55 protein-coding genes (1 of these 55 only partly in view) are annotated in these 55,556 nt (G+C 72.4%); 27 read left to right on the top strand and 28 right to left on the bottom strand.

Translation table 11 applies throughout. The annotated features are described in order from the left end of the window. Window positions 1–5: 5 nt before the first annotated feature. The 5 genes from ACF1AL_RS37275 to ACF1AL_RS37255 form a co-directional block, all read right to left on the bottom strand. Window positions 6–1,562 carry an SCO6880 family protein gene (locus ACF1AL_RS37275; protein ID WP_366841479.1) on the bottom strand — a complete coding sequence of 519 codons (1,557 nt, stop codon included), beginning with the start codon at window positions 1,560–1,562 and terminating at the stop codon, window positions 6–8. Then, window positions 1,559–2,911: a hypothetical protein gene (locus tag ACF1AL_RS37270; RefSeq protein ID WP_391781237.1), complete on the bottom strand. Its 1,353-nt coding sequence runs from the start codon at window positions 2,909–2,911 to the stop codon at window positions 1,559–1,561. The genes ACF1AL_RS37275 and ACF1AL_RS37270 overlap by 4 nt, the downstream gene beginning before the upstream one ends. Further along, on the bottom strand, window positions 2,901–3,737 hold the full coding sequence (locus ACF1AL_RS37265; RefSeq protein ID WP_391828702.1) for a hypothetical protein: 837 nt from the start codon (window positions 3,735–3,737) through the stop codon (window positions 2,901–2,903). The genes ACF1AL_RS37270 and ACF1AL_RS37265 overlap by 11 nt, the downstream gene beginning before the upstream one ends. Before the next feature lie 234 nt (window positions 3,738–3,971). Then, window positions 3,972–4,280: a hypothetical protein gene (locus tag ACF1AL_RS37260; protein WP_014673544.1), complete on the bottom strand. Its 309-nt coding sequence runs from the start codon at window positions 4,278–4,280 to the stop codon at window positions 3,972–3,974. 430 nt (window positions 4,281–4,710) lie between these two features. Continuing rightward, the gene (locus ACF1AL_RS37255) at window positions 4,711–5,307 is read right to left on the bottom strand and encodes a TetR/AcrR family transcriptional regulator (protein ID WP_391821872.1); all 597 of its coding nucleotides are present in this window, start codon (window positions 5,305–5,307) and stop codon (window positions 4,711–4,713) included. A gap of 89 nt (window positions 5,308–5,396) precedes the next feature. On the opposite strand from ACF1AL_RS37255, the gene ACF1AL_RS37250 reads away from it, so the two are divergent. The 4 genes from ACF1AL_RS37250 to ACF1AL_RS37235 all read left to right on the top strand — a co-directional run bounded on the left by ACF1AL_RS37250 (window position 5,397) and on the right by ACF1AL_RS37235 (window position 9,673). Beyond that, the gene (locus ACF1AL_RS37250) at window positions 5,397–6,305 is read left to right on the top strand and encodes an oxidoreductase (protein ID WP_391702524.1); all 909 of its coding nucleotides are present in this window, start codon (window positions 5,397–5,399) and stop codon (window positions 6,303–6,305) included. A gap of 374 nt (window positions 6,306–6,679) precedes the next feature. Continuing rightward, a complete protein-coding gene (locus ACF1AL_RS37245; protein ID WP_391702527.1) occupies window positions 6,680–7,450 on the top strand; it encodes a trypsin-like peptidase domain-containing protein in 771 nt (256 codons plus the stop codon). A 264-nt stretch (window positions 7,451–7,714) separates the two neighbouring features. Then, a complete protein-coding gene (locus ACF1AL_RS37240) occupies window positions 7,715–8,722 on the top strand; it encodes a bifunctional lytic transglycosylase/C40 family peptidase (RefSeq protein ID WP_366841473.1) in 1,008 nt (335 codons plus the stop codon). Window positions 8,723–8,965: 243 nt separating this feature from the next. Then, entirely contained in the window at window positions 8,966–9,673 is a 708-nt protein-coding gene (locus ACF1AL_RS37235) for a phosphatase PAP2 family protein (protein WP_366841472.1), read from the top strand. A 148-nt stretch (window positions 9,674–9,821) separates the two neighbouring features. Here the strand turns inward: ACF1AL_RS37235 and ACF1AL_RS37230 are convergent, their stop codons facing one another. Next, window positions 9,822–11,384, bottom strand: coding sequence for an FAD-binding oxidoreductase (locus ACF1AL_RS37230; protein WP_391828700.1), 1,563 nt, complete (start codon window positions 11,382–11,384; stop codon window positions 9,822–9,824). 673 nt (window positions 11,385–12,057) lie between these two features. Between ACF1AL_RS37230 and ACF1AL_RS37225 the strand changes: the two genes are divergently transcribed. Both ACF1AL_RS37225 and ACF1AL_RS37220 read left to right on the top strand, forming a co-directional pair. Next, window positions 12,058–12,906, top strand: coding sequence for a hypothetical protein (locus tag ACF1AL_RS37225; protein ID WP_391702535.1), 849 nt, complete (start codon window positions 12,058–12,060; stop codon window positions 12,904–12,906). Between the two features lie 168 nt (window positions 12,907–13,074). Continuing rightward, a complete protein-coding gene (locus ACF1AL_RS37220) occupies window positions 13,075–13,242 on the top strand; it encodes a hypothetical protein (protein WP_366841468.1) in 168 nt (55 codons plus the stop codon). A gap of 44 nt (window positions 13,243–13,286) precedes the next feature. Here ACF1AL_RS37220 and ACF1AL_RS37215 read toward each other — a convergent pair whose 3' ends face one another. After that, the gene (locus ACF1AL_RS37215; RefSeq protein WP_386586322.1) at window positions 13,287–13,664 is read right to left on the bottom strand and encodes a metal-sensitive transcriptional regulator; all 378 of its coding nucleotides are present in this window, start codon (window positions 13,662–13,664) and stop codon (window positions 13,287–13,289) included. 233 nt (window positions 13,665–13,897) lie between these two features. Between ACF1AL_RS37215 and ACF1AL_RS37210 the strand changes: the two genes are divergently transcribed. Together ACF1AL_RS37210 and ACF1AL_RS37205 are read left to right on the top strand one after the other, a co-directional pair. Then, window positions 13,898–14,518: a DUF47 domain-containing protein gene (locus ACF1AL_RS37210; protein ID WP_103782764.1), complete on the top strand. Its 621-nt coding sequence runs from the start codon at window positions 13,898–13,900 to the stop codon at window positions 14,516–14,518. A gap of 7 nt (window positions 14,519–14,525) precedes the next feature. After that, window positions 14,526–15,524, top strand: a complete 999-nt coding sequence (locus ACF1AL_RS37205) for an inorganic phosphate transporter (protein WP_366841466.1) — start codon at window positions 14,526–14,528, stop codon at window positions 15,522–15,524. A 191-nt stretch (window positions 15,525–15,715) separates the two neighbouring features. Here ACF1AL_RS37205 and pstB read toward each other — a convergent pair whose 3' ends face one another. The 11 genes from pstB to ACF1AL_RS37150 form a co-directional block, all read right to left on the bottom strand. After that, entirely contained in the window at window positions 15,716–16,492 is a 777-nt protein-coding gene (gene pstB / locus ACF1AL_RS37200; protein WP_366841465.1) for a phosphate ABC transporter ATP-binding protein PstB, read from the bottom strand. Window positions 16,493–16,532: 40 nt separating this feature from the next. Beyond that, entirely contained in the window at window positions 16,533–17,600 is a 1,068-nt protein-coding gene (pstA, locus tag ACF1AL_RS37195; RefSeq protein WP_384212710.1) for a phosphate ABC transporter permease PstA, read from the bottom strand. Further along, window positions 17,597–18,604 (bottom strand): phosphate ABC transporter permease subunit PstC, encoded by a 1,008-nt coding sequence (gene pstC, locus ACF1AL_RS37190; RefSeq protein ID WP_366841463.1) that lies wholly within the window; start codon window positions 18,602–18,604, stop codon window positions 17,597–17,599. The genes pstA and pstC overlap by 4 nt, the downstream gene beginning before the upstream one ends. Before the next feature lie 129 nt (window positions 18,605–18,733). Next, window positions 18,734–19,864, bottom strand: a complete 1,131-nt coding sequence (gene pstS / locus ACF1AL_RS37185) for a phosphate ABC transporter substrate-binding protein PstS (protein WP_366841462.1) — start codon at window positions 19,862–19,864, stop codon at window positions 18,734–18,736. A gap of 248 nt (window positions 19,865–20,112) precedes the next feature. Further along, a complete protein-coding gene (locus ACF1AL_RS37180; RefSeq protein WP_391828698.1) occupies window positions 20,113–20,526 on the bottom strand; it encodes an NUDIX hydrolase in 414 nt (137 codons plus the stop codon). Window positions 20,527–20,683: 157 nt separating this feature from the next. Further along, a complete protein-coding gene (locus tag ACF1AL_RS37175) occupies window positions 20,684–21,793 on the bottom strand; it encodes a CHAD domain-containing protein (RefSeq protein WP_391828696.1) in 1,110 nt (369 codons plus the stop codon). Further along, window positions 21,774–24,101 (bottom strand): RNA degradosome polyphosphate kinase, encoded by a 2,328-nt coding sequence (locus ACF1AL_RS37170; protein WP_384212699.1) that lies wholly within the window; start codon window positions 24,099–24,101, stop codon window positions 21,774–21,776. Before ACF1AL_RS37170 ends, ACF1AL_RS37175 begins: the two co-directional genes overlap by 20 nt. 624 nt (window positions 24,102–24,725) lie before the next feature. Next, window positions 24,726–25,550 (bottom strand): hypothetical protein, encoded by an 825-nt coding sequence (locus ACF1AL_RS37165; RefSeq protein ID WP_391828694.1) that lies wholly within the window; start codon window positions 25,548–25,550, stop codon window positions 24,726–24,728. After that, a complete protein-coding gene (locus ACF1AL_RS37160) occupies window positions 25,547–26,545 on the bottom strand; it encodes an ABC transporter permease (protein WP_391660304.1) in 999 nt (332 codons plus the stop codon). The genes ACF1AL_RS37165 and ACF1AL_RS37160 overlap by 4 nt, the downstream gene beginning before the upstream one ends. Continuing rightward, window positions 26,542–27,429: an ABC transporter ATP-binding protein gene (locus ACF1AL_RS37155; RefSeq protein ID WP_391828692.1), complete on the bottom strand. Its 888-nt coding sequence runs from the start codon at window positions 27,427–27,429 to the stop codon at window positions 26,542–26,544. Before ACF1AL_RS37155 ends, ACF1AL_RS37160 begins: the two co-directional genes overlap by 4 nt. Beyond that, complete coding sequence (locus ACF1AL_RS37150) at window positions 27,426–27,845, bottom strand: GntR family transcriptional regulator (RefSeq protein ID WP_366841455.1); 420 nt, start codon at window positions 27,843–27,845, stop codon at window positions 27,426–27,428. The genes ACF1AL_RS37155 and ACF1AL_RS37150 overlap by 4 nt, the downstream gene beginning before the upstream one ends. A gap of 351 nt (window positions 27,846–28,196) precedes the next feature. Here ACF1AL_RS37150 and ACF1AL_RS37145 point away from each other — a divergent pair, with 351 nt between their 5' ends. From ACF1AL_RS37145 to ACF1AL_RS37125, 5 genes are read left to right on the top strand one after another with little or no spacing between them, the layout of a single operon-like run. Next, window positions 28,197–28,739 (top strand): RNA polymerase sigma factor, encoded by a 543-nt coding sequence (locus ACF1AL_RS37145; protein ID WP_366841454.1) that lies wholly within the window; start codon window positions 28,197–28,199, stop codon window positions 28,737–28,739. Next, window positions 28,736–29,578: a zf-HC2 domain-containing protein gene (locus ACF1AL_RS37140; protein ID WP_384212689.1), complete on the top strand. Its 843-nt coding sequence runs from the start codon at window positions 28,736–28,738 to the stop codon at window positions 29,576–29,578. Before ACF1AL_RS37145 ends, ACF1AL_RS37140 begins: the two co-directional genes overlap by 4 nt. Further along, window positions 29,575–30,435: an ABC transporter ATP-binding protein gene (locus tag ACF1AL_RS37135; RefSeq protein ID WP_386420028.1), complete on the top strand. Its 861-nt coding sequence runs from the start codon at window positions 29,575–29,577 to the stop codon at window positions 30,433–30,435. The genes ACF1AL_RS37140 and ACF1AL_RS37135 overlap by 4 nt, the downstream gene beginning before the upstream one ends. Beyond that, window positions 30,432–31,997, top strand: coding sequence for an ABC transporter permease (locus tag ACF1AL_RS37130; RefSeq protein ID WP_391706442.1), 1,566 nt, complete (start codon window positions 30,432–30,434; stop codon window positions 31,995–31,997). The genes ACF1AL_RS37135 and ACF1AL_RS37130 overlap by 4 nt, the downstream gene beginning before the upstream one ends. Further along, entirely contained in the window at window positions 31,990–32,673 is a 684-nt protein-coding gene (locus ACF1AL_RS37125; RefSeq protein WP_391828690.1) for an ABC transporter, read from the top strand. Before ACF1AL_RS37130 ends, ACF1AL_RS37125 begins: the two co-directional genes overlap by 8 nt. 308 nt (window positions 32,674–32,981) lie before the next feature. Here the strand turns inward: ACF1AL_RS37125 and mshD are convergent, their stop codons facing one another. Next, on the bottom strand, window positions 32,982–33,929 hold the full coding sequence (mshD, locus tag ACF1AL_RS37120) for a mycothiol synthase (protein ID WP_391706437.1): 948 nt from the start codon (window positions 33,927–33,929) through the stop codon (window positions 32,982–32,984). A gap of 182 nt (window positions 33,930–34,111) precedes the next feature. Here mshD and ACF1AL_RS37115 point away from each other — a divergent pair, with 182 nt between their 5' ends. Next, window positions 34,112–35,935 (top strand): bifunctional metallophosphatase/5'-nucleotidase, encoded by a 1,824-nt coding sequence (locus tag ACF1AL_RS37115; protein WP_391828688.1) that lies wholly within the window; start codon window positions 34,112–34,114, stop codon window positions 35,933–35,935. A gap of 111 nt (window positions 35,936–36,046) precedes the next feature. Here the strand turns inward: ACF1AL_RS37115 and ACF1AL_RS37110 are convergent, their stop codons facing one another. The 8 genes from ACF1AL_RS37110 to ACF1AL_RS37075 all read right to left on the bottom strand — a co-directional run bounded on the left by ACF1AL_RS37110 (window position 36,047) and on the right by ACF1AL_RS37075 (window position 44,323). Continuing rightward, window positions 36,047–37,117, bottom strand: coding sequence for a tetratricopeptide repeat protein (locus ACF1AL_RS37110; RefSeq protein WP_391828686.1), 1,071 nt, complete (start codon window positions 37,115–37,117; stop codon window positions 36,047–36,049). Next, window positions 37,114–38,427 (bottom strand): ATP-binding protein, encoded by a 1,314-nt coding sequence (locus ACF1AL_RS37105; protein WP_391828684.1) that lies wholly within the window; start codon window positions 38,425–38,427, stop codon window positions 37,114–37,116. Before ACF1AL_RS37105 ends, ACF1AL_RS37110 begins: the two co-directional genes overlap by 4 nt. A 107-nt stretch (window positions 38,428–38,534) precedes the next feature. Continuing rightward, entirely contained in the window at window positions 38,535–39,968 is a 1,434-nt protein-coding gene (locus ACF1AL_RS37100; protein ID WP_384212677.1) for a sensor histidine kinase, read from the bottom strand. Further along, complete coding sequence (locus ACF1AL_RS37095; RefSeq protein ID WP_366841443.1) at window positions 39,965–40,702, bottom strand: response regulator transcription factor; 738 nt, start codon at window positions 40,700–40,702, stop codon at window positions 39,965–39,967. The genes ACF1AL_RS37100 and ACF1AL_RS37095 overlap by 4 nt, the downstream gene beginning before the upstream one ends. Window positions 40,703–40,810: 108 nt before the next feature. Beyond that, window positions 40,811–41,038 (bottom strand): hypothetical protein, encoded by a 228-nt coding sequence (locus ACF1AL_RS37090; protein ID WP_391828682.1) that lies wholly within the window; start codon window positions 41,036–41,038, stop codon window positions 40,811–40,813. A 37-nt stretch (window positions 41,039–41,075) separates the two neighbouring features. Continuing rightward, a complete protein-coding gene (locus tag ACF1AL_RS37085) occupies window positions 41,076–42,290 on the bottom strand; it encodes a S1C family serine protease (RefSeq protein ID WP_391828680.1) in 1,215 nt (404 codons plus the stop codon). 123 nt (window positions 42,291–42,413) lie between these two features. Beyond that, complete coding sequence (locus ACF1AL_RS37080; RefSeq protein WP_391821858.1) at window positions 42,414–43,436, bottom strand: LacI family DNA-binding transcriptional regulator; 1,023 nt, start codon at window positions 43,434–43,436, stop codon at window positions 42,414–42,416. Window positions 43,437–43,543: 107 nt separating this feature from the next. Continuing rightward, the gene (locus tag ACF1AL_RS37075; protein ID WP_366841439.1) at window positions 43,544–44,323 is read right to left on the bottom strand and encodes a response regulator transcription factor; all 780 of its coding nucleotides are present in this window, start codon (window positions 44,321–44,323) and stop codon (window positions 43,544–43,546) included. A gap of 308 nt (window positions 44,324–44,631) precedes the next feature. Here ACF1AL_RS37075 and ACF1AL_RS37070 point away from each other — a divergent pair, with 308 nt between their 5' ends. From ACF1AL_RS37070 to ACF1AL_RS37040, 7 genes are all read left to right on the top strand, one after another. Further along, window positions 44,632–45,468 (top strand): alpha/beta hydrolase, encoded by an 837-nt coding sequence (locus ACF1AL_RS37070; RefSeq protein WP_386585196.1) that lies wholly within the window; start codon window positions 44,632–44,634, stop codon window positions 45,466–45,468. A gap of 39 nt (window positions 45,469–45,507) precedes the next feature. Then, a complete protein-coding gene (locus ACF1AL_RS37065) occupies window positions 45,508–45,762 on the top strand; it encodes a MoaD/ThiS family protein (RefSeq protein ID WP_366841437.1) in 255 nt (84 codons plus the stop codon). Window positions 45,763–45,770: 8 nt separating this feature from the next. Beyond that, complete coding sequence (locus ACF1AL_RS37060; protein ID WP_391828706.1) at window positions 45,771–47,084, top strand: hypothetical protein; 1,314 nt, start codon at window positions 45,771–45,773, stop codon at window positions 47,082–47,084. 349 nt (window positions 47,085–47,433) lie between these two features. Then, a complete protein-coding gene (locus ACF1AL_RS37055; RefSeq protein WP_391828678.1) occupies window positions 47,434–48,171 on the top strand; it encodes a DUF2993 domain-containing protein in 738 nt (245 codons plus the stop codon). 520 nt (window positions 48,172–48,691) lie between these two features. Further along, window positions 48,692–49,537, top strand: coding sequence for a sulfurtransferase (locus ACF1AL_RS37050; RefSeq protein ID WP_366841333.1), 846 nt, complete (start codon window positions 48,692–48,694; stop codon window positions 49,535–49,537). A 45-nt stretch (window positions 49,538–49,582) separates the two neighbouring features. Beyond that, on the top strand, window positions 49,583–49,870 hold the full coding sequence (locus ACF1AL_RS37045; protein WP_366841334.1) for a DUF1416 domain-containing protein: 288 nt from the start codon (window positions 49,583–49,585) through the stop codon (window positions 49,868–49,870). Between the two features lie 107 nt (window positions 49,871–49,977). Continuing rightward, a complete protein-coding gene (locus tag ACF1AL_RS37040) occupies window positions 49,978–50,238 on the top strand; it encodes a DUF3099 domain-containing protein (RefSeq protein WP_391706408.1) in 261 nt (86 codons plus the stop codon). Between the two features lie 89 nt (window positions 50,239–50,327). On the opposite strand, the gene ACF1AL_RS37035 is transcribed toward ACF1AL_RS37040, so the two are convergent. After that, window positions 50,328–50,690 (bottom strand): DsrE family protein, encoded by a 363-nt coding sequence (locus ACF1AL_RS37035; RefSeq protein WP_366841336.1) that lies wholly within the window; start codon window positions 50,688–50,690, stop codon window positions 50,328–50,330. Between the two features lie 102 nt (window positions 50,691–50,792). On the opposite strand from ACF1AL_RS37035, the gene ACF1AL_RS37030 reads away from it, so the two are divergent. The 6 genes from ACF1AL_RS37030 to ACF1AL_RS37005 form a co-directional block, all read left to right on the top strand. Then, window positions 50,793–51,524: a hypothetical protein gene (locus ACF1AL_RS37030; RefSeq protein WP_391828676.1), complete on the top strand. Its 732-nt coding sequence runs from the start codon at window positions 50,793–50,795 to the stop codon at window positions 51,522–51,524. Window positions 51,525–51,547: 23 nt separating this feature from the next. Continuing rightward, the gene (locus ACF1AL_RS37025; RefSeq protein WP_391828674.1) at window positions 51,548–52,411 is read left to right on the top strand and encodes a hypothetical protein; all 864 of its coding nucleotides are present in this window, start codon (window positions 51,548–51,550) and stop codon (window positions 52,409–52,411) included. Then, window positions 52,408–53,427 (top strand): hypothetical protein, encoded by a 1,020-nt coding sequence (locus ACF1AL_RS37020; protein ID WP_391828672.1) that lies wholly within the window; start codon window positions 52,408–52,410, stop codon window positions 53,425–53,427. The genes ACF1AL_RS37025 and ACF1AL_RS37020 overlap by 4 nt, the downstream gene beginning before the upstream one ends. Window positions 53,428–53,662: 235 nt before the next feature. Further along, window positions 53,663–54,238 carry an FABP family protein gene (locus tag ACF1AL_RS37015; RefSeq protein WP_366841339.1) on the top strand — a complete coding sequence of 192 codons (576 nt, stop codon included), beginning with the start codon at window positions 53,663–53,665 and terminating at the stop codon, window positions 54,236–54,238. A gap of 54 nt (window positions 54,239–54,292) precedes the next feature. Next, window positions 54,293–54,736: a Fur family transcriptional regulator gene (locus ACF1AL_RS37010; RefSeq protein ID WP_384212649.1), complete on the top strand. Its 444-nt coding sequence runs from the start codon at window positions 54,293–54,295 to the stop codon at window positions 54,734–54,736. Between the two features lie 17 nt (window positions 54,737–54,753). Next, window positions 54,754–55,556, top strand: the 5' portion of a protein-coding gene (locus ACF1AL_RS37005) for a YgfZ/GcvT domain-containing protein (RefSeq protein ID WP_391828670.1). 163 nt of this gene lie beyond the right edge of the window; only the first 803 of its 966 coding nucleotides appear in the window; its start codon is at window positions 54,754–54,756; its stop codon lies off the right edge, out of view.

Raw genomic sequence — 55,556 nt, 5'->3', positions numbered from 1 at the left:
AGCCCCTACCTTCGGATGCCGGTGGCGAACGGAAGTGTGTTCACGAAGGCGCGGTGGTGCTCGCGGTCGCACCACTCCAGCTTCAGATACGACTTTCCGGCCGAGGCCCTTATGGTGCGCTTGTCGCGGGCGAGTGCCTCCGGGGAGCGGGACGACACGGTGATGTAGCCGACCAGGTTCACTCCGGCGGCGCCGCTGGCGAGGTCCTCGCCGCGCTGGTCGAGGCGGTTGTGCGCGGCGATGTCCCGCGGGTCGACGGTGCGGTTCATCTTGGCGGCGCGGGAGGCCTCGGCGACGTCGTTGGTCTTCTCCGTCAGCATGCGCTCGATGGCGACCTCGGTGGGTTCGAGGTCCATCGTGACGGCCACGGTCCGGATGACGTCGGGGGTGTGGACGAGGAGCGGGGCGAGGAAGTTCACGCCGACCGGGGTCATCGGCCACTCCTTGATCCAGGCGGTCGCGTGGCACCAGGGGGCGCGGGTGGAGGACTCGCGGGTCTTGGCCTGCAGGAAGGTGGGCTCGCGGGCGTCCAGCTCGGCCGGCCAGGCGTTGCGCTTGGTCATGGCCTGGATGTGGTCGATGGGGTGGTCGGGGTCGTACATGGAGTGGATCAGGGAGGCGAGCCGGCCCTGGCCGAGGGGCTGGCGGACGCGGATGTCGGCCTCCTGCAGGCGCGAGCAGATGTCGGTGAGCTCGCGGGCCATGACGACGGCGAGGCCGGCGTCGCGGTCGACCTTGGCGCCGTGCGCGCGGGCGGCGCGGGCCATGGTGTTGGCCTCGGCGGCCAGCTCGCGGGTGTAGTGCATGCAGGCGACGAGGTAGGCGCGGTGCTGCTCGCTGGAGGTGGAGACCATGGACAGCAGCTGGTCGTAGGAGTGCTGCAGCCATCCCGGTGCCTTGTCGTCGCCGCGGACGGCGACGTCCTTGGCGTGGGCGTCGGGGTCGGCGGGCAGGGTGCGGGCGAGCATCTGCAGCCGGGTGACGAAGCCGTCGCCGTTGGCGACGTGCTTGAGCAGGGTGCCGAAGCGGTCGACGAGGGCTTCCTGGTCCTCGCTGTCGCGCAGGCCGACGCCGGGGCCCTCGATCTCGATGGCCGCGGTGACGGTTCTGCGGTCGGCGTGCAGCAGGACGGCGATCTCGTCGGGGCCGAACGGGGCGGCGAGCCAGGTGATGCGGCCGATGCCCGGGGGCGGGCCGATCTCGACCTCCCGGCCGTCGAGCCGGGTGCCGGCCTCGACGGCGCCGGAGCGGTAGGTGGCGCCGCGCTTCAGGGTGCGCTTGTAGCTGCGGTTGATCTCGAACCACTTGTAGAACGTGCGGCGCTTGTACGGCACGTAGACCGCGGCCAGCGCGAGCAGCGGGAAGCCCATGAGCAGCACGATGCGCAGGGACAGGACGGGGACGAGGAGCCCGCACATCATGCCGAGGAACGCGCCGATGATGATCAGCGCGATCTCGCCGGACTCGCGGTTGCGGCCGACGATGGCGTTCGGCCGGGCGCGGCCGATCAGGTATGTACGGCGGGGCGTGACCGGATGGGACACGTGGGACTCGGTCGTCAACGCCCTTCACCTCCCGTGCGATTGGTACTGCTGTTGCGGGTGTTGCTGGCGTGCGGGGTGTTGACGGGGCTGCTCGAGCGGGGCGGGGGAGCGGCGGAGGGGACAGATCCGCCGCCACCACCGGTCGAGGTGCGCGCGCTGTGCGCGGCGACGCCGCCGGAGGCGGGGTTGGCCTGGCGGGGAGTGCTGGAGGCGGACGCGGGGGCCTGGCCGCCGCCGTTGCTGTCGGCGCGGGTGCTGTGCGTCTTGATGCCCTGGGCGACGAGGGAGGCCGGGGAGCTGATGACGGCGGCGGCCTTGTTCTCGGCGCCCTGCATGATGCGGTTGTTGCGGGAGTTGACGATCTCGTCGCCGAAGCCGGGGACGAAGCGGTAGATCATCGCCGAGGCGAAGATGGCGAGCAGGATGATCGCCAGGCCGGAGACGACGGCGGAGAAGGCGTCGGGGCCGTTGCCGGAGGACAGGGCGCCGGCGAGGCCGAGGACGATCACGATGACCGGCTTCACCAGGATGACGGCGATCATGATGCCCGCCCAGCGGCGGACGTGGCCCCACAGGTTCTTGTCGACGAGGCCGGAGTAGACGACCGTGCCGAGCAGGGCGCCGACGTAGAGCAGGGCGGCGCGGATGACGAGTTCCAGCCACAGGACGCCGGCGGCGAGGATGCTGACCAGGGAGACGACGATCAGCATGATCGGACCGCCGCCGATGTTCTCGCCCTTCTTCAGGGCGCCGGAGAACGTGCCGAAGAAGGTGTCGGCCTGGTCGCCGGTGGTCCGGGCGAGGACGTCGCTGACGCCGTCGGCGGCGGAGACGACGGTGTAGAGGATCAGCGGGGTGAACGCCGAGGCGAGCACGGTGAGCCAGAGGAAGCCGACGGCTTCGGAGATGGCGGTGGACAGGGGTACGCCGCGGACGGCTCGCTTGGCCACGGCCAGTAGCCAGAGCAGGAGCGTGAGGATCGTCGACGCGGCGAAGACGACGGCGTACTGCTGGAGGAACTTCTGGTTGGTGAAGTCGACGTTCGCCGTCTCCTTCACGGCCGCGCTGAGCTTGTCGACGGTCCAGGACGCGGCGTCGGCACAGCCCTTCGCGAGCGAGGAGAGGGGGTCGAGGGTGGCGGTGGGGTCGGGGGTGACGGCGCCGTTGCGGGCGGGGGCGTTGCCTTTTTCGCAGTACTTCTTGGCCTCGCCGACGATCAGATCGCAGGGGTTGTTGCTCGCGCTCGGCGACGGCGTGGGGGACGGGCTCGGTGCGGCGACGGCGCGGGTGGCCAGCAGCACGGCGGTCGTCTGTACGGCCGTCACGATCCCGGCGAGCCTGAGCACGCGGTGCGGGTTACCGGGCATACGTGAACCCTCCGTACTCCTGGATGGCCTTGCTGATCTCGTCGGATGAGGCGGCCTTGTCGTCGCCGGGGACCGGGGCGGGGCCGTCCTTCTGAGTGTCCGTGACGATCTTCCAGTCCTTGCCCGTCCACTGCAGGTCGAAGGTCCAGGTCTTCCAGGTCGACTTGACCGGGTCCGTGGACTTCTCGCCGGCCATGCCGATCAGTCCCATGTACCAGACATCGACTCTGGCGGTGTTGCCGTTGTACTGCTGCACGGTGGTTCCCACCGGGACCACACGGGAGACGAACGTGCTCCCGGCCGGCGCGTTGCCGTCCTGGTCGAGCCCCAGCTTGTCGAGGAAGTCGGCCGAGTAGGCCGCGTCCATGGGGCCCTGGAGCTTGGCTGCGGCCTCTGGCGTGTACAGGGCCTCGAGGAGGAAGTGCCGGGTGTCCGTGTGGAACATGTCGGTCGAGCCCAGCGTCACCGCGAAGTTCGCCGCCGCCGACTGCACCCCCTGCTGGTCGTGGGCGAAGCCCGTGGGGATGCCCCAGGTCTTCGACTGCACCGGCTTCGTCCCCGTCGGGGCCGTGGCCGCCGCCTTCGGCTTGTTCGCCGTCGTCGTGTCGGACGGCGTTCCGTCGTTGCCGCGGTTGGCGAAGGCGATGGCCGCGATGAGCAGGACCACCACCCCGACGACCGTGACCAGGCTCCGGGAGGAGGTGCGGCGGCCGGGCCGGTGCGCCCCGCCGTAGGGGTCGCCGGAGGGTTCCGGCAGCCGTGTGCGGGTCTGGCCGCTTCCGCCGTAGCCGCCGGTGGTCGCGTCGTGCTCGTCCCCGAGACTCATGCCGCGTACGCCCCCTCGACGTCGTTCAAGAACACCTCGTACCGGAACGCGTAGAAGTACGACGGTAGCCGTGCTGGTTCCCGCGCGGGCGCGGTGTGGTGACTCGACATCAGGGAAACGCAACCTCAGCCGGTGGGCACGACGGGCGGGTGGGTGGGACGGACCGGGCGTGCCCGGGGAGGACGGGGGGTTCCGGGAGGACGACGGGACGGGTGGGGTTCGTCAGGCGGCTGGTTACACGGCCATGCCGTACACGATGGTGAACAGCGTGCCGAGGGAGCCGATGATGAATACCCCGGTGAGCCCGGCGATGATGAGTCCCTTGCCCTGTTCGGCGCTGAAGGTGTCGCGCAGGGCGGTGGCGCCGATACGCTGCTTGGCGGCGCCCCAGACGGCGATGCCCAGGCAGAGGAGGATGGCGACGGCCATCACCACCTCGATCATCACCTTGGCTTCGTTGCCCAGGCTGCCGAAGGGGCCCCAGTCCGGAGCGATCCCGCCGATGATGGTGTTGATGTCTCCCTTGTCGGCCGCAAAGAGCATGTAAGTCACCGCCCCTGTTGGGTAGTTCCGCAGTCCCCTGCGGTGTGCAGAGGTCAGGCCTCATTCTCGCCGACGATGCCGCTGTCGTATGTCGACTTGGCGTCATTCGTTGGCGGGTTTCGTACGAACACCTTGCGAAGGGTCGTATCGTCACTCTGTGTATCACGGCAGGTCACCGCGGGCAATGACGCCGGTGCGGAACCAGTCGTGTGGTTCTGTCGTTGTGCCCTCTTGTGACCTGGGCCGTTTCTGACGGCTGATCGGGTGAGCGCTCGTGCCGGTGTTCCGAGGGTGAAGGCTATCCCCGGCCGGGGCAAGGGGCGGTGCGGGGGCCGTGCGCCGCGGGCTCGGTGACGGAGGGTCAGCGAGTGAAGGTCGTCCACCCCGGACGGGCGATCAGCGAGCGGAGGGGCCGCCCGCCCAGGGCCGGTCAGCGCGGGGCGAGGCCGTTCAGGAGGTGGTGGACGTGGTCGTCCAGGCCGTCGAGGGCCTCCTGGGCGGGGAGCGCGCAGCTGGCGACGAGGGCGGCGAGGCCGTGCAGGCTCGCGGCCATGACCATGGTGATGCGCTCGGGGTCGCCCGCGACCAGTTCGCCGCGGCCCTGGGCGTCGGCCACCAGGTGGGTGAGGGAGCCGATGGAGCGTTCGACGGCGTCGGCGAGCTGGGCGTCCGGCTCGTGTTTGCGGGCGAACATCAGCTCCAGCAGCTGCGGGTTGTCGATGGCGAAGCCGAGGTAGGCGCGGGCCAGTGAGGTGAGACGTTCCGGCAGGGGGCGCTCGGTGGCGTCGGCGGCGCGCAGGGCCTGGATGAGCCGTTCGTAGCCGGTGAGGGCGAGGGCGTCGAGGAGTGCCTGCTTGTCCTTGAAGTGCCGGCCCGGGGCGGCGTGGCTGACGCCGACGTCGCGGGCCAGTTCCCGCAGGGAGAGTGCGGCGACGCCCTTGTCGCGGAGGGTGCGTTCGGCGCTCTTGAGGAGGGCGGCGCGCAGATCTCCGTGGTGGTAGGGGCGGGTCGCGGGCATGCGGACCATCGTATCCCGATGTAGACACCATCAGCATTGTTGACGGCGCCAGCATTGTTGTCATTGACAGCATTGTTGTCGATGCCTACATTGGAGCCATGGCTGACAGGCAGAGCAAGTGGAACGTGTCCGAGCTTCCGGACCTGAGCGGGCGCACGGCCGTGGTGACCGGCGCCAACAGCGGCATCGGCCTGGTGGCCGCGAGCGCGCTGGCCGGGGCCGGAGCCCATGTCGTCCTCGCCGTACGGGACGAGGGGCGGGGCCGGGCCGCGGCCGCCGCCGTGCGCGGCAGCACCGAGGTGCGCCGCCTGGACCTGGCCGACCTGGCCTCGGTGAAGGAGTTCGCGGCCGGCTGGGAGGGGCCGCTGGACCTGCTGGTCAACAACGCCGGCGTGATGATGGTGCCCAAGGGACGGACCAAGGACGGCTTCGAGACCCAGTTCGGCACCAACCACCTGGGGCACTTCGCCCTGACCAACCTGCTGCTCCCGCACGTCACCGACCGGGTGGTGACCGTGGCGTCCGGCGCGCACCGCTGGCCCGGGGCCGCCATCCACTTCGACGACCTGAACCTGGCGCGGGGCTACACCCCGCAGCGCGCCTACGCCCAGTCCAAGCTGGCCAACCTGCTCTTCACGCTGGAGCTCCAGCGCCGGCTGTCCGAGGCCGGCTCCCCGGTGCGCGCCCTCGCGGTCCACCCGGGTTACGCCGCGACCAACCTGCAGAGCCATGCGGCGAACCCGGTGACCCGGGTGCTGATGCAGCTCGGTAACCGCCTCTTCGCGCAGGACGACCGGGCCGGCGCCCTGCCGACGCTGTACGCGGCGGTGGCCGACCTGCCGGGCGCGAGCTACGTCGGCCCCGACGGCTTCGGCGAACTGCGCGGCGCCCCGACCCTGGTGGGCCGCTCGGCGGCGGCGAGCGATCCGGTGGCTGCCCGGCGCCTGTGGACGGTGTCGGAGGAGCTGACGGGCGTCAGCTTCCCCGCGGCGGTCGCCGGGGCCTGAGCACCGCCTTTTCACCGGGGTGGCGCCGTACGGGTGTCGCCGCGAGGACCCGCGTCGTAGGTTGGGGGCTGCTGGAGCCGAACGGGTGCGCGAGGTGCGGGGGCCGTTCGGCCCGTGTGTGGTGTGTGCCGTGCTGTCCGGCGGCTCGCCGGTGTTCGTCGGTGTTCGTTGGTGCTCGTCGGTCGGTGGTCGGTCGGTCGTCGTAGGTGGAGGACGGAGGCAGCCCTGTCATGGACGGTGTCCTGGTCGGTCCCGTGGTCGGTGCCGGCGGCGCGGTGGACGCACCCGGGGCGCCGCCGCGGCCGCGTCGCGGTGAGCCGCCGGTACGGCGCGTCTGACGTTTCTCTCACCTTCGTCCGTCACAGTTGTCCGCGATGAAGCGCACCTCACGCTCTGTGGGCCCCCGCCGGCGCGCGCTGTTCTGTGTGCTCGTGCTGCTGGCCGGTGGGTCGTGCTCCGGCGCCGCCGCGCGGACCTGGCCCCGGCCGCTCGGGGTGACCGTGCGGGCCCTGCCCACGCCGCCGAGCGCCCGGATCGGGGCGCTCTTCCACGCCGACGGCTCGGACTGGGAAGGCGGGCACTTCTGCACCGCCTCCGTGGTGCACAGCCCGCACCGCGACCTCGTCGTCACCGCCGCGCACTGCCTGAGCGACGAGGGCGACGGCGACGTGGTGTTCGTGCCGGGCTACCGGTACGGCAAGACGCCCTACGGCGTGTGGCCGGTGCAGCGGATGCTGCTGCCCGACGGCTGGTCGGACGGGCGCAGCGAGGACAGCGACGTGGCGTTCGCGGTGCTCGGGCGGCAGGGCGGCAGGAACGTGGAGGACGTCGTCGGGGCGAACCGGTTCGTCACCGGTACGGCGACCGGGGCGAGCACGGTCACGGTCACCGGGTACCCGGACGACCAGGAGGCGCCGGTGGTGTGCACCAACAAGCCGGTGCGGCACAGCCCCACGCAGCAGCGCATCAACTGTCCCGGCTTCAGCAGCGGCACGAGCGGCAGCCCGTGGGTCGACCGGCTGGGGCGGGTCGTGGGCGTCCTCGGCGGCCACGAGGACGGCGGCGACACCGACGACGTGTCCTACAGCGTCGTGCTGGGCGCGGAGGCGGCGGAGGCGTACCGGGACGCGACGGGCGCACACTGACTCGGCGGGGTCCTACCGGGTCGCGACGGGCGCGCGCTGAGGCGGCGCACGGCATCGGCGAGTGTGCGCCGAGACGACTTCACGGCCCGCTACCCGGGCTCGGCCCACGGCGCGATCCCCGTCCTGAACGACGCCGGGAAGTGGACCGTGGTGCTGTATCACGTCAAAAGCGGTCCGACCGATTATCAGAGCTTCGGTTGCACCGGATTCCTGGGGGGAAGCTCCTAAACTGGCGCGGGCGGACTCGCGGGCGGTGAGGGGCGGTTGACGGTGCGTAAGGCGTGGCTCTGGGCGGGTGGCGTCGCCGCGGCGGGACTGAGCTTCGTGCTGCTGCTCGTCGTCGGGGTGTACGTCATCGCGGGCAACCTCATGAACGGCGTCGGCGGCGCCGGGCGGGCCCTGGCCAAGGGGGCGGTGCCCGCGGCGTACCAGGCACTGGTGCAGAAGTGGGGCACGCTGTGCCCGGCGCTCAACCCGGCGCTGCTCGCCGCCCAGCTCTACCAGGAGAGCGGGTTCAACCCCGGCGCGAGGAGCCCGGCGAAGGCGCTCGGCATCGCGCAGTTCATCCCCGGCACCTGGGCGACGCACGGCATCGACGGGGACGGGGACGGCGACCGCGACATCTGGGACCCGAATGACGCGATTCCGTCGGCCGCGTCGTACGACTGCGAACTGGCCAAGTACGTCAAGGACGTGCCCGGGAACGCCACGCACAACATGCTCGCCGCCTACAACGCGGGCGCGTACGCGGTCATCAAGTACGGGGGCGTGCCGCCGTACAAGGAGACCCAGAACTACGTGAAGACGATCACCACGCTGGAGGACAGCTTCGCCGCGCCGGTCAGCCGGCTCGACCCGTCCAAACAGGCCGCCGGTGCCATCTACTTCGCGCAGAAGAAGCTCGGCACGCCCTATCTGTGGGGCGGTGAGGGCACGCCTGAGCAGGGCGGACGCTTCGACTGCTCGGGTCTGACCCAGGCCGCGTACGACAGTGTCGGGATCAAGCTGCCACGGGTCGCCAACGACCAGTACAACGCCGGGCCGCACCCCAAGCGGGACGAACTGCTGCCGGGGGATCTGGTGTTCTTCTCGAACGACCCCACCGACTCGCGGGCCATTCACCACGTCGGCATCTACGTGGGCGGCGGGTACATGATCGACGCGCCCCGCACGGGTGCCGTCATCCGGTTCGACCCGATCGACACCAAGGACTACTTCGGCGCCACCCGGGTCACCGAAGATGGCGCGAAAGCGCTCCCCACCGCGGTGTGAACGCTCCGTGAACCCACCCCCTGAGCTGGGGTGATGAGTCTCTCTTCGATAACGTCTGCGTGATCATTCGGTGGAGGGTGGAACGTATCAACGGGGGTCGTGCGTTCCTGTTGACGTAGCCGGGCAGACGACTGACGACCACGAGGGACGACGTCCGACGTAAGCGGATCTACATCCACGGGGGTGGCAGCAAGCGGCGCACGCGAGGTGCGCCCGGGACAACGACGAAGGGGCCGCAGCACGATGGCTGGACTCGCCGAATCCGGGTCGAACCCCGACGTCGACCTGCTCTACGACATCAACGGCCTGGCCAAGGACGCCCCGCACTGGTTCGACCGGGTCATGGAGTTCGTCGGCGAGTACGGGCTGCTGCTCGCCATGGTGCTGCTCGTGCTGTGGTGCTGGTGGACCGTGCGGCGCCGCGGCGGCGAGAACGCCGCCTCGTCCGTGGCCGCGCTGGTGTGGGCGCCGCTCGCCGCCGGTGTCGCCGTCCTCGTCAACGTGCCGATCCGCGGCTTCGTCCAGCGGCCGAGACCCTTCAACGACCACCAGGGCCTCGACGTCCTCGTCTCCGGGAAGAACGACTTCTCCTTCGTCAGCGACCACGCCACCCTCACCATGGCGATGGGCGTCGCCCTGTTCGTCGCCAATCGCCGCTTCGGGCTGGTGGGGATCGGGCTCGCCCTCCTCGAAGGGTTCTGCCGCGTCTACATGGGCGTGCACTACCCGACCGACGTCGTCGGCGGCTTCGCCCTCGGTACGGCCGTGGCGCTGCTGCTCTCCCCCCTGGCCGGTGCGCTGCTCACGCCGCTCGCCAAGGCCGTGGAGCGCTCGAAGGCCGGCTGGCTGATCCGGTCCCGGCGGCACGAGGCCGCGGGGCGGGAGGCGCTCATCCCGGGCGCCCGCAGCGAGCGGCGGGCCGACGCGGAGGAACGCGACCTCGCCGCCTGAACGGGCGCCGGCCGGGCCCGCGGGACGGTCCTTCGCAGGGCCTGCGGTCTCGTCCGGTGCCGTGGTCTCTTACCGGGCTGGTCTCTTACTGGGCTGGTCTCTTACCGGGCCTGGTCTGACCGCGGCTGGTCTTACCGGGCCTGGTCTCCTACAGGGCCTGCGGGAAGGTGAAGAAGCGGTTCGGGTCGTAGGTCCTCTTCACCTGCGCCAGGCGGGCCGCCGCGTCGCCGTAGTAGGCCGTGCGCCAGTTCCGCAGCGTGGGGTCCGTGTAGTTCTGGTACGCCGCGCCGGACGCGTACGGGCGCATCGCGCCGTGGGCGGTCGTCAGCCACGACTGGGCCGCCGTGCCCGGGGTGCCCGCCCGCCAGGCCGCGATGTACTGCGCCAGCATGCGGGAACGGCGGTGCACGAACGCCGTCGCCGTCGGGGAGACGCGGTTCACCGCACCGCCGAGCGCGGTCAGCGCGAAGCTGCCGGTACCGCCCCGCACCGCCTTGATCTGCGCGAGCAGGGTCTGGATTCCGGCCTGCGACAGGGAACGGTCGAAGAAGTCCGAGCGGGCCGCGTACGTCTCGCGGTGCAGCAGGCCCTGCGGGGAGCGGCCCGGTGTCGCGCCCGGCAGATGGCACTGCGCGTCGGCGGAGAAGGCCGAGCAGCCGGCGTAGATCTCCATCGCCTCCTCGTAGGAGCGGCGGCGCAGCGAGACGCTGGTGGCGTCGGCCTTGGCGGCGTGCGCGAGGCGGTCGACGGCGTTCTTCAGCTCGCCGTACGTGCCGAGGGAGAACGCGGAGACCGTGACGGTCGGGGTGCCGCCCGTGTCGTTCGCCAGGTGCAGCGACGACCAGATCTCGTCGGGCTGGGACGGGCCCCACTCCTGCCACGCCTGCACCACCGCGGCCGCCTTCGACCAGGGCCAGCTCAGGTACGCGGTGACCGCCTGCGGGGCGGGGTGGGTGCGGAAGTGCAGCTCGGTGACGACGCCGAAGTTGCCGTTGCCGGCGCCGCGCAGCGCCCAGAACAGCTCGGGGTGGTTCTTCGCGTCGGCGGTGAGCTGCCGGCCGTCGGCCGTGACGAGCGTGGCGGCGGTGAGGCTGTCGCAGGTCAGGCCGTAGGCGCGGGAGACCACGCCGTGGCCGCCGCCGAGGGTGAGACCGGAGACGCCGACGGTGGGGCAGGAGCCGGCGGGTATCGTCGCGCCCTTCGCCGCCAGGGCGCGGTAGACGTCGATGAGCTTGGCGCCGGCGCCCACCACTGCCGTGGTGCCGGACGCGCGGACCTTGTTCAGCTTCGAGACGTCGAGGATCAGGCGGTTGTCGCCGGAGGACCAGCCGGCGTAGGAGTGGCCGCCGTTGCGGATCGCGACGGTGAGGTGGTGGGCGCGGGCGAAGGCGAGGGTGGTGCGGATGTCGTCGGCGTGCGCGACGTAGGCGACGGCGGTGGGCTTCAGGGTGTCGAAGCGGGTGTTGTACAGCTGGTGGGCGGCGGGCCAGGCGGCTTCGCCGGGGCGGACTAGGGGGCCGTCGAGGTCGCGGGCGAGGGCGGTGAGGGGGGTGGCGGCGGAGGCGGTCTTCAGCGGGGGGAGTGTGGTGGGGGTGGTTTTGGCGGTGCCGGTTGCTTTGGCGGTGCCGGTGGCTGTGGGGGTGCAGGCGGCTGTGGTCACTGCGGTGACCGTGGCGGCCGCGGTGCCGCCGAGGAAGGTGCGCCGGTCCATGTCTCTGGTCTCCGTCCCGTGGGGTTCTGTGGGTGGGGACGGGGTGGGGGAGCGCGGGGTTCCATGAACCGGGGTGCGGTGGCCTGCGGTGCGGGGGCCCGGCGGTGCGGTGTACGCCGTGGGGTGCCGTGCCCTGCGGTGCAGGGTGCCCGGGGTTGTGGTGAACGCCGTGGGGTGCGCTGCCCGGCGGTGCGGGGTGCCTCCCCCAAGCACTACGTGCAGGGGGTACCCCCAGCGCCCACCCGTGCCGCCCCAGCGGTACGACTGCCCGCAGCTGCGCATGACTGGGCGGGCGCCGCCCCAGCGGTACGACTGCCCGCAGCTGCGCCGCGTGACTGCCCGCGGTTACGCCGGGGGCCGTCAGAGGGTGTGGGTGTGGGTTTCTGCGTCTGTTCTGGCCTGGCTTCGGGCTCGGCGGGCCGGGCCGCGCCAGCCGCAGGTGCAGCGGGCCAGGCAGAAGCGGCCTTGCTCGACGGTGGTCGTGCGGTGTTCCGGTTCCGGTGCCGGGGAGCCGTCCTGCTGGGTCACCTCTCCACCGTATCGGGCGCGGGTTAACGGACCGTTAGGTGTGGGCCCGTCCCTTGGCCGTGCGGGCGTGACGGCCACAGCTACCCGTCGTTAACGGGGCAGACAGGCGGCCCGTGACGGACGTACCGGCTGGGGGTAGGCAGCGATGGCACAGCGGCGGCAGCGCCGGCGGCGCGCAGGCGGGGCACTCGCCACGGCCGGGGTCATGGTGTGCGTGTGCGCCGGTGCCGCCGGGTGTTCCGGCCGCGGGGCCGCCGCCGAGGACGCGCGCGGCGAGGGCGACGTGGTCGGGATGCTGCGGAAGTCCGCGGACCGGCTGGCGGCGGCCGGCAGCTCCAAGGCGCGTACGGCCATGGAGATGGCGACCGGAGGGACCCGCGTGACGATCCGCGGGGAGGGCGTGTACGACTTCCGGCGCCGGCTGGGGGAGTTGAGGGTCGTCCTGCCGCAGGACCCGGCGGGCAGCAGCGAGCACCGGCCCATCACCGAGCTGCTCGCGCCCGGGGCGCTGTTCATGAAGAACCGCGGCGCGGGGGTGCCCGCCGACAAGTGGGTGCGGGTGGAGAGCGCCCAGGTCTCCGACGGCAACCTCGTCACCGGCGGCGCGACCGATCCGTACGCCGCCGCCGAGGTGCTGCGCGGGACGCGGACCGCGACGTACCTGGGGCGGACCGAGGTCGCCGGGACGCCGGTGCGGCACTACCGGGGGACCGCCGATCTCACGGTGGCCGCGCGCAGCGCCTCCGCCCCCGCCGGGCGGGAAACGCTGGGCGCGGCGGCGAAAGGGTTCGCCACCGCGCTGGTGCCGTTCGACGTCTACCTCGACGACGAGGGCCGCATCCGCAAGATCCGGCACCGGTTCAGCTTCGTCAACGGGCAGAAGAAGGACGCCGTGGCGGTCGCCTCGACGACGCTGCTGTACGACTTCGGGGCCCCCGTCGCCGTACGGCTGCCGCAGCGCGCGGACATCTACGCCGGGCGGATCGCCGAGTAGTCCGGGCGGGCCGGGCGGGTGTGGCCCGGGTGGTGGGTCCGGCATGGCCCGTGCCGTATGGCCGAAACGGTGCCCGGTGGCCGAGGACTAGCCCTTCCGTGCCATGCGCGGGCCATGGGCCGCTCCCTACTCTAGGAAGCCGGTGACGGCAGAGATGAGGTGAGGCTCGTGGCTCCGCTCGGCGGTACGGCGGTTCAGGACCATGTGGCCCTCGCCGAGATAGAGCTGTGCTGCGAGCTGATCATCGCCGCCTCGGCCGCCCGGGAGCGGCTGAGCATGGAGAGCATCGACGAGGTGCTGCGCGTGGCCGAGGAGCGTGCCGCCCGCGGCGAGTGAGCCCGGCCCGGGCTCAGTGCTGAGGGGCTCGGATGCCCAGGGGCTCAGGTGCGCAGCATGCGGGCGATGGCCTGGGTGGCTTCCTTCACCTTCGCGTCGATCTCGTCGCCGCCCTTGACGGCCGCGTCGGCGACGCAGTGCCGCAGGTGCTCCTCCAGCAGTTGCAGGGCGAAGGACTGCAGCGCCTTGGTGGAGGCGGAGACCTGCGTGAGTATGTCGATGCAGTAGACGTCCTCGTCGACCAGCCGCTGCAGACCGCGGATCTGGCCCTCGATCCGGCGCAGCCGCTTGAGGTGCTCGGCCTTCTGGTGGTGGTAGCCGTGCACGCCGCGGTCGTGGTCGGTCACCACGTCCGGCGCCGTCGCCGTGGCGTCCGTCTCCGCTGCGGAGGGCGCCCCCGCGCCGGCCTCGGTGGTCGTCATCGCGTCCTCCCAGTGTGCTGACAAGTGTGCCGACCCGTGTCCAGAATACGGCCATATACCCCGGGTGGGTATATGGTAACGAAGTTTGCCGGGTAGAAGGGGATGCGGCCGCGGATGCCCCCGTGCCGACCAGTCTCCCCGATGGGCGACACTGGGAGGCGGCCCGTTAGCCGTGGCCGGATGATGCGCCTAGCATCAGCCTGACCGAAACCGATGCATCCCGAGGACCCCACGTGCGCTTTCGTCTGACCCCCAGGGAGACGAGCTTCTACGACATGTTCGCCGCGTCCGCGGACAACATCGTCACCGGCTCGAAACTCCTGATGGAACTGCTCGGGGCGGACGCTTCCGCCCGGGCCGAGATCGCAGAGCGTATGCGGGCCGCGGAACACGCGGGCGACGACGCGACACACGCGATCTTCCACCAGCTGAACTCCTCGTTCATCACGCCGTTCGACCGCGAGGACATCTACTCCCTCGCCTCCTCCCTCGACGACATCATGGACTTCATGGAGGAGGCCGTCGACCTGGTCGTCCTCTACAACGTCGAGGAGCTCCCCAAGGGCGTCGAACAGCAGATCGAGGTGCTGGCGCGGGCCGCCGAGCTCACCGCGGAGGCCATGCCGAACCTGCGGACGATGCAGAACCTGACCGAGTACTGGATCGAGGTCAACCGCCTCGAGAACCAGGCCGACCAGATCCACCGCAAGCTGCTTGCCCATCTCTTCAACGGCAAGTACGACGCGATCGAGGTGCTCAAGCTCAAGCAGATCGTGGATGTGCTGGAGGAGGCGGCGGACGCCTTCGAGCACGTGGCGAACACGGTGGAGACCATCGCCGTCAAGGAGTCCTGACCCCTTCATGGACACCTTCGCTCTGGTCGTGACCATCGCGGTCGCGCTCTTCTTCACGTACACCAACGGCTTCCACGACTCCGCCAACGCGATCGCCACCTCGGTCTCTACCCGCGCGCTCACCCCGCGGGCGGCCCTGGCGATGGCCGCGGTGATGAACCTCGCGGGGGCCTTCCTGGGGTCGGGCGTCGCCAAGACCGTCAGTGAGGGCCTGATCGAGACGCCGAGCGGCTCGACCGGAATGGCCATCCTCTTCTCGGCGCTGGTCGGCGCGATCGTCTGGAACCTGGTCACCTGGTACTACGGCCTGCCGTCCTCCTCGTCCCACGCGCTGTTCGGCGGCATGGTGGGCGCGGCGCTGGCGGGCGGCACCGAGGTGCTGTGGAACGGCGTCCTGGACAAGATCGTCATCCCGATGTTCCTGTCCCCGGTCGTCGGTCTGATCGTCGGCTACCTGGTCATGACGGCGATCATGTGGCTGTTCCGCCGGTCCAACCCGCACAAGGCCAAGCGGGGCTTCCGCATCGCCCAGACCGTCTCGGCCGCCGGCATGGCCCTCGGCCACGGTCTGCAGGACGCGCAGAAGACGATGGGTGTCGTCGTCCTGGCCCTGGTCATTTCCGGCCACGAGACGTTCGGCGACCCGATCCCGGTGTGGGTCAAGCTCGTCTGCGCCGTGATGCTGTCCCTGGGCACGTACGCCGGTGGCTGGCGGATCATGCGCACCCTGGGCCGCAAGATCATCGAGCTGGACCCGCCGCAGGGGTTCGCGGCGGAGGCGACCGGCGCGTCGATCATGTTCACCACCGCCTTCATCTTCAAGGCGCCGATCTCCACGACCCATGTCATCACCTCGGCGATCATGGGTGTGGGCGCCACGAAGCGGGTGAACGCCGTGCGCTGGGGCGTCGCCAAGAACATCGTGCTCGGCTGGTTCATCACCATGCCGGCGGCGGGTCTCGTCGCGGCCGCGGTGTTCTACGTCGTGAAATTGGTCGCCCTGTAGCGACGCCGGCCGGCGCCAGGCGCCGTGCACACCAACGGGCCCGCCCCCCGGGAGCCAGGGGGCGGGCCCTTTTGGTGCCTCGCGGTGGCACCGCCATGCAGCACCGCGAGGGGTTCGGGCGGCTGCCCGGCGCGGTGCCGGTCAGTCGCGGGCGGCTGCTCGGCGCGGGGGCCGACCAGTCGCGGGGCGGCTCAGCCGAAGCGGCCGGAGATGTAGTCCTCGGTCGCCTGCACCGACGGGTTGGAGAAGATGCGCTCCGTGTCGTCGATCTCGATCAGCCGGCCGGGCTGGCCGACCGCCGCCAGGTTGAAGAAGGCCGTGCGGTCCGAGACACGGGCGGCCTGCTGCATGTTGTGCGTCACGATGACGATCGTGAAGCGCTCCTTCAGCTCCCCGATCAGGTCCTCGATGGCGAGGGTGGAGATCGGGTCCAGCGCCGAGCAGGGCTCGTCCATCAGCAGCACCTTCGGCTCGACCGCGATCGCGCGGGCGATGCACAGACGCTGCTGCTGGCCGCCGGACAGGCCGGAGCCGGGCTTGTTCAGGCGGTCCTTGACCTCGTTCCAGAGGTTGGCGCCCCGGAGCGACTTCTCGACGATGTCGCTCAGCTCGCTCTTCTTGTAGTTCCCGTTCAGGCGCAGGCCCGCCGCCACGTTGTCGAAGATCGACATGGTGGGGAAGGGGTTCGGGCGCTGGAAGACCATGCCGACCTCGCGGCGCACCGCGACCGGGTCGACCCCGGAGCCGTACAGGTCCTCGTCGTCCAGCATCACCTTGCCTTCGACGCGGCCGCCCGGGGTGACCTCGTGCATACGGTTCAGGGTGCGCAGGAACGTCGACTTGCCGCAGCCCGAGGGGCCGATGAACGCGGTCACCGAGCGGGGCTCGATGGTCATCGAGATGTCCTCGATCGCGCGGTGGTTGCCGTAGTAGGCGGACAGTCCGCTGACGTCGATTCGCTTGGCCATGATTACGTCACTTCTCTTCTTCGGTCGCTGTTGGCCGCTGTCAGCGACCGGTCTTCGGGGACTTCCAGCGGGCGATGCCGCGGGCCACCAGGTTGAGGATCATCACGAAGGCGATCAGGGTGAGCGCCGCCGCCCAGGCGCGGTCGTAGGCCGCGTTGGCGCCGGAGCTGTTCGCGTACTGCTGGTAGATGTACAGCGGCAGCGAGGCCTGCGGATCCTGGAACGGGTTGCTGTTGATGAAGCTCGTCTTCCACACCAGCAGCAGCACCGGGGCGGTCTCACCGGTGATACGCGCGATGGCGAGCATCACACCGGTGGTGATGCCGCCGATCGACGTCGGCAGGACCACCTTGAGGATGGTGCGCCACTTGGGCACGCCCAGGGCGAGGGAGGCCTCGCGCAGCTCGTTCGGGACGAGCTTGAGCATCTCCTCGGTGGAGCGCACGATCACGGGCATCATGAGGATCGACAGCGCGAGCGACCCGGCGAAGCCGGAGTAGCCCATGTCCAGGATGAGGATCCAGAAGCTGAGGACGAACAGGCCGGCGACGATCGACGGGATGCCCGTCATGACGTCGACGAAGAAGGTGACGGCCGTGGCGAGCTTGCCGCGTCCGTACTCGACCAGGTAGATCGCGGTGAGGACACCGACCGGCACGGAGATCAGGGAGGCCAGGCCCACCTGCTCCAGGGTGCCGAGGATGGCGTGGTAGATGCCGCCGCCGGGTTCGGTGTCGGCGACCACGCCCATCGAGTGGGTGAGGAAGTAGACGTTCAGGACCTTGATGCCGCGGACGACGGTCGCCCAGATCAGCGACGCCAGCGGGATGACGGCGAGCAGGAAGCACACCCAGACCAGGGCGGTCGCGATGCGGTCCTTGGCCTGGCGGCGGCCCTCGACGCGGGCCGAGATCGTGAAGGTGCTCAGCACGAACAGGATCGCGGCGATCAGGCCCCACTGGACCTTGCTGTCCAGGCCGGCGGCCAGGCCGATGCCCACGGCCACGGCCAGTGAGCCGGCCGCGAACGCCCACGGGGACCACTTGGGCAGTCGGGCGCCCTGCAGCGCGCTGCGGTGCTTGTCGGTTGCGACGGCTGCGGTGCTCATGCGTTGGCCCCCGAGTACTCCTTGCGGCGGTTGATGATCATGCGCGCCGCGCCGTTGACCAGCAGGGTGATCACGAACAGGACCAGACCGGAGGCGATCAGCGCGTCCTGGCCCAGCTCGGTGGCCTCGCTGAACTTGCTGGCGATGTTCTGGGCGAACGTGCCGCCGCCCGGGTCCAGCAGGCTGGCCTTGATCTCGAAGGTCGGGGAGAGCACCGTGGCCACGGCCATCGTCTCGCCGAGCGCGCGGCCGAGGCCGAGCATCGAGGCGGAGATCACGCCGGAGCGGCCGAAGGGCAGCACCGACATCCGGATGACCTCCCAGCGCGTGGCGCCGAGGGCGAGGGCCGCCTCCTGGTGCATCAGCGGCGTCTGCCGGAAGACCTCACGGCTGACGTTGGTGATGATCGGAAGAATCATGATCGCGAGCAGGATGCCCACGGTGAGCAGGGAGCGCGCGGCGCCGCCCTGCCAGGAGAAGATCCCCGTCCAGCCCAGGTAGTCGTCCAGCCAGCCGTACAGGCCGCTGAGGTGCGGGACCAGGATCAGGGCGCCCCACAGGCCGTACACGATGGACGGCACCGCGGCGAGCAGGTCGATCACGTACGCGATGGGACCGCTCAGCCGGCGGGGGGCGTAGTGGGTGAGGAACAGCGCGATGCCGACCGCGACCGGGACCGCGAGGGCCATGGCGATGATCGAGGAGACCACCGTGCCGAAGGCCAGCACCGCGATGCCGAAGACCGGCGGGTTGACGTTGGTGTTCCAGTCGAACGTGGTGAGGAAGTTGCCGTCGTCCTTGCTGATGGCGATGGACGCGCGGTAGGTGAGGAAGACCGCGATGGCGGCCATGATCACCAGCAGGAAGATGCCGGAACCGCGGGACAGGCCGAGGAAGACCCGGTCGCCGGGGCGGGTGGCGCCGCGCGCGGCGCGCTTGTGCTCGGCGGCGGGCGGCTCGGGCGTGGGGGGAGGAGCGTCGGTCGTCTGCGTCGATATGTTCATCGGGTTCTCCGGTCTGCGGAGCCGCTGGTCAGGGGCGGCTCGGTGGGGTCGTCACGCGTGGGCGGCCCCGGGCGGCGGTGCACCGGACGGTGCGGCCCGGCTCCCAGGGGAACCGGGCCGCACACTCGCTTAGCTCAGGCCCTCGATGGTGGTGCGGACCTTGGCGATGATCTCGTCGGGGATGGGGGCGTAGGAGTTCTGGGACAGGATCTTCTGGCCGTCCTCGGAGGCGATGTAGCGCAGGAACGCCTTGGTGCCGGGGAGAGTGTCGGCCTTGTTGCCCTTGTCGCAGACGATCTCGTAGGTGACCAGGGTCAGCGGGTAGGCGCCGGCCTCGGTCGGGTTGTAGTTCAGCTTCAGAGCCAGGTCCTGGCCGGTGCCGGCGACCTTGGCGGAGGCGATCGCCTTGGAGGCGTTCTCCGCGGTGGCCTTGGCGGGCTCGGGAGCGGCGGTCTTCAGGTCGACGGTCTTGATGCCGTCGGCGGCGTAGGACAGCTCGAAGTACGAGATCGCGCCGGCGGTCTGCTTGACCTGCGCCGCGAGGCCGGAGGAGCCCTGCGCCGCCTGGCCGCCCTTGGCCTGCCAGGCCTTGCCGCCGGAGTACGGCCAGTCGGCCTTGGCCTGGCTGATCAGGTACTTGGTGAAGTTGTCGGTGGTGCCGGACTCGTCCGAGCGGTGGAACGCCTGGATCTTGAGGTCGGGCAGCTTGGCGTTCGGGTTGAGCGCCGCGATCGCCTTGTCGTTCCAGTTGGTGATCTTGCCATCGAAGATCTTGGCGATCGTGGAGGCGTCCAGCACGAGGCTGTCGACGCCCGGCACGTTGTAGCCGACCGCGATCGGGCCGCCGACCATGGGCAGGTCGATGGCCTGGCCGCCGGAGCAGACCTTCTTGGACTCGGTGACCTGCTCGGGCTTCAGCGCGGAGTCCGAACCGGCGAACGCGGTCTGGCCCTGCAGGAAGGCGGTGATGCCGGCGCCGGAGCCGGTCGGGTTGTAGTTGACCTGCACGCCGGAGCAGGCCTGCGAGAACTGCTTCACCCAGGCGTCGATCGCGTTCTTCTGCGCGGTGGAGCCGGATGCCTGCAGCTGACCCTTGGCGTCGTCGCACTTGATGTTGCCCGCCGCGGCGGACGTCGAGGAGCCACCGCCGCTCGACTTGCTGCCGGTGTCGTCGGAACCGCACGCCGTGAGGGCCAGGGCGCCGGAGACGGCGAGTGCGCCGAGGGCGAGGGCCCGCCGGTTCATGCGCTGAAGCTTCACTTGAGGAATGTCCTTCCAGGAGCCGCCGTCCTGATTCGGCGGCGTGCGAAGTCTGATTGCTGCGAAGTCCGGGCGGGGCGGACACGTCCCCCAACGCGTCCGCACCGGGTAAGGCCGAAATTAGGCAGATCAGGTGAAGCCGCCGAAGGGCGTGAATGAACGCGGGGTGAACCCCTGGGGACGGTGTGGTTAGGTCACGGAACGCTTACGTCGAGGACACGGGCCGATCCCGGAGCGAGCGGTACGGATCATGCCAGGCGGAGCGCGCGGAGCAGCGCGTCCACCAGCGTGCGGTCCCTCGGCTGGGTGAGGCGGGCGCGGGCCGCGGCCGGGGACAGCCACAGGACGCGGTCGACCTCGTCGGTGGGGGTGAAGGTGCCGCCGGTGGCCTGGGCGGCCCAGTAGCGGACTCGCTTGGGGCGGCCGTTCGCCAGGTAGCGCTGGGTGGGCAGCTCGGTGCCGGGGGCGGCGGTGTGCCCGGTCTCCTCCAGGGTCTCCCGCAGCGCGCCGGCCAGATCGTCCTCGGCCTGCTTGAGCTTGCCCTTCGGGAAGGACCAGTCGTCGTACTTGGGCCGGTGGACCAGACACAACTCCAGCGTCCCGTCCAGCGGGGAAAGCCGCCACAGGACGCAGCCGGCGGCCAGGACGACGGGGGCGTTCATGGGCGGCGGGGGGTGCATGGGGTCCTCGTGGGGTGCCGGTTGCTCAGCGGGGCTGGGGGGCCTTGTGGTCGTGCCGGGTGCTGGGTGGGTGCTGCGGCTTCCTTTCGTCTCGGGGGCTCGGGGGCTCGGGGGAGCCTGTGGCTCTCCCCCTCGCCTGTCAGGAGAGTCCCACCGCTTCCTTCACCCACGTGCGCTGGAACGCGTACCGCGCCGCCTCCACCTCGTGGCGCTGGTCGGCGTGCAGCACACCGAGGGCGTAGGCCGTCGCGGGCGCGATCCGCGGGGTGCGGGCCGCCTGCGCCGCGGCGGCGGCCGCCTCGGAGGCGTCGCGGTGCCGGTCCAGGGCCTGCCCCGCCTGCAGCAGCCGTACGTCCAGCGGGGCGGTGCCGCCGAGCAGCACCTCCCGGGCGTAGCGGTGCAGCCGCAGCAGCAGGCGCACCTGGTGCCAGGGCGCGTCCTGCGGGTGCGGCGCGGGCGGGTCGGGAGACAGGCCGTGCACCAGCGCCTCGGCGTTGTACGGGCTGCCCGCCGTGACCAGCGGCAGCGCGGTCACCGCGTCCGTCAGCCGCTCCTGCGCCGCCGCGGCCAGCGGGCGCAGATCGGCCGCCGGGGCCACCAGCGGGACCTCGCTGGCGAGGACGGCGACCTTGTCGGCGACGGCATGGAAGCGGGCGGAGCCGAGCGCCTGCAGCGCCGTGGAGTGCGCGCGGGTGCGGGCCAGCGTCAACTGCCGTTCCAGCAGCGCGCCCGCCTTGGCCGCGCCCACGGTGAGCTGACCGCGTTCGCTCGCGGTCGCGTGGTGCGTGCCGACGGCCTGCGCGGGAAGGGACGACGAGCCCGACAGGCGCTGCAACGCCGTCAGCAGCCGTTCCAGCCGGGCCTCGTAGGCGTGCTCCAGGGCCAGCGTGCCGGAGACCCAGGCCAGTTCGGGACGCATCTGTTCCGACCAGTCGGCGTCCAGGACCGGGCGGAAGGTGTGCAGGCTGCCGCTGATACGGCGGGCCGAGCGGCGCAGGGCGCGCGCCGCGTCGACGGCCTCGAGCGGGCGCTCGCCGGTCCTGCCGCCGCCTGCGGCCGCCGCTCCCGTTCTGCCGCCGTTCGCGCTCGCCCCTCCGGTCCTGCCTCCGTTCGCCGCCCCGCCGGTCTCGCGGTGCAGGCGCAGGGCGCGCAGGAACTCCGTTGCCTGGGCGCGGAGATAGCCTGCGAGCGCGTCACCCGTCACCTGTCCGGCGGTGGGGTCCGTCAGATCATGGTGTTGCTGTGCCACGCCGGCGCCTCCGGGCGTCTATGAGCATCTCCTGAACGTTGCGCAGGGGCTGACCGTCCGCGTCGGTCGCGTGCCGGGTCCACTCGCCGTCCGCGCCCAGGTGCCAGGACGCGGTGGTGTCGGCCATGCCGGTCTCCAGCAGCCGGTTGAGCGCGGCCCGGTGGCCGGGGTCGGTGACGCGGACCAGGGCCTCGATACGGCGGTCGAGGTTGCGGTGCATCATGTCGGCGCTGCCGATCCACACCTCCGGTTCGCCGCCGTTGCCGAAGGCGAACACGCGGGAGTGTTCCAGGAAGCGGCCGAGTATCGAGCGGACCCGGACGTTCTCCGACAGGCCCGCGACACCCGGGCGGATCGCGCAGATGCCGCGCACCCACACGTCCACCGGGACGCCGGCCTGCGACGCGCGGTACAGGGCGTCGATGATCGCCTCGTCCACGATCGAGTTGACCTTGACGCGGATGAACGCCGGGCGTCCGGAGCGGTGGTGCTGGATCTCCTTGTTGATCCGGGAGATCAGCCCGTCGCGCAGGGACTTGGGCGCGACGAGCAGGCGGCGGTAGGTCTCGCGGCGGGAGTAGCCGGAGAGCCGGTTGAACAGGTCCGACAGGTCCGCGCCGACCTGCGGGTCCGCGGTGAGCAGGCCGAGGTCCTCGTAGAGGCGGGCGGTCTTGGGGTGGTAGTTGCCGGTGCCGACATGGCTGTAGCGGCGCAGGGTCTCGCCCTCCTGCCGTACCACCAGCGACAGCTTGCAGTGCGTCTTGAGGCCGACCAGGCCGTAGACGACGTGGCAGCCGGCCTCCTCCAGCTTGCGCGCCCACTTGATGTTGGCGTGCTCGTCGAAGCGGGCCTTGATCTCGACCAGGACGAGGACCTGCTTGCCGGACTCGGCGGCGTCGATCAGCGCGTCCACTATCGGGGAGTCGCCCGAGGTCCGGTACAGCGTCTGCTTGATCGCCAGCACGTCCGGGTCCTGGGCCGCCTGCTCCAGGAACGCCTGCACGGAGGTGGAGAAGCTGTCGTAAGGGTGGTGCAGGAGCACGTCGCGCTGGCGCAGCGCCGCGAAGATGTCCGGCGCGGAGGCGGACTCCACCTCGGCGAGGTCACGGTGGGTGCCCGCGATGAACTTCGGGTACTTCAGCTCCGGGCGGTCCAGGCTGTGGATGCGGAACAGGCCGGTGAGGTCCAGGGGGCCGGGGAGCGGGTAGACCTCCGCCTCGGAGATCTTCAGCTCGCGGACCAGGAGGTCCAGGACCTCGCGGTCGATGGACTCCTCCACCTCCAGGCGCACGGGCGGGCCGAAGCGGCGCCGCATGAGCTCCTTCTCCAGCGCCTGGAGGAGGTTCTCCGCGTCGTCCTCCTCCACCTCCAGGTCCTCGTTGCGGGTGAGGCGGAAGGCGTGGTGCTCCAGCACCTCCATGCCCGGGAACAGCTCCTCCAGGTGCGCGGCGATCACGTCCTCGATGGGGACGTAACGGCCCGGGGAGGCCTCCAGGAAGCGGGAGAGCAGCGGGGGGACCTTCACGCGGGCGAAGTGCCGGTGGCCGCTGACCGGGTTGCGGACGACGACCGCGAGGTTGAGGGACAGGCCCGAGATGTACGGGAAGGGGTGGGCCGGGTCGACCGCGAGGGGGGTGAGGACCGGGAAGATCTGGTGCCGGAACAGGGTGAACAGGCGGGCCTGCTCCTTCTCCGCCAGCTCGCTCCAGCGGACCAGGTGGATGCCCTCCTCGGCGAGGGCCGGGGCCACGTCCTCGTGGAAGCAGGCGGCGTGCCGCGCCATCAGCTCGCGCGAGCGCGCCCAGATCATCTCCAGCACCTCGCGGGGCTGCAGGCCCGACGCGGAGCGGGTGGCGACACCGGTCGCGATACGGCGCTTGAGGCCGGCGACGCGGACCATGAAGAACTCGTCCAGGTTGCTCGCGAAGATCGCGAGGAAGTTGGCGCGTTCGAGGAGGGGGGTGTCCGGGTCCTCGGCGAGTTCGAGCACGCGCTCGTTGAAGGCCAGCCAGCTGCGTTCCCGGTCCAGGAAGCGGCCCTGGGGGAGCGTGCTGCCGTCCCGGCCGTCCTGGGTCTCCTCGTACGCGTCCAGATCGGCGTCGAGGTCAGGGTCGAGGTCGGAGACCGGGGCGGACACCGTGTGGGGGCGGTGCGCGGCGATGGAGCCCACGGAAGGCTGCGCTTGCTGGACCTTTTCCTGCGTCTCTGACTGGCTCATGGACCCATTCTTCCGCGCGAGGAGGGCGATGGGCGCGTCGGAACGTGCGGGGCCCTCCGGGGGGTGCGGGTCTGGGACGGCGGGCTTCATTGGCCGAGCGTCGCAAGCCCGTCTGAATCACCGGTTACGGCGACGTGACGTGTGGGATAGCGGGGGGAGTCTTGGGGTGGGCGGGGTGCGGGTGGGGTGCGGTGCGGTGTGTTGCCGGGTGCGGGCTTGTGGGTGGTTGCTCGCGCAGTTCCCCGCGCCCCTTGAATGCCTGCGGCGGCCCGCGCGGGTCCGGTGGCCGGTTGCGGTAGCGCCTTCTGCCGGTGGGTGGGTCGGGGCCGCGGTGGGGGGTGTCCGTCCTCGGTACGGCCTTACCTCTTCCCAAGAGGCTGACGAAAGGCAATGCCGTCCGCTGCGGGCGGACACCCCCCACCACGTCCCCTCCCCGCCGTCGGCGACTACAGGCCGTCGCCGCTACCTGCCTACGTAGCTGCGGGCAGTCGTGCCGCTGGGGCGGCACGGGTGGGCGCAGCGGCACCCCGTGGCGCCGGGCCGCGCACCCCACGGCGGTCACCGCAACCCCGGGTGCCTCGCACCGTAGGGTCACGTGCCCTACGGCGGTTGCCGCGGGCGTGGGGTGGTGCACGCGCCGTAGCCGCACGTGTCGTAGGAAAAAGAGAACGTGCACGTCCCTCCCCCCGAAAGAAGGGACGTACACGTGGAGGCTCAGGCCGCGCGCCGGCGCAACACCGTGAAGGACACCGCGACCGCCGCCCCGGCCAGCGCCAGGACGATGCCGCACTCCACGAGCTGCAGCGGCCAGTAGTGAGACTCGGGGTGGAAGACGGCGTAGTAGCCGCCCGCGTTCCGTCCGCTCGCGACTTCCCACACGTGCTCGGGCAGTTCGACCGGCTTCGCGGAGGTTCGCGTCCGCCGGGGCCACAGATCGGCCCGGTACGTCTCCAGCACCAGGCCGAGCAGCCACATCACGGCGACGGACGCCCCCAGCGCGGGCAGCGTACGGCGCAGCAGGAGCGCCGTGAGCGTGCCGACGGCGAGCGCGCACAGGGCGTACGCCACCGCGGTGGGCCCGCCGGCCAGGTAGAACGCCTGTGCGTACCAGTCGTCCCACATCAGGTCCCGGTTGACCGCCCACCCCCAGTGGAACACCGCGACGACCGCGCCGAGCCCGAGGGTGAGGGCGAGCGCGGGCAGGGCCAGCTTGGCCGCGAGCCAGCGCGTCGGCGTGATGCCCTGCGTCCAGGCCAGGCGCGCCGTGCCGGACTCCAGTTCGCGCCCGATGAGCGCGCCGCCGGCGAACGCGGCCACGGCGAGGAAGGCGTACCCGGTCACCAGCGCGACCACGCCCGTCCAGTCGGCGTAGGGGGAGGAGAAGGCGTCGCAGTAGTCCTGGGTGCAGTGCGTCTGCGCGGCGCGGGTGTCGTCGGCGGTGACCTGGTTGAGCCAGACCTCCCAGACGGTCAGGGCGAGGATCAGCGCCGCCCACACGGCCGCGGCCGCGCGGTGCACGCGCAGCAGCGTGGCGGTCATACGGCGGCCGCCTTGGGGCCGGTGATCCGGCGCAGCGCCAGGTACGCGCCCGCCGTGAGCAGCAGCGCGAGGACGAGCGTGAGCGCCGTGGTGGTCAGCTGCAGCGGCCAGTAGTGGGAGGCCGGGTGGTAGGTGTGGAAGAAGCCGACGGCGTCGAGCTTCTCGTACATCGCCCGGCAGTCGGGCCAGGTGCTGCTGCCGCAGCCGGGGTCGGCGATGTGCCGGCCGCCGGCGGTGACCAGGCCCTGGTCGACGTACAGGACGTTGCCGAGCAGGTCGGCGTTGCGCAGGTCGGTGGTGTGCGTGGCCGTGGGCCACAGATGGGGCAGGGCCTGGTCGGCGATCGTACGGACGACGAGCGTCAGGCCCGCGCCGGTCATCAGGGCGGGCAGGGTGCGCTGCCACAGCAGGCCCGCGAGGGCGCCCGCGGCCAGGCCCGCGAGGGCGAAGGCGACCGTGGTGGGCCCGTTGGCGTGCAGGGTGGTGCGGTCGAACCAGGCCTCGGCGGTGTCGACACGGCCCTCGCCCGCCGTCCAGGCCAGGCGGTGCAGGCCGACGAGCAGGCCCGTCCCGGCGGCGACCAGGACCGCCGGCAGCGCGAGGCGGCCGGTCAGCCAGCGGACCGGGGTGAGGCCCTGAGTCCAGGCGAGGCGGGCCGTACCGGACTCCAGTTCGCGGCCGACGAGGGCGGCGCCGGACCAGGCGGCCACCACGAAGGGCACCGAGGTGACCGCGATCGTCGTGTACAGGTACAGCGACTTGTAGCGCAGGATCGCCGGCTGGTCGTACGCGCAGGACTCGGTGTGGCAGGCGTTCCACTGGCGCCAGGCCGTCGCCGCCGCGTCCGTCGCCGGGCCGTACAGCCACAGCAGGGCCGCCGACGTCACCAGGACGAGGGCCGCCCAGACGAGCAGCGCCGGGCGGTGCAGCCGCACCAGCCAGTGCAGATGGCGCGGCGCGTGCGTCTTCACGGTGGGCAGGGACAGCGCGGTCACGCGGCGGCCTCCTCGGGCAGGGCCGGTGCCTGCGGATTGCGCAGGTGGGCGAGGACGAGTTCCTCCAGGGTGGGCGTGGAGGTGCGCCAGCCGGCGGGCAGCGGGGCACCCGGGCGCAGCAGCGCGGTGAGCTGGCGGCCGGTGGTGCGGGACTCCACGACGGTGTGCGGGGTGAGGTCCGCGCCGTCGGCGGGCGCGCTCACGCGCGCGTGGGCCTCCAGCAGGGCGTCGATCTCGCCGGACAGCCGCACCCGGCCGTCGCCGAGCAGGAGGAGGTGGTCGCAGGAGTCCTCCAGTTCGGCGACCACGTGAGAGGACATCGCGATCGTCGTGCCGTACTGCGCGGCCTGCGCCATCAGCGTGCCCATCAGCTCGTGCCGGGCGAGCGGGTCCAGGTCCGCCATCGGCTCGTCCAGCAGGAGCAGCTCGGGGCGCTTGCCGAGGGCCAGGGCGAGGGCGACGCGGGTGCGCTGGCCGCCGGAGAGCGCGCGGATCCTCGACCGCGGGTCCAGGTCGCCCGCCGCCACGACGCCTTCGGCGGCGGCCGCGTCCCAGCGGGCCGGGTTGAGGTCGGCGCCCATGCGCAGCGTCTCGGCGACCGTGAGCTGCGGGTAGAGCGGCTTGTCCTGGGCGACGTAACCGACACGCGTGCGTGCGGAGGCGGGGTCGGTGCCGAGGACGGTGACGCGGCCCTCGGTCGGGGCGGTGAGCCCGGCGGCCAGGGCGAGGAGCGTGGACTTGCCCGCGCCGTTGGGGCCTACGACGGCGCAGACGCGTCCGGCGGGCAGGCGGACGGCGCAGCCGCGCAGGGCCCAGCGGGCGCGGCCCGGACGCCGGCCGAAACGCTTGCCGAGGCCGGTGGCCTCGATGGCCGGGTCGGTCATGGACGGTCTCCCTGTTCTCCGGGGGAGCGCTGGTCGAGATCTCCCGGGAAGTGCTGGTCGAGGACGGCGGTGAAGAGGGCGGCCACGTCGTCGCGGTCCAGTCCGGCCGTGCGGGCCCGCCCGGCCCACTCCTCCAGCTCCGTGCGCAGCGGGGAGTCGGCGGGGGCGGTGCCCAGCGAGCGCCGTACGAAGGTGCCGAGGCCGCGGCGGGCCTCGACCAGTCCTTCGCGTTCCAGCTCGCGGTAGGCCTTCAGGACGGTGTTGGGGTTGATGGCGGTGGCCTCCACGACCTCGCGGGCCGTGGGCAGCTGGTCGCCGGGGCGCAGCAGGCCCAGGCGGAGGGCCTGTTTGGTCTGCTGGACGATCTGGACGTAGGTGGCCACGCCGCTGTGCCGGTCGATCCGGTACTCGACCATGGCCTTCCACCACCCTTTCACTAATTGAGTAGTGAAAGGGTGGTGGAAGGGGTGGGGGAAAGTCAACTCCGCTGGACGGGGGCGACGGCTGCTCGGTCGGGGGTGGGGGGGCGAGTGGTGGCCGGGTACGGGCGGTGGTCGGGTGCGGGTGGTGGCCAAGGACGGGCGGTGGTCAGGCGCGGGCGGTGGCCGGGTGCGGGCGGTGGTCGGCGGGCGCGATGGGTGCGCCGCACGGTTGCCGGCCGGTGCGGACCCGACCGTCGGCCCCGTGCCCGCAGGGTCTGCGCCGGCGCTGGGAAAGTTGTCGCGGCCTCCGTGAACCGATCGGTGGGGCTCGTCCGATGAGGAGACGTGAGCGAAACGAGAAGCGACGGGGAGCTGCTGCGGGCCATCGCGGCAGACGGGGACCGTCACGCCTTCGAGGAGCTGTACCGGCGGTACGCGCCGTGGCTGACCGCGCGCATGCGCAGTCGCTGCGCCGACGCCGGGATAGTCGACGACGTCGTTCAGGAGACGTTCCTCGCGGTGTGGCGGGGCAGCGCCCGCTATCGCGAGGAGGGCGACGTCGCCGGGTGGCTGTGGCGCATCGGCGCGCGGCGCCTGGTCGACGCGCTGCGCGGGGACGGCGCCCGCGGCCGGCTGCGGCAGGCGCTCGCCCGGCTGCGGCACCGGGACGAGGCGTCCGCGGAGGAACGCGTGCTCGCGGGGGTGGAGCACGGGGACCTCGCCGGCGCGCTCATAAGGCTGTCGCCCGAGTTGCGCGCCGTGCTGCAGGCCACGGTCATCGACGGGCTCAGCACCCGGGAGGCGGCCGTCGTGCTCGGCATTCCGCCCGGCACGGTCAAGACGCGGGCGATGCGCGCCCGCAAGCAACTGCGGGAGGCGCTGGCATGACGTGGCATGTGGCCGAGGACGACCTGCGCGCCTACGGGCGCGGCGAGCTGGAGCCGCCGCTGCTGTGGTCGGCGGACACGCACCTCACGGCGTGCGCCGAGTGCCGCTCCCGGCTCGCGGAGGTCACCGAGCCCGTCGCCCTCGACCTGGGCTGGGCGCGGCTGGACGCCGAGCTGGACGCGCCCCGGCCCGGGCTGTGCGAGCGGCTGCTGGTGCGGTGCGGGGTCGCCGACCACACCGCGCGGCTGCTCGCCGCCACCCCGGTGCTGCGCCGCTCCTGGCTGCTGGCGCTGGTGTTCGTGCTGGCGGCGACCGTGCTGATGGTGCACGCCGCCGGTTCGCTCGCGCTGTTCCTCGCCCTGGCGCCGCTGCTGCCGCTGGCCGCGGTCGCGCTGTCGTACGGCCCGGTCCTGGACCCGACGTACGAGATGGCCGTGGTCGCCCCGCTGCACGGCTTCCGGCTGCTGATGCTCCGCACGGTCGCCGTGCTGTCCGGCAGCCTCGTCCTCAACGGCGTGGCCACGCTCGCCCTGCCGGAGTACGGGCTGCGTGCCCTGGCCTGGTTGCTGCCCGCGCTCGCTCTGACCACGACCGGGCTCGCCCTGACCCCGCGGCTCGGGCCGGTGCTCGCGCCCGCGCTGGTCGGCGGCGTCTGGGTCGGCGTGCTGGCCGTGGCCAGAGCCCTGCACCACGGCACGCTCGCCCCCTTCACCCTCCTCGGGCAGCTCGCGGCCGCTCTGGTCGCCGCCGCCGCCGGCTGGCTGCTGGTGCGGCTGCGCGACCGCTTCGACACCACCTCGGCGCACGCGCCGTTCCGCACCTACGGGAGTGCCGTATGACCACCACCGTCTCCGCCTCCGGGCTGACCCTCCGCTACGGCGGGACACGGGCCCTGGACGACGTCTCGCTCAGCCTGGCGCCGGGCGTCACCGGGCTCCTCGGGCCCAACGGCGCCGGCAAGACCACGCTGCTGCGGGTGCTGGCCACCGCGGTCCCCGCCGACCAGGGCTCCTTCACCGCCCTCGGCCACGACCCGGGCACCGCCGCCGGCCGTCAGCGGCTGCGCCGCGAGCTGGGCTACCTGCCGCAGAACCCGGGCTTCCACCCGGACTTCACGGCGTTCGAGTTCGTCGACTACGTCGCCATCCTCAAGGAGCTCACCGACCGCGGCGCCCGACACCGCGAGGTGCGCCGGGTCCTCGACGCCGTCGACCTGGCGGACGTGCGCGGCCGGCGCATGAAGCGGCTGTCCGGCGGGATGCGGCAGCGGGTCGCCCTGGCCGCCGCCCTCGTCGGCGACCCCGGGTTCCTGGTCCTGGACGAACCGACCGTCGGCCTCGACCCGGAACAGCGCATGCGCTTCCGGGAACTGATCGCGCAGGCGGGCGAGGGCCGCACGGTGCTGCTGTCCACCCACCAGACCGAGGACGTGGCGATGCTCTGCCACCGGGTGATCGTCCTGGCGGGCGGCCGCGTCCGCTTCGAGGGCAGCCCCGCCGAGCTGACCGCGCGGGCGGCCGGCCGCGTCTGGAGCAGCGCCGAACGCGCCCCGGGTGCCCGCGCAGGCTGGCGCACCGGCACCGGCACCTATCGCAACATCGGCGACCCGCCCGAGGGCGCCGACCTGCTCGAACCCACCCTGGAGGACGGCTACCTGCTCGCCCTGGACGACCACAGCACGGAGGTGGCGGCATGAGCGCGACGCTCACACCCCCGGCCCCCGCGGTGACGGAACCCGGGCGCACTCCCGGCCCCTGGAGGGCCGTTCTCGCCCTGGCCCGCTTCGAGGCCCGCGAACTGCTGCTGTACATCCCGGTGCTCGTCTTCCTGCTGCTGTACACCGGCTACACGCTCTGGCAGTCGTTCTTCCACCGCGACGGCATGGACGACTACCCGGTCCTCCACTACGTCGACCGCGGCACCCAGTCCGGGCCGCTGCTCGTCGCCATAGCCGTGTTCCTGTGCGTCAACCGCGCCGCGCTGCGCTCCCACCGGCAGGGCACCGACCGGCACTTCGACGTGCTGCCCGTCCCGCCCTGGCAGCGCACCCTCGCCCACGCCCTGTCCGTCGTACCGGTCGCGGCCGTCGTCGCCCTCGTCGTCACCGCCGAGTTCACGGTGGCGGCGCTGCGGCCGGGCGCCGTCGGGCACGGCTCGGTCGCCGAGCTGGCGGTGGGCCCGCTGTCGGTGCTGCTGGCCGGGGTGCTCGGGGTGCTGCTCGCCCGGCTGGTGCGGTCCTCCTTCCCCGCCCCCCTGTTCGTCATCGGGCTGTACGTCGCCGTGACCCTCGTCGCCGTCGCCGCGGACGGCACCGATCCCGACGGGGTGAACTGGCTGTCGCCGGTCGTCGACCAGTCCGGCGGCAAGCCGGTCCCCTCCGACCTGCTGGGCCGCCCGGCCGGCTGGCACGCCCTGTATCTGATCGGGCTGGCGGTGCTGCTGCTGGGCGCCGCACTGCTGCGCAGCGGGCTGCGCTCCCGCTCCCTGGGCGCGCTCACCGCGCTCGCCGTCGCCGCGACGGGTGCCGGCATCGCCGGGCAGTCCACCGCCGGCACGGACCAGGTGCGCGCGGCCCGTACGACGGCCTCGGTGCACCCGGAGAAGGTCCAGCGGTGCGTCCCGCACGGCGCCAACGTGTACTGCGCCTTCCCCGAGTGGACCGGCACCACCGCCGACTGGGCCGCCGTGGCCGACCGTGTCCAGCGGCTCGCCGGAGGTACCGCCGAGCACCGCAGACTGACGGTCCGCCAGCGCCTTGAAGCCCGCTACGGCCTGACGTCCGACTCCGCGCTGGAGCCGCTGACCGGGCCGGGCCAGGTGACGGTCGGCACCCGCTGGGGCGGCAACCGTGTCCCGGAGTTCGCCGTCGGTGTCGCCTCGGTGCTGGTGGCCGGGGACGAGAAGGCCGCGGGCGCCCTGTGCGACGCGCGCGTGGTGACCGTGATGTGGCTGGCGCTGGCCGCGCAGCCGCACCCGATGGACGCGCTGCGCGACGTGCGCCTCGACGACAGCGTGACGGGTTCCGCGATCGCCCTCGCCCCCACCGAGCCGGTGTCCATGAGCGCCGCGCAGACCGACGTGGTGCGGGAGCTGCTGGCCGAGCCGCCTGCCCGGGTCACGGCCGCGGTCAAGGCCCACTGGGACGAGCTGACCTCGCCGAGGACTTCTCTGGCACGGGTCGCCCAGCTCCTGGGCGTGCCGGCCCCGGCGAAGGGGGAGAAGGCGGAGGAGGGCGACGGTGACTCCTGTGATGCGTAGTCCCTCCGGGCTCCGGCCCGGCCGTCGCGCCGCCCTCGGCGCCCTGCTGTCGGCGACGGCCCGCGCCCTGCCCCGGGCGCCGCTCGCCGCCGGCGCCGCCCTCGGACTGCTCACGGCCGCCCTCCCGCGGCTGCTGTCCGGTGGTCCCGCCGACCCCTGGACGACCCTGCTGTGCCTGCGGGTGGCCGCCGTGTTCGGTGCGCTCGGCCTGGCCTTCCTCCTGGACGACCCGGCCCGCCGTACGACGGAGACCGTGCCGACGGGCCGGGCGGTGCGGGCCTGCCTGCGGCTGGCGCTGATCGCCCCGCCCGCGGCGCTGTGGTGGGCGGCGGCCCTGCTGGCCACCCCGGCGGACGCCAGGCCCCCGCTGGCGGAGGTCACCCTGGAGGCCTTCGCCCTGGGCGCCACGGCCCTCGCGCTGGCGTCGCTCGCGGTACGCCGCGGCACTGAGCCGGAGCCGGGGCGGGCGGCGGCGATCGGGGTGCTGTCGCTGACGGTGCTCGCCGCGCTGCTGCCCGAGCGCTGGGGCCTGTTCCTCCCGCAGGACAGCCGCTACTGGGCCGCCGCCCACGGCCGCTGGGCGCTGCTGCTGACCCTGGCGGTGACGGCCTGGGCCCTGTCCCTACCGGAGCCCCTGCGGCGCCGGACGGTCCGGCTCAGAGCGGGCCGGGCGTGACGCGCGTGGGCGGCAGTCGGCTGAGGGCGGGCCGGGTGTGACGCGCGGGGGCGGCCAGCCCGGCTGAGGGCCGGCCAGGCGTGACACGCGGGGGCGGCCAGCCCGGCTCAGGGCGGGCTGGGCCGTGACGCGCGCGGGCGGCCTGTCCGGCTCAGGGCAGGCCGGGCCGTGACGCGCGCGGGCGCCTGCCGGACAGCCGGGGGGACCCCTCATCGGGCGTCCGGCGGTGCGTCAAACGCTGCGGCAGGAGTCGTGCCGGGCGGTGCGGCAGGCGGTGCGGCAGGCGCTGCGGAGGGCGTCCCCGCCGCTCACGTCTCCGTCCGGTACATCAGATCCGTCTCGTACGTCGTGAAGCCCATCCGCTCGTACACGGACACGGCCGCCTTGTTGTCGGCGTCGACGTAGAGCATCGCCGTCGGCAGGCCCTGGGCGGCCAGGTGGCGCAGGCCGATGACGGTCAGGGCCTTGCCCAGGCCGCCGCCCTGGACGCCGGGGGCGACGCCGAGGACGTAGATCTCGCCGAGCTGTTCCTCGGCGTGGACCTTCGTCCAGTGGAAGCCGACGAGTTCGTGCCCCCCGGCGTCCCCCGCGGTGGCGCGTTCCGCGAGGAAGAAGCCGGCCGGGTCGAACCAGGGCTCCGCCTTTCGGGCGTCGAGGTCGCGCTGGGTGAGGGAGCCCTGTTCCGGGTGGTGGGCGAAGGACGCGGCGTTGACGGCGAGCCAGGCGGCGTCGTCCTGGCCGGGCACGAAGGCGCGCACGGTGACGCCCTCGGGCAGCACCGGGTCGGGCAGGTCGAGCTCGGTCAGCGGGCGGCGCATCTGCCGCAGTTCGCGGAAGAGCGTGAGCCCGAGGACCTGGGCCAGGTGACGGGCGGCGGAGTGGCCGCCGTGCGCCCAGACGCGCAGCCGCTTGCCGGAGGCGGCGAGCAGGGCGGAGCCGAGCGCCCGCCCGTGGCCGTGGCCGCGGTGGGCGGGGTGCACGACCAGTTCGGCGGCCGGTGCCTCGACGGGGTCGGTGTCCTCCAGCTGGGCGTAGCCGACGAGTTCGTCGCCGACGGTCAGCAGCAGATGGGAGACACCCTCGCGGGCGCCGTCGCGCAGCTGGAGCCGTCCCTGCTCGGACACCGCCTGCTGGCCGTCGTTGCGGGCGGCCTCCGCGAGCAGGCCGAGGACGGCCTCGGTCTGCTCCGGGGAGAGCGCGGCGTGGGTCTCGATGGATCGGGCGCCGGGGAGCCGTGCGGTGTCGTCGCTGGTCATGCGTACGAGGGTAAGGGGAGCGGCCCGCAAAGTGGGGACAAAGGCGAGGGCAAAGGGAAACCAGGATGTAACCCCGAACCCCCTGTCGCGCTACGCGCGTTGACCCTAGGCTGCGCCCGGGCGTGGCCACCGCCGCACCGGTCCCGCCAGGCCACGTCGTCATCGCACAGACAGGGGGGCGTATGCCAACCACACCACAGTCGAACCAGCCCGCAAGACGCCGTACGCGCCGGCTGCTGGCGGCGGCCGCCGCGCTCGCCACCGCGGGCGCGCTGGCCGCAGCGCTGCCGGCGTCCGCGAGCACGAGCGGCCGGCACGGCGACGGGCACGGCGGCCACAAGCCGTCCCCGAGCCGCTACCAGGACGTGCAGCTGCTGTCCTTCAACGACCTGCACGGCAACCTCGAGCCGCCGTCCGGTTCCTCCGGCCGGGTCACCGAGCTGCAGAGCGACGGCACCACGAAGACGATCGACGCGGGCGGTGTGGAGTACCTGGCCACGCATCTGCGCGACGCGCGCAAGGGCCACCCGTACTCGATCACCGCGGCGGGCGGCGACATGGTGGGCGCCTCGCCGCTGATCTCGGGCCTGTTCCACGACGAGCCGACGATCGAGGCGCTGAACAAGCTGAAGCTGGACGTGACCAGCGTCGGCAACCACGAGTTCGACGAGGGTGCGCAGGAGCTGGCGCGGCTGCAGAACGGCGGCTGCCACCCGAAGGACGGCTGCTACACCGACGAGGGCTTCGAGGGCGCCGACTTCCCGTACCTGGCGGCCAACGTCCTCGACGAGAAGACCGGCAAGCCGATCCTCAGGCCGTACTGGGTCTGGAAGAAGAAGGACGTCAAGATCGGCTTCATCGGCGTCACCCTGGAGGGCACCCCGGGCATCGTCTCCGCCGACGGCGTCAAGGGCCTGACCTTCAAGGACGAGGTCGAGACGATCAACAAGTACGCCAAGGTGCTGCAGCACCAGGGGGTGCAGTCGATCGTCGCGCTGATCCACGAGGGCGGCTTCCCGGCGTCGGGGTCGTACAATTACGACTGTGACTCCCCGGGCGCCGGCGACGGCATCTCCGGCCCGATCGTCGACATCGCCAAGAACGTCACACCGGCCGTGGACGCCCTGGTCACCGGGCACACCCACACCGCGTACGTGTGCACGATCCCCGACCCGGCGGGCAAGCCGCGCATGGTCACATCGGCGTCGTCCTTCGGCCGTCTCTACACGGACACCACGCTCACCTACGACCGGCGCACGGGCGACATCGCGCGGACGGCGGTGCAGTCGGCGAACCACGTGGTCACCCGGGACGTCCCCAAGGCGGCGGACATGACCGAGCTGATCGGCAAGTGGAACGCCCTCGCCGCGCCCATCGGCAACCGCCCCATCGGCTACATCTCCGCCGACGTCCCCAACACCGGCACCGAGTCCCCGATGGGCGACCTGATCGCCGACGCCCAGCTGGCCTACGGCAAGCAGCTGGACCCGAACACCTCGCTGGCGCTGATGAACCCGGGCGGCGTGCGCGCGGGCCTGACGTACGCGGCCAAGGCGGCCGAGGGCGACGGCGTGGTGACGTACGCGGAGGGCTTCACGGTCCAGCCGTTCGCCAACACGGTGAACCTGCAGGACTTCACCGGCGCGCAGTTGATCCAGGTGCTCAAGGAGCAGGTGTCCGGCCCGAACCAGGCCGCCCCGAAGGTCCTCCAGCCGTCGGCGGGCCTGACGTACACGCTGGACATGACCAAGACCGGCGCCGACCGCGTGGTCACGGACTCCGTCCGGCTGAACGGCAAGCCCCTCGACCCGGCGGCCACCTACCGCGTCGCGACCAACAGCTTCCTCGCGGGCGGCGGCGACGGCTTCCCGACGCTGGGCCAGGGCACGAACGACGTGGTCGGCACGGACGACCTGGCGGCCCTGGTGCAGTACCTGACGGCCAACTCCTCGGCGACGAGCCCGCTCGCGCCTCCGGCGGCGAACCGGATCACGATCACGCAGTAACACCACCCGCACCTCGCCGACCGGCCCCAGGGGCCCGGCCTCCGCGCAGCGCACACCGTACGCGGCGGCCGGGTCCCGCCGTCTTCCCGGGAACAGCCTTGGAGCTCAGAGTCAGGGCTGCTTCTTCCGGTCGAACCAGATCGTTGCCAGGGTCGGCAGGAGGGCTGCCGCGATCAGGAGGCGTGGGGGAAGGCGGTCGGTCCATGGGGGCAGGAGGATCGCCAGGGCGCACAGCATCGTCCAGGCGGCCTGGGCCAGGACGATGCGGGCCCAGCGCCAGGTGCGGGCCACCGAGCGCAGGCTCATGCGGACCCCGGGGCTCAGCCGCCGGTGGCGCCACCACACGCCCGCGGCCCCCACCACGCCCATGAGGAACAGAACCCACAGGCGCGTCCCCAAGGGCACGGGCAGCGTCGCCGGGGTGCCGGTGGCGGGGCCCAGGTCCTGTGCCAGGGCGGCGAAGAGCAGGCACAGCAGGGCCGGCAGGCGTGTCCCGCGCAGGACGCGGTAGACGGCGCGTTCCAGACCGCCGCGCAGGGCCCAGGACTGGGGCTGCGCGGTGAGCGCGGCGGCGTACGCGCTCGCGACGTCCCGGTCCGTGACGTCGTTGTCCTTGGCGCGCCGGGCGATCTGCTGGGACAGCGCGAACGCGTGCTGCGGGTCGCAGCGCAGGACGTGCTGCTCCAGGGCGTCCATCGCCTCCGCGTTGCCGGCGACGGCGGCGATCTTCCACATGGTCATGTAGGCGTCGGCCTCGTCCGGTGCCAGCCGGACGGCCTGTTCGGCCAGGTCGACGCCCTCCCGGTAGTCGTCCATGGTCCGTGGCGGCAGACACAGCAGTTCGGCCAGGAGCGCGTACGCCCCCCACCACTGCGGGTTGATGCGGATCGCCTCGCGTGCCGCGACGACAGCCTCGTCGCGCCGCCGCAGGCCGCGCAGCACGTGCGCGCGCAGATGGACGGCGTCGTAGTGCTCGGGCGCGAGCCGCAGCGCCTCGTCCAGCGCGGTCAGCGCCTCCGCGTCGTTCTTCGCCATGCGGTGACAGCGGGCGAGGAGCACCCAGGCCGGTACGTCGGTGGGGTCCTCGGCGAGGCGCCGGGCCAGCAGCGTGCCGGCGTCCTCGGGGCGACCCAGGTCGAGCAGGGCTCTCGCCTGCTCCGCGACGGGGTGCGTGGTGCTCACAGCTTCCGCCTCTTCTTCAGGTAGGCGACCAGGTCGTCGTACATCCCGCCCTCGTTCGCGAACATCGCCACGTTCCGGGCCGCGGCGAACCACGGCTCCGTCGACGGGGTGACCTCCCGCGCGGCGGCCAGCAGGTCCGCCATGCCGATCATCCGTACGGTGCCGGTGCGGGCGGAGTCCAGCAGCGCGCGTTCGGCGGCGGCCTCGCAGACATGGGCGAGGTCGGCGCCGGAGAGGCCGTCGGTGACCTTGGCCAGCCTGGCGAGGTCGACGTTCTCGATGGGGCGGTCGCGCAGGTGGTAGCGCAGGATCGCCTCGCGGGCCGGCGCGTCCGGCGGCAGCACGAGGAGCGTGCGGTCCAGGCGGCCGGGGCGGCGCAGCGCGATGTCCACGTCCCAGGGCACGTTGGTGGCGGCCAGCACGAACACGCCCTCGTTGGCCTCTGCGTCGATGCCGTCCAGCTCGGTGAGCAACTGGTTGACGGTGTTGCGCAGGCCGCTGTGCGCGGTGCGGCTGCGTTTGGCGCCGAGGGCGTCCAGCTCGTCGAGGAAGACGACGCAGGGGGCCTGGCGGCGGGCCGTCCGGAAGATCTCGTGCATGTTGCGCTCGGAGGTGCCGATCCACATGTCGAGGACGTCGTTGACCGACACCGACAGGAAGGACGCGCCGAGTTCGCCGGCGACGGCCCGCGCGATGAACGTCTTGCCGCACCCGGGCGGCCCGTACAGCAGCAGCCCGCCGCGCAGGCTCTTGCCGTACAGCCGGCGCAGCTCGGGGTTGCGCAACGGGGCGAGGAAGGCCGCCTCCAGACGGTCCTTCACCTCCCGCATCCCGCCGACGTCCGCCAGCCGCACGCCGCCGGGCCGCTCCACGTCCCACGCGGCCGCGTCCCCGGGGTCGCCGTCCCCGTCCGCCCGCAGCGGCGCCTCGACGAAACGGGGCGGCACGACGTCCCCGACCTCCCGCTCGGCGGCCCGCCAGTCGAACCCGGCGGGCCGCGCCTCCTGACTCTGCGGAACGGCCGCCTCCGGGGCCCGCGCCGTCCCCGTCTCCGGGGCCTGCGGTACGGCTACCGCCGTCCCCGTCTCCGGGGCCTGCGGTACGGGTACCCCCATCGCCCGTGCCATCAGCTGCCGCGCCTGGACGTCCCCCGGCGCGTGCTGCAACGCGACGGCCACCTCGGCGACGGCGGCGTCCGCCCGGCCGGCGTCCAGCAGCAGCTCGGCGAGATGCAGCCGCAGCGGCACATCGGCGGGCGCGGCGGCGACCGCCGTCCGCAGACTGACGATGAGAGGGGAGTCTTCCGGCATGATCCCTACCCTACGGATCCGCCCTGCGCCGCCAAGGGCCGGGCGCGGAGCGGGAGTCGGGTCCCGTGGGTGGTCGCCGCGGGGAAGGGAGAGGTTGCCGTTCGGTACTACGGCACGGGGGTGTCCGGCGGTGGGGTCGGTGCCCCCGGCAGCCGTACGGTCGCCACCGTGCCGCCGCCCTCCGCGCGGGCCAGCGACACCTGGCCGCCCGCCTGCTGCACCGTGCGCGCCACGATGGACAGGCCCAGGCCCGAACCCGGCAGCGCGCGGGCCGACGGGGAGCGCCAGAAGCGGTCGAAGACGTGCGGGAGTTCGTCCTCGGCGATGCCGGGGCCGTGGTCGCGGACGGTCAGCACGCCACCGGCCAGGCGGACCTCGACGGTGCCGGACTCGGGGCTGAACTTCACCGCGTTGTCCAGGATGTTCACCACGGCCCGCTCCAGCGCGGCCGGTTCCGCGCGGACGTACCAGGGCTGGAGGTCCGCCGTGATGGTCAGCTCCGGGCCGCGCAGCCGGGCGCGGCGCAGGGCCGACTCCACGGTGTCCTCCAGGGAGATCACCTGGATCCGCTCGCCGCGCTGGTTGTCCGCTCGGGACAGCTCCTGCAGGTCGCCGATGAGCGACGCCAGTTCCGTCATCTGCGCCTTCACCGACGCCAGCAGCGCCTTGCGGTCCGCCTCGGGCAGCGGGCGGCCGGTCTCCTCGCTGCGGCTGAGCAGTTCGATGTTGGTGCGCAGGGAGGTCAGCGGGGTGCGCAGTTCGTGGCCGGCGTCGGCGATCAGCTGCTGCTGGAGGTCGTGGGAGCTGGCCAGGGCGGTGGTCATGGAGTTGAAGGAGCGGGACAGGCGGGCGATCTCGTCCTCGCTGTCGTCCTCGACCGGGATGCGGACGGTGAGGTCCTCGGTGCGGGCGACGTGTTCGACGGCCGCAGTGAGCTTGTCGACGGGGCGCAGACCCGCGCGGGCCACGGCGAGACCGGCGGCACCGGCACCGAGGACTCCGATGCCGGAGACCAGCAGCAGGATCCAGGCCAGCGAGGACAGCGGCTTGGTGACCTCCGCGAGCGGCTTGGCGACGGACACGGCGATGCCCTGCTGCACCTGCTCGGTGGTGCGGTCGTACACCTGCCGCGTGAGGACGCGGACGGGGATGCCGTCGGTGGTTCCGGAGGTGTGCAGGGCGTTGCGCTGGAGGCCGTCCGCGACGGCGATGTCGGAGTGCTCGATGCGGACGGTGTCGTTGGCCGGGTTGAGGCAGGTGGTGCCGTCCGAGTAGATGATCGTGACGATGGGGGAGTTGGGCGGCTGCGGGATCTTCTGCGGCTGGGGCAGCTGGCAGTTGCGCAGCATGCCCTGCAGCAGCCCTGTCGAGACGTCCTGGCCGCGCAGCTCCTCGTCCAGCTGGTTGTACAGCTGGTCCCGCACCAGGAACCAGCACGTCACCGACACCGCCGCCACCGCGAACGCGACCGCCGCCGCCACCAGCAGGGACAGCCGGGTGCGGATCGGCAGCGCGCGGAAACGGCGCAGCGGGCCGGTCACTCGGCGCCGCCCTGCCGCAGCACGTACCCGACGCCGCGCACGGTGTGGACGAGGCGGGGCTCGCCGCCGGCCTCCGTCTTGCGGCGCAGGTACATGACGTACACGTCGAGGGAGTTCGACGAGGGCTCGAAGTCGAAGCCCCACACCGCCTTCAGGATCTGCTCGCGCGTGAGGACCTGGCGCGGGTGCGCCATGAACATCTCCAGCAGCGTGAACTCCGTCCGGGTCAGCTCCACGGCCCGCCCGCCCCGCGTGACCTCGCGCGTGGCGAGGTCCATCCGCAGGTCGGCGAAGGTCAGCACGTCCTCGTCGGCCGGGTCGCCCGCGCCCACGGCCGCCGCGTAGGAACTGCGGCGCAGCAGCGCGCGGATGCGGGCGAACAGCTCGTCCAGCTCGAACGGCTTGACCAGGTAGTCGTCGGCGCCCGCGTCGAGTCCGGTGACGCGGTCGCCGACGGTGTCGCGGGCGGTCAGCATCAGGATCGGCGTGGTGTCGCCGGCGCCGCGGATGCGGCGGGCGGCGGTCAGGCCGTCCATGCGGGGCATCTGGATGTCCAGCACGATCAGGTCGGGCCGGTAGGCGGTGGCCTTCTGCAGGGCGTCCGCGCCGTCGACGGCGACCTCGGTGCCGTAGCCCTCGAAGGCGAGGCTGCGCTGGAGTGCTTCGCGCACGGCCGGCTCGTCGTCGACGATCAGGATGCGCTGGGGGTCACGGTCGCCGTCGGCGGGGCTCATCGGTCGGGGTGTCCTCGGGTGGGGTCTGGGTCGGGTCGCTCTCAGCGTCCCACGGCTGCCGTGCGCCGGGCCAAGACCCGGCTGCCGTGCGCCGTGCCAAGACCTGGCTCAGCCGGTCACGGCGGTCAGCCGGCGCAGGGGCACCTTGTGGCGGTGCGGGCGGTCCGTGCCGGTGCGCAGGCCCATCAGGTGGGGCACGGCGACCTCGGCCACCGGGGCATCCGGGGCCGCCGGGGCTGCCGTGGCGGCGGTGCGGGCGGGGGTCAGCCGCAGGGCCGGGGCGGGGCCGGCGGGGGGAACGGCGGGGCGGACGAGGGGGATGGCGTGCTCGATCATGTCGTACTCCCTGCGGTGAGGGGGCCGGGCGCGGGGTTCAGCCGTTCGCGCCCGCCCGCAGCTTGGCCAGGTCGGCCTTGACGGTGTTGACCGGGATGGCGAAGCCCAGGCCGACACTGCCGGCGTCCGAGGAGGAGGACGAGCCGGCGGCCGAGTACATCGCGGAGTTGATGCCCACGATGTTCCCGTTCATGTCGATCAGGGCGCCCCCGGAGTTGCCGGGGTTGAGGGAGGCGTCCGTCTGGATCGCCTTGTACGTCGTCGTGGAGGAGCCGGTGTCGCCGTTGAACTGGCGGCCGCCGAACTCGAACGGCCAGCCGCCGCCCTGTTGCTGCTGCTGACCTTCCTCGGTCGGGACGGTCACGTCGCGGTCGAGGGCGGAGACGATGCCGCTGGTCACGGTGCCGGTCAGGCCCTCGGGGGAGCCGATCGCCACGACCGTGTCGCCGACCTGGAGCCGGGAGGAGTCGCCGAGCGACGCCGCCTTCAGCCCGGAGGCGCCCTGCACCTTGATCAGCGCGAGGTCCTTCTTGCTGTCCGTGCCGACGACCTGCGCGGTGTACTGCTTGCCGTCGCTGGTGCGCACGGTGACCGAGGAGGCACCGGCGATGACGTGGTTGTTGGTGACGATCTCGCCGCCGGAGGTGATGATCACGCCGGAGCCGGTGGAGCGCCCGCTGTTCGTGGTCGCGTTGATCTCCACGATGCTGGGGCTGACGGCCGAGGCGATGGCCGCGATGTCGCCCTTCTTGCTGGAGGGCACGACGTTCGTGGCGGTGGACGCCGCGGTGGTGTCCGTGCCGGTCAGCTCCTGTATGCCGTACGCCGTGGCGCCGCCGATGGCCGCGGCGACGATCGCGACGGCGGCGAGCAGTGCGAGCGGGCCGCGGGTGCGCCGCTTCGGGCCCGGCGCGGGCTGCGCGGCCCCGGAGGCGACCGTGGGCGGGAACGGCGGCGGAGGCGGCCACTCCGGGTTCACGGGAGAGGAACCGTGCGCGGGAACCTGCTGCCACGTGTCCTCGTGAGCGCCCTGGTACGGGCCCGGACCCGGCCGGGCGCCCATGGCGTGGTGCGGCTGAGTGCCCTCGGCGGTTTGCGGCTGAGCGCCCTCGGGGGCGTTCGGCTCAGCGGCCTCGTGGGCGTTCGGCTGAGCGCCCTCGTAAGGGTTTGGGTGAGCGCCCTGGGAGGAGGTCGGCTGAGTGCCCTCGTAGGGGTTCGCGTACTCGCCGTCGCGGCGGATGCTCTCGGTCATGTCATACAGCGTTCCGCGCGATCATGAGAGGTTCCTGAGGAAGGCCTGAGAAGCCCGGCAGAACCTCGTATGCCCGATATAAAGCCCCTCCTCGGGCTTCGCGGGGGCTCTCTCAGCGCCGTCTCATGAGCAGCCGCACGAGGTGCGTACGACCAGCCGGGACGGGAACACCTTCAGCCGCTCCCGGCGCGAGCCGGCCACCCGCAGCCCGTCGTCCAGGACCAGGTCGACGGCGGTGCGGGCCATCGCCGAGCGGTCGGAGGCGACGGTGGTCAGCGGCGGGTCCGCGAGCGCCGCCTCCTTGATGTCGTCGAAGCCGGCCACGGCCAGCTCGCCCGGCACGTCGATACGCAGCTCGCGGGCCGCGCGCAGCAGGCCGATCGCCTGGTCGTCGGTGGAGCAGAAGATCGCGGGCGGGCGGTCCGGGCCGGAGAGGATCTCCAGGCCGACGCGGTAGGCGTCGTAGCGGTTGTACGGCGCCTCGAACAGGCGCCCCTCGGTCGGCAGCCCGGCCTCGTCCATGGCCCGGCGCCAGCCCTCGACGTGGTCGGAGACCGGGTCGCCGACGGCCGGGGTCTCGGCGGTGCCGCCCATACAGGCGACGTACTCGTAGCCGTGCTCCAGCAGGTGGCGCACCGCGAGCTGGGCGCCGCCCAGGTCGTCGGTGACGACGGCGACGTCGTCGATGGCCTCCGGGCGCTCGTGCAGCAGCACCACGCGTGCGTCCCAGGCCTCGATCTCGGCGGCGGCCAGGTCGTTCAGCGCGTGGGAGACGAGGATCAGGCCGGAGACCCGCATGCCGAGGAAGGCGCGCAGATAGTGGACCTCGCGCTCGGCGACGTAGTCGGTGTTGCCGACCAGCACCATCTTCCCGCGCTCGGCGGCGGCCCACTCGACCGCGTGCGCCATCTCGCCGAAGAAGGGCTGGCGGGCGTCGGGGATGATCAGGCCTATGAGGTCCGTACGGCGGGACGCCATGGCCTGGGCGACCCGGTCGGGCCGGTACCCCAGCTCCTTGATCGCGGCGAGGACACGCTCGCGCGTGGCCGGGGCGACCGGCCGGGGTCCGTTGTTGATGACATAGCTGACGACGGCAGTGGAGGTCCCTGCCAGTCGTGCCACGTCGTCCCGAGTCACCTTGGCCACGCGCGGAGTCTACGCGGAGAGACCCGCTCTGGGCAGGGCGTATCAGAGCGTGGATGTGCGACCGCAACGCCCTGCCGCACGGGCGCGCGCCCTGCCCGGGAGGGACGTCAGGCGTCCGCGGAGACCTCGGTGGCGCGTGCGGGCGCCTCGGCGTCCTTCTCGTCCCGTTTCGTCCGGTCGGCCTTGGCCTTCGCCTCCTCGGCGGCCCGCTCGACCTTCTCCGGCGTAACGAATCGGTAACCCACGTTCCGCACGGTCCCGATCAGCGACTCGTGCTCGGGTCCGAGCTTGGCGCGCAGCCGCCGCACGTGGACGTCGACGGTGCGGGTGCCGCCGAAGTAGTCGTAGCCCCAGACCTCCTGCAGCAGCTGGGCGCGGGTGAAGACCCGGCCCGGGTGCTGCGCCAGGTACTTGAGCAGCTCGAACTCCTTGAAGGTCAGGTCCAGCACCCGGCCCTTGAGCTTGGCGCTGTAGGTGGCCTCGTCGACCGAGAGGTCACCGTTGCGGATCTCCATCGGGGAGTCGTCGCCCGCGATCTGCTGCCGGCCCATGGCCAGCCGCAGCCGCGCCTCGACCTCCGCGGGGCCCGCGGTGTCCAGCAGCACGTCGTCGATGCCCCAGTCCGCTGTCACGGCCGCGAGGCCGCCCTCGGTCACCACCAGGACCAGCGGACAGCCGGGGCCGGTGGAGCGCAGCAGCTGGCACAGGCTGCGCACCTGCGGCAGGTCGCGGCGCCCGTCGACCAGGATCACGTCGGCGCCCGGCGTGTCCACCAGGGCCGGTCCCTCGGCCGGAGCCACCCGCACGTTGTGCAGCAGCAGGCCGAGTGCGGGCAGTACCTCCGTCGACGGCTGGAGGGCGTTGGTCAGCAGCAGGAGAGAGCTCATGCGCCACCTGCCCGGGTCGTCGTCTCGTCGTGCACGGTTCGCTCGCCCATAACGTCTGGTTCCTCCTCGGTCCCTGCGAGGACGTTTGCGGCACTGCTCTGATGCGGCACTGCTCCTACGTGCGGCTCCCGCGCCCCTGGGAACCGCCGGGGCCCCCGGAGGGGGGCCGCCTATGCGATCGACAACCCGTACCACCAGCGGTTCCCGCGTTCACCTGCGGTTCGCCGCGTCGTATACAACGCTTCCGAAAGCACAAAAGGACCCGGGGGCTACGCTGCCCGGATCCTCTGCGCAGCAGAATAGCCCACATGAGCATCGGTCCGGCAGGTGATGTGGCGCGTTCCACCGTACGTCCGACATGTGAGACGGGCCTGCGGGCGCCCGCGCGCACGCTGCTGCGTACCGCCGACGGGGTGACGATCGACGCCCGGTACGACCCGTTCACCAGCGGTCACGACACCTCCGCGCCGCCCTCGGGACGCCTGGTGTTCGTCGTGGCGCACGGATTCACGGGGGAGGTGGACCGGCCCCACGTGCGCCGGGTGGTGCGCGCCCTCGCGCGGACCGGAGCGGTGGTCACCTTCTCCTTCCGCGGGCACGGGCGCTCCGGCGGCCGCTCGACCGTGGGCGACCGGGAGGTGCTGGACCTCGAGGCCGCGGTGCGCTGGGCGCGCGAGCTCGGGCACGCGCGCGTGGTCACCGTCGGCTTCTCCATGGGCGGCTCAGTGGTCCTGCGGCACGCGGCGCTGCACGGCGGCACGGACGCCGTCGTCTCCGTCAGCGCGCCGGCCCGCTGGTACTACCGGGGCACCGCGCCCATGCGGCGGCTGCACTGGCTGGTGACCCGGCCGGCGGGGCGGCTGGTGGGCCGCTACGGCCTGCGCACCCGCATCCACCACCGCGACTGGGACCCGGTGCCGCTGTCCCCGGTCGAGGCGGTGCCGCGCATCGCGCCGACCCCGCTGCTGATCGTCCACGGCGACCGCGACGGCTACTTCCCGCTCGACCACCCCCGGATGCTCGCGGACGCCGCCGGTGACCACGGCGAACTGTGGCTGGAGCGCGGCATGGGCCACGCCGAGAACGCCGCCGCCGACGAGTTGCTGGACCGCATCGCGCGCTGGGCCGCCTCCCGGGCGGGCTAGCCTGACGGTGTTCACTGCCGAACCGACACGAGGGACGAGATGGCAAAGGTCACGGTGCGCTACTGGGCCGCCGCCAAGGCCGCGGCCGGGATCGCCGAGGAGCCCTATGACGCGGCCACGCTGGCCGAGGCGCTCGACGCGGTGCGCGAACGGCACCCGGGGGAGCTCACGCGCGTGCTCCAGCGCTGCTCGTTCCTGATCGACGGCGACCCCGTGGGCACCCGCGCGCACGACGCGGTACGGCTGACCGAGGGCGGCACGGTCGAGGTGCTCCCGCCGTTCGCAGGAGGATGAGCACGCCGATGAGCAACCAGCCGCCGTACGACCCGTACGGGCAGCCGCAGCCGCAGACCTCGTCGGCGCAGCAGGAGTGGCCCGGGCAGTACCAGCAGGCCGCCCCCTCCCACGACGACCCGCTGCAGTACACCCAGCAGTGGCAGGGCCAGACGTGGGAGACCCAGGCCCAGCCGCACGTCACACCCGCGGCCACGCCCGCCGAGGAGACGGCGTACCTGACCCCCCAGGGGCAGCCGTACGGCACCCCGGGGCAGGGCCAGGGCCAGGGGACGGGTCACGGGTACGACGCCGGGCAGGCGTACGGCGCCCCGGCGTACGGCGCGCAGGGCTACGACACGCAGGGCTACGGTGCTCAGGCGTACGACGCCGGGTACGGCCGGCAACCGGTCGCGGAGCCGTACGCGGCACCGCAGCCGCAGGCCCAGCCGGAGCCCCAGCCCCAGCCCCAGTCTCAGCCGCAGCCCCAGCCGCTGCCGGAGGCTCACGCTCAGGCGGCGGTGGCCACGGCTGCCGCCGGGGAGGAGCCCGCGTACGGTCCCGCCACCCTGGCCGGGAACGCGCGGATCACCGACGCGCAGCGGGCGCGCCTGGAGGGGCGCTCGCCGATCATCGACCCCGGGATGCAGCCGGCGGCGCTCACCGCGGTGCTCGGGCTGCTGCTGGCGGTCGCGGCGCCGATCGGGTCGTACGCCCTGCTGGTGCCGCTGGTGGTGCTGCAGGCGGTGACGGCGGCGGGCTGGTTCCGGCTGAACGGCATGTGGCCCGCCCGGCAGGGCATCGCGCTCGCGTTCCTCGGCGGGCTGGCCGCCGACGCGGCGGTGCTGGTGGCCGGGCGGGGGCACGGGCCCGCGGCGATCCTCGGCACGCTCGGTGTGTGGGTGCTGCTGTGCCTGGTCCTGCAGCTGCGTTCGCACGCGGACCCCGACGAGCGGATGTACGGCCTGATGGCGACCGTCGCGTCGGCGGCGCTGGCGATCATGGCGGGCGGGCACCTGGCGGCCGGCGCCGACGCGGTGTCGGTGGGCGCGGCGTCCGTCGCGGTGGCCGTCCTGGCCCGTGCGCTGCCGCTGCCCACGCCGGTCTCGCTCGGCGTCTCCGTGCTCGCGGCGGCGGGGGCGGGCATCGCGGTGGGCGGGATGACGGGCATGGGGGCGTCGGGTGCGGTGCTGGGTGCGGCGGCGGCGGTGTGTGCGCTGATCGGGCACCGGGTCGCGGCGTACGACTATCCGTCGCGGTTCGTGCACTTCACCGCGGGCGTCGCGCTGCCGCTCACGGCGGCGACCCCGGCGATCTACATCCTGGGCCGAGCGCTGGCCTGAGCGGGGCTGCGGTGAACGCCGCATGACCGCGGCTGGAGCAAGCGGGACTGCAACCCCCCAGGGGCGCGGGGAACTGCGCGACCAGCCGTCCACCCACCCGCAGACGAACGAACTCGCCCCAGGCGGCACGCATGCCCGCGGAGGGGCGGACGAACGACACGGTGACCGCAACTCCCTAGGGGCGCGGGGAACTGCGCGACCAGCCACCCACCACCCGCAGACGAACGAAACCCCTCCCCCCACCCCCCGGTGGCCCTGTCACAGGTGGTCGACAAACCGCCGGGCCCAAGCGACCGCAGGGCTACCGTTGGGTTCGGAAACCGATCTCCGAGGTGGGGGGAGCCTCCGCATGCCGCGCGGCTTGCGCATATTGCTGATCGTCGTCGTGATCCTCGGCGGCCTGTTCGCGATCGCCGACCGGGTCGCCGTGCACTTCGCGGAGGGCGAGGCGGCGGACCGGGTGCGCAGCTCCGAGGGGCTGGCCGAGACGCCCGACGTGTCGATCCACGGCTTCCCGTTCCTCACCCAGGTCGCCGGCGGCGAACTGGACGACGTGGAGGTCGGGATCAAGCACTACCAGGCGGCCACCGGCAAAGCCGGCCAGTCGATCCGGATCGACGACCTCAAGGCCCACATGAAGGGCGTGTCCTTCTCCGGCGACTACAGCTCCGCCACCGCCGCCGCCGCGACCGGCAGCGCGACGATCCCCTACGCCGAGCTGATGAAGACCGCCAAGGCGGAGCCGACCGAGGTGGCCCCCGGCATCACCGCCCGCGTCGTCGGCCTCTCCGACGGCGGCAACGGCAAGATCAAGGTCGCGGTCGAGGTGAACCTGCCGGTCTTCGGCAAGCAGACGATGTCCGTGCTGAGCTCGGTGGACGTCGTCGACAACCGCATTCAGGTCCGCGCGGACTCCCTGCCCAACGTGGCCGCCGCCGCGATCGCCGAGAACCGCCTGCGCGAGATCATCGACTTCCAGCAGGTCGTCGACCAGTTGCCCGGCGGCATCGAGCTGGACCGGGTGCAGGCCGCGCCGGCCGGCGTGGACATCCAGGTGAAGGGTTCGAACGTCAAGCTGGCCGGGTAGGACCCGTCCGTCCCGGTCCCGCTGACGGCCCGTAGCGCGGACAGCGTCCGGGGCGGACAGGCCCGGCGTAGTCGAGCACGCGCCGGGCGAGCGCTTCCCTCCGAGCGCAAACAACCGTCCGAAGAGGGCAGACAGCCGTCCGAGGAATGAGACGTGCCGGTCCACCGCCCAGGGCGTGACGCGGCCCTCACTGCCCCGCGACCCCCGTCCCCACGGCCTCGTACCCCACGCGATCCCACATCACGGACGATCGTGTCTCACGATACGACACGCCGGTGACATGCCCGCCTGTCCGTCCCTACGATCGAACCATGAAGCGACAGGCGGATCTCACCAAGCGGCGGGCAGTGGACCTGTGCCGCGTTGCCGCCATGCTCTGTCGCGCTTTCTGAGCGGACGGCCCGCGCGGCCTCCGCATCCCTCACCGCCCAGCCCCTGGGCACCCGTGCGCCGCCGCACCGGCCCGCGCACGCCTGAAACTGTCGCACGCCCCGCCGCAACTGCCCCGGAGGAGAAAAGCATGAGCCGCAGCGACGTCCTGGTAGACGCCGACTGGGTCGAGCAGCACCTGGACGACCCGAAGGTCGTCATCGTCGAGGTCGACGAGGACACCACGGCGTACGAGAAGAACCACATCAAGAACGCCGTCCGCATCGACTGGAAGCAGGACCTGCAGGACCCGGTCCGCCGCGACTTCGTCAACCAGGAGCAGTTCGAGCAGCTGCTGTCCGAGCGCGGTATCGCCAACGACGACACCGTCGTCCTCTACGGCGGCAACAACAACTGGTTCGCGGCCTACGCCTACTGGTACTTCAAGCTCTACGGCCACCAGGACGTCAAGCTCCTGGACGGCGGCCGCAAGAAGTGGGAGCTGGACGCCCGCGAGCTGGTCGCCGGCGACGAGGTCCCCGAGCGCCCGAAGACCGAGTACAAGGCCAAGGCCCAGGACACCTCGATCCGCGCCTTCCGTGACGAGGTCGTCGCCGCCATCGGCGCCCAGAACCTGGTCGACGTCCGGTCGCCCGACGAGTTCTCCGGCAAGCTGCTCGCCCCCGCGCACCTGCCGCAGGAGCAGTCGCAGCGTCCGGGTCACGTCCCGTCCGCCAAGAACATCCCGTGGTCGAAGTCGGCCAACGACGACGGCACCTTCAAGTCGGACGACGAGCTGAAGGAGCTGTACGAGGCCGAGGGCGTGGACCTCGCCAAGGACACCATCGCCTACTGCCGTATCGGTGAGCGCTCCGCTCACACCTGGTTCGTCCTGCACGAGCTGCTGGGCCAGGAGAACGTCAAGAACTACGACGGTTCCTGGACCGAGTACGGCTCCCTCGTCGGCGTGCCGATCGAGCTCGGCACCGGCAAGTAACCCCCATCCGACCGACCTTCTGGTCAGACCCCTCAGGAGACAGACATGTGCGGTGCGAAGGCCGGCGGCCCGGACGCCTCGACGATCAAGCCCGGTGAGACCACCATCCAGGGCCAGGTGACCCGCGACGGCGAGCCGGTGCAGGGCTACGTGCGCCTGCTCGACTCGACCGGCGAGTTCACCGCGGAGGTCCCCACCTCCGCCACCGGACAGTTCCGCTTCTACGCGGCCGAAGGCACCTGGACCCTCCGTGCTCTCGTGCCCGGCGGCACCGCCGACCGCACGGTCGTCGCCCAGCAGGGTGGGCTGGCCGAGGTCGCCATCGCCGTCTGAGACGACGTGGCGCCTCGAGCCGCGCCGTGAGTGGCTGAAGGGCCGCACCCCCCGGGTTGGACGCCTGGGGTGCGGCCCTTCGGCGTGCCCGGACCTACGCTGGAAGCATGTACGCACGGCGTCGTCACGTGTACTTCGCCCTGATGGGGGTGTGCCTCGCGCTGTTCGTCCTGGCCTGGGGCGTCGTGCGCATCTGGTCGGTGCCCGCCGCCGTGGCCATGTGCGTGGTGGCCATGGTCATCCCGCCGGTCGCCGCGATGGTCGCCAACCGGCGGGGCCCGGAGGACCGCTGGTGGGACGACCCGTCCGGCGACCCGCAGTCGGACGAGTGGTGGGACGAGCTGGACGGCAGGAAACGCCCGCGCTAGCGCGCCCCGGTTGCCCCGGTTGCCCCGGTTGCCGCTGTTGCCTCTGTCACCTCGGTCGACCGGCGCTGCCGGGGCGCGGACGCCGGCCGTCAGTAGACGAGCGCCTGGGTGTCGTCCGCCAGGGACTCCTGGACGAAGACCTGCGCGCCCGCGATCCTTACGCCCTCGATGACGTCCTTCTCCGTGATGTCCCGCCGGGCCGCGCACTGGGTGCACAGCGTCAGCCGGCCGCCCGCGAGGATCGAGTCGATCAGGTCCGGCAGCGGCGCTGCGTGCGGCAGCTCGAACTCGGCGGCCCGCCCCGGCAGGGCGAACCAGGCCGACTCACCGGTCAGCCACAGCGACACCTCCACCCCGCTGGCCACGGCCACCGCCGCGACGGTGAACGCCTGTGAGCAGCGTTCCGGGGCGTCGGCCCCCGCCGTCACCTTGATCACGAGCTTCTTCGCCATGACGGAATCGTAATCAACGCCCCTACAACTGCTTGGCATGGCCATGAGTCTCCTCGGGGGCGCGGATACGGAAGCCGCGCTTCACGTTCTTGGGGGGACGTAGTGGAAGTAACGGAAGTTCCACCGGAGAGACCCGCGCCGCGGCGCCGGCGCGGCCGTACCGCGCTGCTCGTCACCGGTGCCGCGGTGCTCGGCCTGGTCGCCGGCACCTGCGTCGGATACCTGATCCAGGCCGACCGGGAGCCGACCGCCCTGCCGTCGCTGTCCCAGCCGGCCCTGCGCCAGGCCGCCGGCCCGGCGCCCACACCGCTGTCCGCCGCGCAGGACCGCAAGGTGAAAACCGACGGCGACCTGCGCAAGCTGCTGCTGGAGAAGCCGGCCGGGGCCAAGGAGGTTCCCGGGCTGAGCACCAAGCCCTCATGGGAGGACCTCGCCGACTACGCCGCGGCGTTCAACGAGCCGGGCAACGCCTTCGACACCAACGCCGCGCAGGAGTTCCGGCGGGCGGCCGCCGTGCACTGGCTGGTGGGCTCCACGTACGCCGTGGACATCCGGCTCGTCCAGTTCCGGCAGGAGGAGTCGGTCGGCGCCCTGCAGTCCGTCGACAACGACCAGTACTGGGCCGGCAAGGAGGAGGACACCGACAGCTGGCCGCTCCCCGGCACCGACGGCGGTATGGCGTACGTCCACCACCGGGCCGACGGCGGGGTGTACAGCGCGGAGGCGCACGCCTGGCGCGGTGACGTCGCCGTGCAGATCTGGGTGTACGACAGCAAACCGGTCTCCAAGGCGAAGATCATGGACCTGGCCGAGCGGCAGTTGGAGCGGCTGTGACAGAGGAAACCCATGAGCCGCAGGTGACGCAGGTTGCCGCGGCCGACCCCACCGCCGTTCCCGCGGCCGCCGCCACCGCCGTTCCCGCGGCCGACCCCGCGACCGTCTCCGGGGCCGAGGAGGGCGCCGGGGCACCCCCTGGGAAGCCCCGGCGCCGCGGCCGTATCGCAGCCGTCAGTGCCTGCGTGGTGCTGGCCGGGGCGCTAGTCGCCGGTGTCGGCACCACCGTCGTGCTCGTGCGCGACGCCGACCGGACGGCCGGCGCCCCGGTGTGGCGCTTTCCCGCCAAGGCGGCGGACAAGAAGGCGGCCGCGGCCCCCGAGGGTCTCGCCGGAGTGCTGGTGCCTTACGGCACCTCCTGGGGGCAGGGCCCCGATCTCGGTGAGTACGGCGCCGACGTGCAGCTCGGCGGCGCCCAGGCGACCGCGCTGCGCAAGGAGTCGCTGCGGGGGCTGCCGCGCTCCCAGCGGCAGCGGCTGGAGCGGGAGATCGACAAGCAGCGCATCAAGGGCATGGCGATGCGCAGCTACGCCAACGTGGAGCCGGGCGAGACCGAGCCCGAGGGGGCCGCGACCGTGCGCGTCGAGCTGGCCCGGATGGGCAACCAGGCCGCCGTCCGCAACATCGCCCGGTTCCAGAGCGCGTTCTTCGACGCCCTGGACGTCTTCCGCGCGGGGCCCGCCGTGAAGGGCCACAAGAACGCCAAGTGCTTCCTGACCCCCAAGGACGCGGTGAAGGGCCTGGAGGCCATGTTCTGCTCCGCCTACGCGGGCGACGTCCTCGTCACCCTCATCGCGGAGGGGGCGAAGCCGCTGGACACCAAGGCGGTCGCCGCGCTGCTGGGCGAACAGCTCGACCGCGTCGACGGGCAGGGGGAGGCCGTATGACCGAGCAGTCACAGCTCACGGAGGGCACGGAACCGGTGGAGACCACCGAAGAGACCCCGGCGGCACGCGTGGAACCGGCGGCTCCGCCGGCCGGCGCGGTCCGGGAGGTTCCCTCGGCAACGGAGGCCCTCTCGGCCCGGGACGCCGACGCGGCGCCGGAAGCCGAAGCGGCCCCGGAGCCCGGCACCCTCGCGAAGGCCGCCCCGGCCCCCGAGCCCGAGCCGGTCGTACCCCCACCGCCCGCCCCGCCCCGTGACCGGCGCCTCCTGCGGGCCGTGCTGCGGTGGACCGCCGCCGTGGTCGTGTGCGCGGCCGTCGGAACGGCCGCCGCGTACGGCGTCACCCGGGTGGAGCGCACCGACCTGCCGGGCCTCGCGACGGCGTCGGACGGCCGCTGGGACTACCCGGAGCTGGTCCGGCCGCCGCTGCCCGCCGGCCGCCCCGGACCGTTCGCCGAGGAGAACAAGGCCGGCGCGCACTACGCCGACCTGCGGGCCCTGCTGCTGCCCGCGCCCGCCGGCGCCACCGAGGACAAGGCGCTGCGCGGCACCGACGGCTGGCTGCCCACGCGGACGTTCCTCGCGGAGTTCGCGGAGGCGAAGGCCAGGACCGAGATCGGCGGGAAGCTCGCCGACGACGGCCTGCGGCACATCGCGGCACGCGGCTGGACGACAGCGGACGGCACGCACACCCGGGTGTACCTGCTGCAGTTCGGCACGGCCGAGCTGGTGGTCGGGCAGGCCTTCGCGGCCTTCGTCAGCTCCAACACCCCCGTGTACCAGCTGCGCGACACCGCCACGTCCGTCTTCGACGACGAGTTCCCGGTGGAAGCCGCGCTGGACGGTGTGGAGCGCACGTCGTACACCGAGATCCAGCCGTACGGCGCCGAGCAGGTGCGGCAGGCCTATCTGGCCGCCGGGGACGTCCTGGCCGTCGTGATCCAGTCCCGCAAGGGCGGTGCGGCCGCCGTGCCGTTCCAGCAGACGGTCGTGCTGCAGGGGCAGCTCCTGAGCTGAGGTCCCGGGGGAACCCCGTCAGGAGGTACCTCACAAGGAGGGCCGGGCCCGGGCCGCGTAAGCTGGGGCCCGGCCCCGTACCGCCCACTTGCGCTCACAAGGAGCACCCCGTGGAGATCTTCTTCGAAACCCTGCTGGTCCTGGTCTGCGTCGGCGTCCTCGCCTTCGCCTACCTGACCGTGAAGAAGCTGTACCAGGGCCAGCGCTGACGCACTCCCGAGGAAAGCCGCCGCTCATGATCGAGATCCCGTCCGACCTGCACAAGGACCTCGTCCCGCTCGCCTTCCTGCTCGGCAACTGGGCGGGCGCTGGTGTGCACGACTTCCCCGGCTCCGAGAAGTGCAACTTCGGCCAAGAGGTCAGCTTCACCCACGACGGCCGGGACTTCCTCGAGTACCACTCCCGCACCTGGGTCCTCGACAAGGAGGGCAACAAGGTGCGGCCGCTGGAGACCGAGTCCGGCTTCTGGCGGATCGACGCCGAGCGCAAGGTCGAGGTCACGATGACCCGCGACGACGGCGTCATCGAGGTCTGGTACGGCGAGATGGCCGACAAGAAGCCGCAGATCGACCTGGTCACCGACGCCGTCGCGCGTACGGCCGCCTCCCGCCCCTACACCGGCGGCAAGCGCCTGTACGGCTATGTCAAGAGCGACCTGATGTGGGTCGGCGAGAAGCAGACCCCCGACGTCGAGCTGCGTCCCTACATGTCGGCGCAGCTGAAGAAGGTCGTCACCCCGGAGGAGGTCGAGCGCTGGGCGAAGGCCCTCCCCGACGACCTCCCGGACGACGGCATCGCCTTCTTCAAGTAGCCCCAGCCGCCGCACCCCCACTGTGCCGCCGTCCGTGGTCCTAGACTCGTGGGTGTGGTGAGCACCGACTGGAAGACGGACCTGCGGCAGCGTGGCTACCGGCTGACGCCGCAGCGGCAGCTTGTCCTCGAAGCCGTGGACACCCTTGAGCACGCGACCCCCGACGACATCCTCGCGGAAGTGAGGAAGACGGCGTCGGGGGTCAACATTTCCACGGTCTACCGCACGCTGGAGCTGCTGGAGGAGCTGGGCCTGGTCAGCCACGCGCACCTGGGGCACGGTGCGCCGACGTACCACCTGGCCGACCGGCACCACCACATCCACCTGGTGTGCCGGGACTGCACCAACGTCATCGAGGCGGACCTGTCGGTGGCCGCCGAGTTCACCGCGAAGCTGCGCGAGCAGTTCGGGTTCGACACGGACATGAAGCACTTCGCGATCTTCGGCCGGTGCAAGGACTGCCAGGCCGGACAGCAGCTCAAGGATTCAAGTACCTAGGTCGTAGGCTTGACGCCATGAAGAGCCCCCTGCTGTCCCTGCCCGGCGCCGTCCCCGCCGAGGGGCTGGACGAAGGTGTCGCCGCCCACTACGGCGACCTGTTCCGCGAGCAGCGCGCCCTCGCCGACGGCACCGGTTTCGTCGACCTGTCGCACCGCGGCGTCGTCACCGTCTCCGGTGAGGACCGGCTGAGCTGGCTGCACCTGCTGCTCACCCAGCACGTCAGCGAGCTGCCCGCGGGCGAGGCCACCGAGGCGCTGATCCTGTCCGCGCACGGCCACATCGAGCACGCCCTGTACCTGGTGGACGACGGCACGACCGTCTGGGCCCACGTCGAGCCCGGCACCCAGGAAGCGCTGATCGCGTACCTGGAGTCGATGAAGTTCTTCTACCGGGTGGAGGTCGCCGACCGCACCGACGACCACGCGGTCGTGCACCTGCCCGCCGGGTCCATCGCCGAGGTCCCCGAGGACGTCGTCGTCCGCGAGACGCCGTACGGCCGCGACCTGTTCCTGCCCCGGGAGCGGCTGGAGGCCTTCGCGGAGCAGGCCGGGCCGCCGGTCGGGATCCTCGCCTACGAGGCGCTGCGCGTCGAGCAGCACCGCCCCCGCCTGGGCTTCGAGACCGACCACCGCACGATCCCGCACGAGCTGGGCTGGATCGGCTCGGCCGTGCACCTGCAGAAGGGCTGCTACCGCGGCCAGGAGACCGTCGCCCGGGTGCAGAACCTGGGCAAGCCGCCGCGCCGGCTGGTCTTCCTGCACCTGGACGGCAGCGAGGTGCACCTGCCGACGCCGGGCGCCGAGCTGCGGCTGGCCGA

This window comes from Streptomyces sp. NPDC014801, from assembly GCF_043082085.1.
Taxonomy (GTDB): Bacteria; Actinomycetota; Actinomycetes; order Streptomycetales; family Streptomycetaceae; genus Streptomyces.
Note: the sequence above shows the minus strand (reverse complement) of the source record. Positions and strands in the feature narration are given on the sequence as shown.

Coding starts and splice junctions, on each gene's coding strand:
- ACF1AL_RS37270 (WP_391781237.1), bottom strand. CDS start 2,911: ATGCCCGGTAACCCGCACCGCGTGCTCAGGCTCGCCGGGATCGTGACG.
- ACF1AL_RS37265 (WP_391828702.1), bottom strand. CDS start 3,737: ATGAGTCTCGGGGACGAGCACGACGCGACCACCGGCGGCTACGGCGGA.
- ACF1AL_RS37260 (WP_014673544.1), bottom strand. CDS start 4,280: ATGCTCTTTGCGGCCGACAAGGGAGACATCAACACCATCATCGGCGGG.
- ACF1AL_RS37255 (WP_391821872.1), bottom strand. CDS start 5,307: ATGGTCCGCATGCCCGCGACCCGCCCCTACCACCACGGAGATCTGCGC.
- ACF1AL_RS37250 (WP_391702524.1), top strand. CDS start 5,397: ATGGCTGACAGGCAGAGCAAGTGGAACGTGTCCGAGCTTCCGGACCTG.
- ACF1AL_RS37245 (WP_391702527.1), top strand. CDS start 6,680: ATGAAGCGCACCTCACGCTCTGTGGGCCCCCGCCGGCGCGCGCTGTTC.
- ACF1AL_RS37235 (WP_366841472.1), top strand. CDS start 8,966: ATGGCTGGACTCGCCGAATCCGGGTCGAACCCCGACGTCGACCTGCTC.
- ACF1AL_RS37230 (WP_391828700.1), bottom strand. CDS start 11,384: ATGGACCGGCGCACCTTCCTCGGCGGCACCGCGGCCGCCACGGTCACC.
- ACF1AL_RS37225 (WP_391702535.1), top strand. CDS start 12,058: ATGGCACAGCGGCGGCAGCGCCGGCGGCGCGCAGGCGGGGCACTCGCC.
- ACF1AL_RS37215 (WP_386586322.1), bottom strand. CDS start 13,664: ATGACGACCACCGAGGCCGGCGCGGGGGCGCCCTCCGCAGCGGAGACG.
- ACF1AL_RS37205 (WP_366841466.1), top strand. CDS start 14,526: ATGGACACCTTCGCTCTGGTCGTGACCATCGCGGTCGCGCTCTTCTTC.
- pstB (WP_366841465.1), bottom strand. CDS start 16,492: ATGGCCAAGCGAATCGACGTCAGCGGACTGTCCGCCTACTACGGCAAC.
- pstA (WP_384212710.1), bottom strand. CDS start 17,600: ATGAGCACCGCAGCCGTCGCAACCGACAAGCACCGCAGCGCGCTGCAG.
- pstC (WP_366841463.1), bottom strand. CDS start 18,604: ATGAACATATCGACGCAGACGACCGACGCTCCTCCCCCCACGCCCGAG.
- ACF1AL_RS37180 (WP_391828698.1), bottom strand. CDS start 20,526: ATGAACGCCCCCGTCGTCCTGGCCGCCGGCTGCGTCCTGTGGCGGCTT.
- ACF1AL_RS37170 (WP_384212699.1), bottom strand. CDS start 24,101: ATGAAGCCCGCCGTCCCAGACCCGCACCCCCCGGAGGGCCCCGCACGT.
- ACF1AL_RS37165 (WP_391828694.1), bottom strand. CDS start 25,550: ATGACCGCCACGCTGCTGCGCGTGCACCGCGCGGCCGCGGCCGTGTGG.
- ACF1AL_RS37155 (WP_391828692.1), bottom strand. CDS start 27,429: ATGACCGACCCGGCCATCGAGGCCACCGGCCTCGGCAAGCGTTTCGGC.
- ACF1AL_RS37150 (WP_366841455.1), bottom strand. CDS start 27,845: ATGGTCGAGTACCGGATCGACCGGCACAGCGGCGTGGCCACCTACGTC.
- ACF1AL_RS37140 (WP_384212689.1), top strand. CDS start 28,736: ATGACGTGGCATGTGGCCGAGGACGACCTGCGCGCCTACGGGCGCGGC.
- ACF1AL_RS37135 (WP_386420028.1), top strand. CDS start 29,575: ATGACCACCACCGTCTCCGCCTCCGGGCTGACCCTCCGCTACGGCGGG.
- ACF1AL_RS37130 (WP_391706442.1), top strand. CDS start 30,432: ATGAGCGCGACGCTCACACCCCCGGCCCCCGCGGTGACGGAACCCGGG.
- ACF1AL_RS37125 (WP_391828690.1), top strand. CDS start 31,990: ATGCGTAGTCCCTCCGGGCTCCGGCCCGGCCGTCGCGCCGCCCTCGGC.
- mshD (WP_391706437.1), bottom strand. CDS start 33,929: ATGACCAGCGACGACACCGCACGGCTCCCCGGCGCCCGATCCATCGAG.
- ACF1AL_RS37115 (WP_391828688.1), top strand. CDS start 34,112: ATGCCAACCACACCACAGTCGAACCAGCCCGCAAGACGCCGTACGCGC.
- ACF1AL_RS37105 (WP_391828684.1), bottom strand. CDS start 38,427: ATGCCGGAAGACTCCCCTCTCATCGTCAGTCTGCGGACGGCGGTCGCC.
- ACF1AL_RS37095 (WP_366841443.1), bottom strand. CDS start 40,702: ATGAGCCCCGCCGACGGCGACCGTGACCCCCAGCGCATCCTGATCGTC.
- ACF1AL_RS37090 (WP_391828682.1), bottom strand. CDS start 41,038: ATGATCGAGCACGCCATCCCCCTCGTCCGCCCCGCCGTTCCCCCCGCC.
- ACF1AL_RS37085 (WP_391828680.1), bottom strand. CDS start 42,290: ATGACCGAGAGCATCCGCCGCGACGGCGAGTACGCGAACCCCTACGAG.
- ACF1AL_RS37075 (WP_366841439.1), bottom strand. CDS start 44,323: ATGAGCTCTCTCCTGCTGCTGACCAACGCCCTCCAGCCGTCGACGGAG.
- ACF1AL_RS37070 (WP_386585196.1), top strand. CDS start 44,632: ATGAGCATCGGTCCGGCAGGTGATGTGGCGCGTTCCACCGTACGTCCG.
- ACF1AL_RS37065 (WP_366841437.1), top strand. CDS start 45,508: ATGGCAAAGGTCACGGTGCGCTACTGGGCCGCCGCCAAGGCCGCGGCC.
- ACF1AL_RS37060 (WP_391828706.1), top strand. CDS start 45,771: ATGAGCAACCAGCCGCCGTACGACCCGTACGGGCAGCCGCAGCCGCAG.
- ACF1AL_RS37055 (WP_391828678.1), top strand. CDS start 47,434: ATGCCGCGCGGCTTGCGCATATTGCTGATCGTCGTCGTGATCCTCGGC.
- ACF1AL_RS37050 (WP_366841333.1), top strand. CDS start 48,692: ATGAGCCGCAGCGACGTCCTGGTAGACGCCGACTGGGTCGAGCAGCAC.
- ACF1AL_RS37045 (WP_366841334.1), top strand. CDS start 49,583: ATGTGCGGTGCGAAGGCCGGCGGCCCGGACGCCTCGACGATCAAGCCC.
- ACF1AL_RS37040 (WP_391706408.1), top strand. CDS start 49,978: ATGTACGCACGGCGTCGTCACGTGTACTTCGCCCTGATGGGGGTGTGC.
- ACF1AL_RS37035 (WP_366841336.1), bottom strand. CDS start 50,690: ATGGCGAAGAAGCTCGTGATCAAGGTGACGGCGGGGGCCGACGCCCCG.
- ACF1AL_RS37020 (WP_391828672.1), top strand. CDS start 52,408: ATGACCGAGCAGTCACAGCTCACGGAGGGCACGGAACCGGTGGAGACC.
- ACF1AL_RS37015 (WP_366841339.1), top strand. CDS start 53,663: ATGATCGAGATCCCGTCCGACCTGCACAAGGACCTCGTCCCGCTCGCC.